General features: G+C 69.5%; 40 protein-coding genes and 1 pseudogene (2 of these 41 only partly in view). 15 read left to right on the top strand and 26 right to left on the bottom strand.

Annotated elements, in window-relative coordinates:
* The 4 genes from AB0M24_RS01125 to AB0M24_RS01110 all read left to right on the top strand — a co-directional run.
* On the top strand, positions 1-1,340 hold the 3' portion of the coding sequence (locus tag AB0M24_RS01125; RefSeq protein WP_363759077.1) for an Asp23/Gls24 family envelope stress response protein. The gene continues 142 nt to the left of window position 1, outside the view; the window shows 1,340 of its 1,482 coding nt (coding positions 143-1,482); the start codon falls outside the window, past its left edge; it ends in the stop codon at positions 1,338-1,340.
* A gap of 192 nt (positions 1,341-1,532) precedes the next feature.
* Entirely contained in the window at positions 1,533-2,513 is a 981-nt protein-coding gene (locus AB0M24_RS01120) for a hypothetical protein (protein ID WP_363759074.1), read from the top strand.
* On the top strand, positions 2,510-3,022 hold the full coding sequence (locus tag AB0M24_RS01115; RefSeq protein WP_363759071.1) for a GNAT family N-acetyltransferase: 513 nt from the start codon (positions 2,510-2,512) through the stop codon (positions 3,020-3,022). Before AB0M24_RS01120 ends, AB0M24_RS01115 begins: the two co-directional genes overlap by 4 nt.
* Before the next feature lie 72 nt (positions 3,023-3,094).
* On the top strand, positions 3,095-4,231 hold the full coding sequence (locus tag AB0M24_RS01110) for a BMP family ABC transporter substrate-binding protein (RefSeq protein ID WP_363759068.1): 1,137 nt from the start codon (positions 3,095-3,097) through the stop codon (positions 4,229-4,231).
* Here AB0M24_RS01110 and AB0M24_RS01105 read toward each other — a convergent pair.
* From AB0M24_RS01105 to AB0M24_RS01090, 4 genes are read right to left on the bottom strand one after another with little or no spacing between them, the layout of a single operon-like run.
* On the bottom strand, positions 4,228-4,749 hold the full coding sequence (locus AB0M24_RS01105) for an AAA family ATPase (protein ID WP_363759065.1): 522 nt from the start codon (positions 4,747-4,749) through the stop codon (positions 4,228-4,230). The two genes, AB0M24_RS01110 and AB0M24_RS01105, sit on opposite strands and share 4 nt — an antisense overlap.
* Entirely contained in the window at positions 4,736-5,461 is a 726-nt protein-coding gene (locus AB0M24_RS01100; RefSeq protein WP_363759062.1) for a TIGR03084 family metal-binding protein, read from the bottom strand. Before AB0M24_RS01100 ends, AB0M24_RS01105 begins: the two co-directional genes overlap by 14 nt.
* 40 nt (positions 5,462-5,501) lie before the next feature.
* The gene (locus AB0M24_RS01095; protein ID WP_363759059.1) at positions 5,502-6,656 is read right to left on the bottom strand and encodes a nucleotide disphospho-sugar-binding domain-containing protein; all 1,155 of its coding nucleotides are present in this window, start codon (positions 6,654-6,656) and stop codon (positions 5,502-5,504) included.
* A gap of 5 nt (positions 6,657-6,661) precedes the next feature.
* Entirely contained in the window at positions 6,662-7,087 is a 426-nt protein-coding gene (locus tag AB0M24_RS01090) for a GNAT family N-acetyltransferase (RefSeq protein ID WP_363759056.1), read from the bottom strand.
* 116 nt (positions 7,088-7,203) lie between these two features.
* On the opposite strand from AB0M24_RS01090, the gene AB0M24_RS01085 reads away from it, so the two are divergent.
* The 4 genes from AB0M24_RS01085 to AB0M24_RS01070 all read left to right on the top strand — a co-directional run bounded on the left by AB0M24_RS01085 (position 7,204) and on the right by AB0M24_RS01070 (position 12,446).
* A complete protein-coding gene (locus AB0M24_RS01085) occupies positions 7,204-9,348 on the top strand; it encodes a glycosyl hydrolase family 28-related protein (RefSeq protein ID WP_363759053.1) in 2,145 nt (714 codons plus the stop codon).
* Between the two features lie 79 nt (positions 9,349-9,427).
* Positions 9,428-10,852: a hypothetical protein gene (locus AB0M24_RS01080; protein WP_363761530.1), complete on the top strand. Its 1,425-nt coding sequence runs from the start codon at positions 9,428-9,430 to the stop codon at positions 10,850-10,852.
* A complete protein-coding gene (locus AB0M24_RS01075) occupies positions 10,849-11,838 on the top strand; it encodes a hypothetical protein (RefSeq protein ID WP_363759050.1) in 990 nt (329 codons plus the stop codon). The genes AB0M24_RS01080 and AB0M24_RS01075 overlap by 4 nt, the downstream gene beginning before the upstream one ends.
* Before the next feature lie 8 nt (positions 11,839-11,846).
* On the top strand, positions 11,847-12,446 hold the full coding sequence (locus tag AB0M24_RS01070; protein ID WP_363759047.1) for a TetR/AcrR family transcriptional regulator: 600 nt from the start codon (positions 11,847-11,849) through the stop codon (positions 12,444-12,446).
* On the opposite strand, the gene AB0M24_RS01065 is transcribed toward AB0M24_RS01070, so the two are convergent.
* The 5 genes from AB0M24_RS01065 to AB0M24_RS01045 all read right to left on the bottom strand — a co-directional run bounded on the left by AB0M24_RS01065 (position 12,435) and on the right by AB0M24_RS01045 (position 17,915).
* Positions 12,435-14,792, bottom strand: coding sequence for a GH92 family glycosyl hydrolase (locus AB0M24_RS01065; protein WP_363759044.1), 2,358 nt, complete (start codon positions 14,790-14,792; stop codon positions 12,435-12,437). The genes AB0M24_RS01070 and AB0M24_RS01065 overlap by 12 nt on opposite strands.
* A gap of 237 nt (positions 14,793-15,029) precedes the next feature.
* Entirely contained in the window at positions 15,030-15,461 is a 432-nt protein-coding gene (locus tag AB0M24_RS01060; protein WP_363759041.1) for a hypothetical protein, read from the bottom strand.
* Complete coding sequence (locus AB0M24_RS01055; RefSeq protein ID WP_363759038.1) at positions 15,458-16,615, bottom strand: FAD-dependent oxidoreductase; 1,158 nt, start codon at positions 16,613-16,615, stop codon at positions 15,458-15,460. Before AB0M24_RS01055 ends, AB0M24_RS01060 begins: the two co-directional genes overlap by 4 nt.
* Positions 16,612-16,806 carry a ferredoxin gene (locus tag AB0M24_RS01050; RefSeq protein ID WP_363759035.1) on the bottom strand — a complete coding sequence of 65 codons (195 nt, stop codon included), beginning with the start codon at positions 16,804-16,806 and terminating at the stop codon, positions 16,612-16,614. Before AB0M24_RS01050 ends, AB0M24_RS01055 begins: the two co-directional genes overlap by 4 nt.
* A complete protein-coding gene (locus AB0M24_RS01045; RefSeq protein WP_363759032.1) occupies positions 16,806-17,915 on the bottom strand; it encodes a cytochrome P450 in 1,110 nt (369 codons plus the stop codon). Before AB0M24_RS01045 ends, AB0M24_RS01050 begins: the two co-directional genes overlap by 1 nt.
* Before the next feature lie 175 nt (positions 17,916-18,090).
* Here AB0M24_RS01045 and AB0M24_RS01040 point away from each other — a divergent pair, with 175 nt between their 5' ends.
* From AB0M24_RS01040 to AB0M24_RS01030, 3 genes are all read left to right on the top strand, one after another.
* Positions 18,091-18,468 (top strand): PPOX class F420-dependent oxidoreductase, encoded by a 378-nt coding sequence (locus AB0M24_RS01040; RefSeq protein ID WP_363759029.1) that lies wholly within the window; start codon positions 18,091-18,093, stop codon positions 18,466-18,468.
* A gap of 23 nt (positions 18,469-18,491) precedes the next feature.
* On the top strand, positions 18,492-19,256 hold the full coding sequence (locus tag AB0M24_RS01035) for an IclR family transcriptional regulator (RefSeq protein WP_363759026.1): 765 nt from the start codon (positions 18,492-18,494) through the stop codon (positions 19,254-19,256).
* A gap of 105 nt (positions 19,257-19,361) precedes the next feature.
* Positions 19,362-20,525 carry an acetyl-CoA C-acyltransferase gene (locus AB0M24_RS01030; RefSeq protein WP_363759023.1) on the top strand — a complete coding sequence of 388 codons (1,164 nt, stop codon included), beginning with the start codon at positions 19,362-19,364 and terminating at the stop codon, positions 20,523-20,525.
* On the opposite strand, the gene AB0M24_RS01025 is transcribed toward AB0M24_RS01030, so the two are convergent.
* Together AB0M24_RS01025 and AB0M24_RS01020 are read right to left on the bottom strand one after the other, a co-directional pair.
* Positions 20,509-20,976, bottom strand: a complete 468-nt coding sequence (locus AB0M24_RS01025; RefSeq protein ID WP_363759020.1) for a helix-turn-helix domain-containing protein — start codon at positions 20,974-20,976, stop codon at positions 20,509-20,511. The two genes, AB0M24_RS01030 and AB0M24_RS01025, sit on opposite strands and share 17 nt — an antisense overlap.
* Before the next feature lie 35 nt (positions 20,977-21,011).
* Positions 21,012-21,443, bottom strand: a complete 432-nt coding sequence (locus AB0M24_RS01020) for an Lrp/AsnC family transcriptional regulator (RefSeq protein WP_363759017.1) — start codon at positions 21,441-21,443, stop codon at positions 21,012-21,014.
* A 6-nt stretch (positions 21,444-21,449) separates the two neighbouring features.
* On the opposite strand from AB0M24_RS01020, the pseudogene AB0M24_RS01015 reads away from it, so the two are divergent.
* Positions 21,450-22,951: pseudogene (locus AB0M24_RS01015) on the top strand (pyridoxal-dependent decarboxylase).
* On the opposite strand, the gene AB0M24_RS01010 reads toward AB0M24_RS01015, so the two are convergent.
* Complete coding sequence (locus AB0M24_RS01010) at positions 22,893-23,261, bottom strand: DoxX family protein (protein ID WP_363759014.1); 369 nt, start codon at positions 23,259-23,261, stop codon at positions 22,893-22,895. The pseudogene AB0M24_RS01015 and the gene AB0M24_RS01010 sit on opposite strands and share 59 nt — an antisense overlap.
* Positions 23,262-23,366: 105 nt before the next feature.
* On the opposite strand from AB0M24_RS01010, the gene AB0M24_RS01005 reads away from it, so the two are divergent.
* The 3 genes from AB0M24_RS01005 (at position 23,367) to AB0M24_RS00995 (ending at position 26,594) form a co-directional block, all read left to right on the top strand.
* Complete coding sequence (locus AB0M24_RS01005; protein ID WP_363759011.1) at positions 23,367-23,753, top strand: helix-turn-helix domain-containing protein; 387 nt, start codon at positions 23,367-23,369, stop codon at positions 23,751-23,753.
* A 19-nt stretch (positions 23,754-23,772) separates the two neighbouring features.
* Complete coding sequence (locus AB0M24_RS01000) at positions 23,773-25,209, top strand: FAD-binding oxidoreductase (RefSeq protein WP_363759008.1); 1,437 nt, start codon at positions 23,773-23,775, stop codon at positions 25,207-25,209.
* A gap of 137 nt (positions 25,210-25,346) precedes the next feature.
* Positions 25,347-26,594: a cation:proton antiporter gene (locus tag AB0M24_RS00995; RefSeq protein ID WP_363759005.1), complete on the top strand. Its 1,248-nt coding sequence runs from the start codon at positions 25,347-25,349 to the stop codon at positions 26,592-26,594.
* Here AB0M24_RS00995 and AB0M24_RS00990 read toward each other — a convergent pair.
* The 14 genes in view from AB0M24_RS00990 to AB0M24_RS00925 are tightly spaced (at most 31 nt apart) and all read right to left on the bottom strand, a layout consistent with a single transcriptional unit that may run on beyond the window.
* Positions 26,575-26,814, bottom strand: a complete 240-nt coding sequence (locus tag AB0M24_RS00990) for a hypothetical protein (protein WP_363759003.1) — start codon at positions 26,812-26,814, stop codon at positions 26,575-26,577. The two genes, AB0M24_RS00995 and AB0M24_RS00990, sit on opposite strands and share 20 nt — an antisense overlap.
* Positions 26,807-28,441 carry an HAD-IIIC family phosphatase gene (locus AB0M24_RS00985; RefSeq protein ID WP_363759000.1) on the bottom strand — a complete coding sequence of 545 codons (1,635 nt, stop codon included), beginning with the start codon at positions 28,439-28,441 and terminating at the stop codon, positions 26,807-26,809. Before AB0M24_RS00985 ends, AB0M24_RS00990 begins: the two co-directional genes overlap by 8 nt.
* 2 nt (positions 28,442-28,443) lie before the next feature.
* A complete protein-coding gene (locus AB0M24_RS00980) occupies positions 28,444-29,442 on the bottom strand; it encodes a 3-oxoacyl-[acyl-carrier-protein] synthase III C-terminal domain-containing protein (protein ID WP_363758997.1) in 999 nt (332 codons plus the stop codon).
* A gap of 31 nt (positions 29,443-29,473) precedes the next feature.
* Positions 29,474-31,285 (bottom strand): GNAT family N-acetyltransferase, encoded by a 1,812-nt coding sequence (locus AB0M24_RS00975; RefSeq protein ID WP_363758994.1) that lies wholly within the window; start codon positions 31,283-31,285, stop codon positions 29,474-29,476.
* 9 nt (positions 31,286-31,294) lie between these two features.
* Positions 31,295-32,506: an MFS transporter gene (locus AB0M24_RS00970; RefSeq protein ID WP_363758991.1), complete on the bottom strand. Its 1,212-nt coding sequence runs from the start codon at positions 32,504-32,506 to the stop codon at positions 31,295-31,297.
* 1 nt (position 32,507) lies between these two features.
* Positions 32,508-32,705, bottom strand: a complete 198-nt coding sequence (locus AB0M24_RS00965; protein WP_363758988.1) for an MbtH family NRPS accessory protein — start codon at positions 32,703-32,705, stop codon at positions 32,508-32,510.
* A complete protein-coding gene (locus tag AB0M24_RS00960; RefSeq protein WP_363758985.1) occupies positions 32,698-33,099 on the bottom strand; it encodes a hypothetical protein in 402 nt (133 codons plus the stop codon). The genes AB0M24_RS00965 and AB0M24_RS00960 overlap by 8 nt, the downstream gene beginning before the upstream one ends.
* Positions 33,096-35,678: a penicillin acylase family protein gene (locus AB0M24_RS00955; protein WP_363758982.1), complete on the bottom strand. Its 2,583-nt coding sequence runs from the start codon at positions 35,676-35,678 to the stop codon at positions 33,096-33,098. Before AB0M24_RS00955 ends, AB0M24_RS00960 begins: the two co-directional genes overlap by 4 nt.
* Positions 35,675-37,264, bottom strand: coding sequence for a condensation domain-containing protein (locus AB0M24_RS00950; RefSeq protein WP_363758979.1), 1,590 nt, complete (start codon positions 37,262-37,264; stop codon positions 35,675-35,677). The genes AB0M24_RS00955 and AB0M24_RS00950 overlap by 4 nt, the downstream gene beginning before the upstream one ends.
* Positions 37,261-45,888, bottom strand: a complete 8,628-nt coding sequence (locus tag AB0M24_RS00945) for an amino acid adenylation domain-containing protein (protein WP_363758976.1) — start codon at positions 45,886-45,888, stop codon at positions 37,261-37,263. Before AB0M24_RS00945 ends, AB0M24_RS00950 begins: the two co-directional genes overlap by 4 nt.
* Entirely contained in the window at positions 45,885-50,858 is a 4,974-nt protein-coding gene (locus tag AB0M24_RS00940; RefSeq protein ID WP_363758973.1) for an amino acid adenylation domain-containing protein, read from the bottom strand. The genes AB0M24_RS00945 and AB0M24_RS00940 overlap by 4 nt, the downstream gene beginning before the upstream one ends.
* Entirely contained in the window at positions 50,855-51,841 is a 987-nt protein-coding gene (locus AB0M24_RS00935; protein WP_363758970.1) for a hypothetical protein, read from the bottom strand. The genes AB0M24_RS00940 and AB0M24_RS00935 overlap by 4 nt, the downstream gene beginning before the upstream one ends.
* Positions 51,838-54,831: an amino acid adenylation domain-containing protein gene (locus AB0M24_RS00930; protein WP_363758967.1), complete on the bottom strand. Its 2,994-nt coding sequence runs from the start codon at positions 54,829-54,831 to the stop codon at positions 51,838-51,840. Before AB0M24_RS00930 ends, AB0M24_RS00935 begins: the two co-directional genes overlap by 4 nt.
* Positions 54,832-54,838: 7 nt before the next feature.
* Positions 54,839-57,671, bottom strand: the 3' portion of a protein-coding gene (locus tag AB0M24_RS00925) for an amino acid adenylation domain-containing protein (protein WP_363758964.1). Its footprint extends 476 nt past the window's final position; only the last 2,833 of its 3,309 coding nucleotides appear in the window; its start codon lies beyond the right edge, outside the window; the stop codon is at positions 54,839-54,841.

The following is a 57,671-nucleotide window of genomic DNA, read 5'->3' as shown; positions in this document are numbered from 1 at the left end:
AGGCGATCGAGGCCGAGACCACCGAGTCCGCTGAGGCCATCGAGTCCGCCGAGGACGCCGCCGCCGAGGCTGCTGAGACCACCGACGCCGACGCCGAGGAGACCGATGAGGTCACCGACGAGACCGATGCCGAGGTCGACGCCGAGACCGACGAGGTCACCGACGAGGTCACCGACGAGACCGACGGCGAGGTCACCGACGAGGTCGACGACGACGCCGCTGACGAGTCCGAAGACGAGGCCGTTGCCGAGGACGAGACCGAGGACGCCGAGGGCTCTGCGGAGGCCGAAGAGCCTGCTGCGGTTGAAGAAGACGCGACCGAGACCGACGAGCCGGCCGCCCTGGACGAGGACGCGTCCGACGAGTCCGAGGAAGCCGTCGCCGAAGACGCCGACGACACCGAGGTTGTCGCTGACGAGTCCGACGAGACCGAGGCTGTCGCCGAGGAAGCTGACGCGACCGAGGAGTCCGAGGACGAGGCAGTCGCCGAAGACTCTGACGAGACCGAGGCTGTCGCGGAAGACGCTGACGACACCGAGGAGTCCGAGGCCGTCGCCGAGACCGAAGACGCTGACGAGGCCGAGGAGTCCGCCGAGGTCGTCGACGAGAACACCGAGGAATCCGAAGAGCCCGCCGCCGTCGAAGCCGAAGCGAGCGAAGAGGAAGAGGAGACCGAGCCGGTCGCCGACGCCGACACCGAGGACAACTCCGACTCCGAGGTTGAGGCTGACTCCGAGGTTTCGTCCGAGACCGAGCCCGCCGCCGAGGCCGACGCTGAGGTCGAGTCCGACACGGAGCCCGTCGCTGAGGTCGAGCCGGTCGCCGACACCGACGCCGCAACCGCCGAGACCGAAGCCGAAGTCGACGCTGAGGTCGACGCTGAGGCCGCACCCTCCACCGAGATCGAGGGCGAAGCCGCACCCGCCGCCGAGACCGACGCTGAAACCGCACCCGCCGCCGAGATCGTCGCCGAAACCGCGCCCGTCGCCACCGAGGAATCCGCGCCCGTCGTCGTCGAGGAAGAGGCCGCTCCCACCCGCGCCGCCGCCAACGCCCGGGGCAACATCTCCGTGGACACCAACGTGATCGCCAAGGTCGTCACCCTCGTCGCCGCCAAGATCGAGGGCGTGCACAGCCTCGACGCGGACGGCATCTCCGTCGAGGTCGACGGTGACGTCGCGACGATCAGCGTGTCGCTGGTGATCGAGTTCGGCCACGCCGTCAAGGCGCTTGCCGAGCAGGTTCGCGTCGACGTGATCGAGTCCGTCGAGAACTTCCTGAACTTCGACGTCGCCGCCGTGGACGTGCACGTCAGCGACATCCACCTGCCGACTGCCTGATCACCACCTGCGCGGGGCCGCGGCGAACCTTTCTGCCGCGGCCCGCGAGGTCGTAGTCCCCCAAAGGTTTTCCGGCTCGTGCGGAAAACCCGGTGCTGTGCTGTCACGAACAACCTGTAGGGTGCCGCCCGTCCCGAATTACACCGTGGAGATTCGCGTCCGCGTGGCCAACGCGGAGGACGGAGAGGACGAGTGCGCACGGACGAGGTCGGTCACAAACCTGAGCTGGACCGGCTGAAAACGTTGAAAGAGCAGATCCTGTACGCGCTGGAGCACATGCCGCGCGGCAGTTCGGTGGAGGACGTCCGCCGCTGGCTGGGCAAGCAGGGTCTGCAGAGGGTGCCGAGCAGGCAGTACGCCGCGCCGATCGTGAACGAGTGGCGGGCCCGCAACGGTGTCGCCGACACCAGCGGCCTCGTGCCGCTCACGCCGGAGCTGATCGCGAAGCTCGAAGCGACCGAGAACGCCGACCAGAACGAGAGCGTCCCGGAGCCGGAAGAACCGGGGAAACCCGCTGGTGCCAAGGGGTTCTACCTGGTCGCGCTGATGAGCATCGGTGTCAGCGTCGACACGTCGTGGCGGTTCTTCGAGCAGCGCCTGGGAATCACCGACTTCGTCGAACGGGTCGTGCTGTTCTCCGTCATGGAAGCGGCGCTGATCGCGTGTGGCTGGGCCATGCGCGGTGGGGTGCGTCGCGATGGACGGCCAGGTCCCGCTCGTCTGGTCGCGTGGGGGTTGACCGCGTTCGCCGCGTTCGCCGCCTTCAGCCTGTCCGGGCCGGTCGCGGGTACCGCCCGCGTGCTGCTCGGACCGGTGCTCGGCCTGGTGATGCTGCACCTCGCGCTCGGCATCGAGATCCGCGCGTCCCGTCAGCGCACGACCACGTGGGCTCGGGTGGGCCGGGAGCTGCGAGAGCGCTTCCTCAGCTTGCTTGGCCTCGGCGACGACGGGCGTGACGCCCTCGCCCGCACTCGCGACCGCGCGGCACTCCGGGCTGCGAAGCTTGCGCTCGCCGGCCGGTGGACGCCTTTCCGCACGTCACGTCTGCGCAAGGCGTTGCACGCGTCGCACGTCGCGCACGACGCGAAGCAGAAGGACAAGATGTTGCGCGAACTGGGAGTGCTCCAGCACGCGCAGAAGCTCGCCGAGACCACCCAGCCGTCGCCGTGGTGACCTTCACGAACGATCTCGCGCGAGCACAAGAGATCGCCGAGCTGATGAACCGGGTGTACGCCGACGCCGAGAAGGGTCTCTGGGTCGACGGTGCCGATCGGACCACCGAGGCCGAGGTCGCGGACCTGATCGGCGCCGGCGAGATCGCGACCACGGAGTCCGGCGGACGCGTGGTCGGTGCGGTGCGCGTCCAGAAGATCCAAGAGGGCCTCGGCGAGTTCGGGATGCTCGTCGCCGCACCGGACCTGCGCGGCACCGGCGTCGGCCGGGATCTCGTTTCCTTCGCCGAGAACTGGGCGCGGGAGAGCGGTCTCCCCCACATGCAGCTGGAACTGCTGGTGCCGCGCGGCTGGGATCATCCGGTGAAGGAGTTCCTGCGGGCCTGGTACACGCGTCTCGGCTACGAGGTCGTGCGCAGGGGCGACTTCGCGGAGGACTACCCGGCGCTGGTGCCGCTGCTGGCCTGCCCGTGCGACTTCCTGATCTTCCGCAAGGAGCTTTCCCAGTAGTTGAAAGTGCGTCCAGTTCGGACGTCGCACGAGGTACCGTCCGCGCAAGCCCCGACCGGATGGAGATCTATCGTGCGCCGTCGTACGCGTGGCACAGCTGTGGCCGCGATCGCGCTGACCCTGCTGGCGAGTGCCTGCGCCAAGGACTCCGGTGGTGGCACCGGCTCGACCAACGCCGCCGGTGCCGGGTGCGAGTACTCGACGCCGCCCAGCGCGCCCGCGACCACCACGTCCAGCACCACCGCCGGGGAGAAGATCGACGGCAGCGCGTTGAAGATCGGCCTGGCCTACGACATCGGCGGCCGCGGCGACGCGTCGTTCAACGATCTCGCCGCCGCCGGGTTCGACCAGGCCATCAAGGACTTCGGCGTCAAGAAGGAGAACACTCGCGAGCTCTCCGCCGCGCCGAACGAGGACGAGGCCGCGAAGCAGACCCGGCTGCGCCAACTCGCGTCCGAGGGCTTCAACCCGATCGTCGGCGTCGGTTTCGCCTACACCGAGTCGCTGAAGGTCGTCGCGCCGGAGTTCCCGAACGTCAAGTTCGGCCTGGTCGACTCCGCGGTCGACGGCGCCTCGAACGTGACGCCGCTGGTCTTCGCCGAGCAGGAGGGCTCGTTCCTCGCCGGTGTCGTGGCCGCGTACCAGAGCAAGAAGTGCCACATCGGCTTCATCGGCGGCGTGGACATCCCACTGATCCAGAAGTTCGAGGCCGGCTACACGCAGGGCGCCAAGGCCGCCGCGCCCAAGATCCAGGTCGACAAGAAGTACATCACGCCCGCCGGTGACTTCACCGGTTTCCAGGACCCGCCGAAGGGCCAGGAGGCCACGAAGGGCCTGATCGACAAGGGCTCGGACGTCGTCTACCACGCCGCCGGAGCGTCCGGCATCGGCATGTTCGCCGCGGCGAAGCAGGCGGGCGTGCTCGCGATCGGCTGCGACGCCGACCAGTACAACCAGCCGTCGCTCGCGGCCAACAAGGACGTCATCGTGGCGTCGAGCCTCAAGCGCGTCGACGTCGCCGTGTACGACTTCTACCGCGCCGCGGCGAAGAACGACCTGGCGTCGCTGCCGAAGGTGTTCGACCTCAAGGTGAACGGCGTCGGGTACGCCGCGCCCGGTGGCAAGGTCGACGCGAAGCTGCAGGGCATTCTCGAGGGCTACAAGCAGCAGATCATCGACGGCAAGATCAAGGTGTCCGACAAGCCCTAGCGGCGCGCCTCGAACCGCCGCACGATCTCCTCGGCGCAGTCGGCGGCGGTTCGACGGGTCGTGTCCACATCGATGTCGTTGTACCCGTGGGCGAAGACGTTCTGCGACACGGCCAGGCCCTCGGGACGGTCGCCGCGCGCCCGCTCGCGCCGGATCAGCTCATCTTGAGAGCAGCGGACGTGGACCAGCGTGACGTCGTACCCGTCCAGGACGTCGAGCAGGTCGGCGAGGCGCCACGGCTCGCTCAGCGGATAGTCCATGATCACGTCGTTACCCGTGGAGACGAGCGCCGCGACCACCCGGTGATAGCCGAGCCGGGTGCGGCGCAACATTTCCCGGATCTCGTCGTCGTCGAGCTCACGAGTGTGTTCGGTCGACCGCATGCCGCTGATCCCGTCGACCGGCACGAGGAACCACGGATCGGCCAGCAGGGGCAGCATCGCCTGGCCGATGCTCGACTTCCCCGAACTCGACGGACCGTTGAGCAGGATCACCCTGCCCTTCTCAGAGGAAGACACGGGCGAGGTCGATCCACTTGTCCGCGTCGTCCCCGACCGCTGTCAGGTCCGTCTCCGCACGGGCCCGCCGGTGCGTGACCCGCAGGCACCAGTCGAGCGCGCTGCCCCGGATCCGCTGGACAGCGCTCTCCGGCCCCCACGCCCAGGTTTCCCCGTCAGGGCCGGTCAGCTCGACGCGGAGCGGTTCCGACGGAATGGGCAGCCCGGCGGCGTAGAACGACAACGTCCGTCCGGTCACGCCGAGGAACGCCACGTGCTTCAGCCGCGCCGTCGGATTCCGTTTCACCCCCAGTGCGTCGAAGACGTCCTGGCCGTGCGCCCACGTCTCCATCAGCCGCAACGGCGCCATGAGCTGTGTCGTCACCTCCGCGCCGAACCACGGAAAGCCCTGGTCCTGCGGGATTTCACGCAACGCGGCCACCACGTCGGCCCGGCCCGCTCGCCACCGCGCCAGCAGCTCGGCCTGGGGCTGCGCGGCACCTTCGGCGGCGTCGAGGTCAGCGTCGTGAGCCACCGGATCGAACGCACCCGGCGTCCGAACGGCGGTCACCACGTTGGCATCCGCCGCAGCGAGATGGGCGATCTGGTGGCCGATCGTCCATCCCACCGCCGGCGTCGGCGCGCCCCAGTCCTGCCCCGACACCAGGGCGTCGAGCTCTTCTCCCTCTGCCACCAGGTCTGCCAGCACGACCGCACTGTCCACTTCGGACATGTCGAGACCGTAGTTCAGCATGATCCACGTCTACCACAGGTCAGCGGACACCGGCCGTGACCGCGGCCCGGCACACCTCCACCGGATCACGAACGCCCTCCAGCGACGCCGCCCGAGACGCCGCGGCCGCGAACCCGGGATCTCCCAGCACACGCACCACGGCGTCCCGTAATGAGTCCACAGTGGACGGACGAACGATCACACCGCTCCCCTGCCGCGCGACCCGGTTCGCCATCTCCCACTGGTCACCGCCACCCGGCACGACCACGACGGGAACGCCCGCCCGCAGCGCCTTGACCAGCATGCCGTGCCCGCCGCCGCAGACCAGCAGCGACGACTGGCGCAGCAGCTCGTCCTGCCTGCCCGGCCCCGACCGCGCCCACGACGGCACATCGTCGGGAGGCGCGAACGTCGACACCACTGCTCGAACGCCCAAGCCCTGCAGCGCCTCCAAAGTCATGGAGGCCATGCCACGAGCCCCGGTCCAGGCGGTCGACGGGGCGATCATGACCAGAGGAGCGTCACCGGGAGGCGGGACCATCAGATCCTCGCTCGCCTCCCACAACAGCGGCCCGACCACGTGCGCGTTGGCAGGCCAGTCCGGGCGAGGCACCTCCAACGCGGGCAGCGTCGCGATCAACCGCACCGCAGGACCCGGTCCACGGGCCGAAAGCCCGATCTCCTGCCGCACGAGTGCACGTTGCCGATCACCCTGGCGAATCGACCTGGCCGTGAACGCCCGCAGCACCGTGTCGCGCATCCGGCCGCGCACGCCGGTTCCCGGCGCCAGTCCGCTCCCCATCGGCGGCAACCAGCGCGAGGGTTCGTACAGCGGGTGCGGTGACAGCTGCGCCCACGGCACACCGAGCAGTTCGGCGGCCAGACTCGCACCGAGCGCGAGCACGTCGCACACCACCAGATCCGGCGCCAGCGACTCCAGCTGAGGCACCAACGCCGTCGCGAGCGCGGCGGCCTGGGAGTGCAGTTCGGACCCGAGATCCTCGCAGCCGCGCAGATCCGCGAGCGCCAGGCCGTGCACCCTCGACGCCGTGATCCCGGAACGCGCGGCCGGGGCGATCCAGCGGTCGCCCGTGAGCAGGAACGGTGTGTCGCCGGCCTCCAGAAACCTCAGGCACAGCGCGATCGCGGGCACCACGTGGCCCGGATCGCCTCCGGAGACCACGGCTACGCGCACGCCGGTCAGTCAACCACCTTGCTGAAGTGGAACGCCGGAATGACATAGCCCGAACCCAGGTAGAGCCGGTGCGCGTCGTGCCGGTGCGTGCCGGAGTCCAGGTGCACGCCCGCACAGCCGAGGCGGCGCGCCTCCTCGTCGACCCAGCGCAGCAACGCCCCCGCGTGCCCCTGCCTGCGAGCGGAAGACAGCGTGGTCAGGTCGTCGATGTAGAGGTGCGACCCGGCGTAGAGGTTCGTGAGGGGACGGAAACCCGCCACAGCGGCAACAGCGCCACGAGCATCCAGCGATGCCACCAGCCGGTAGCCCTCCTTGCGCTGGACCCGCACGGCCGCCACGAAGTCTTCCGCGGAGGTCAGGTGCGGCCGGAGCTCGCGCATCGTGTCGAACGCCAGCGCGGTGTTCTCGTCGTCGAGTTCGATGATGTTCACGCCGATGATCGTGCGCCCGGCAAGTGGCCTCTCGGTAGGACCATTTCGCATGCATCCCAGAAGGCCACTTCACGTGGAGTAAGGTCGTGTGCGGGCGCAGTGATCGAAGGGATGTCATGGCGTCCAAGCACGTCGCCGTTCTCAGCGTTCTGGCGCTCCTCCTCGCACCTTCCGCCCATGCCTCCGCACAACGCCGCACCGTCGTCGAGGTCACCGACTTCGGCGCCGACCGCACAGGACGAGAAGACTCAGCCGCGGGAATCGCGGCGGCCATCGAGCACGCGAAGAAGCTCGACCGGCCCACGACCGTCCACTTCGCACCCGGCACGTACCAGATCTACCCGGAACGCGCACCGAAGCGAGAGCTGTACATCAGCAACACCCTCGGCTCCGACCAGGCGTTGAAGACCAAGAGCATCGGCATCCTCGTCGAGGACATGCACGACGTCGTGGTCGACGGCGGCGGCGCGAAGCTCGTCAACCACGGCTTCCAGACCATCTTCGCGGCGATCCGCTCCACCGACGTGCGGTTCACGAACTTCACCCAGGACTGGGTCGCGCCGAAGACCGTCGACATCACGGTCTCCGAGACGGGCATCAGAAACCGCCACCCGTACCGCGTGATCTCGGTGCCGCCGACCTACAACTACGCCATCGAGGGCACCTCGGTCCGCTGGAACGGGGAACGCAGCCCGGCCACCGGGCAGCCGTACTGGACGGGCACGAACTCGTTCAACTACTCCCAGGTGCACGACCCGGCGACCGGCAGGACCTGGCGCACCGACAACCCGGTGTTCCAGCACGTCGAGAAGATCACCGACCTGGGCAACCGGCGCCTGGAGATCAGCTACACCAGCAGCACGCCACCAGCGGACAACGGCTTCGTCTACGTGATGCGCGAGACCACACGGGACACCGCGGCCGCCCTGTTCTGGGAGTCCGCCAGGGTGTCCGTCGACCACCTGCGCCTCGGCTACCTGCACGGCTTCGGTCTGGTCGGCCAGTTCAGCGAGGACATCACGATCGACTCGGTGGCGTTCCAGGCCGACCGCCGCACAGGCCGGGTCACGTCCAGCTTCGCCGACCACGTCCAGATGTCCGGCGTGAAGGGAACGGTCCGGATCACGAACTGCGTGTTCGACAACCCGCAGGACGACCCGATCAACGTCCACGGCACCTATCTCCAGGTGACCGGCGCCCAGAAGAACCAGTTGCAGCTGAAGTACATGCACCACGAGACGTCCGGGTTCCCGCAGTTCTACCCCGGCAACACGGTCGAGCTGGTCAACCAGCGCACGATGCTGCCCGCCGGCACCGCCAAGGTGATCTCGGTGACCGGACCGACCGGCCGGAGCGTACCGCCGAACGTGGATCCGGACACGTACCTGCGGACCATGACCGTGGTGGTCGACAAGGTTCCGGACGCGGTTCTCGGATCGCCGGGAGAGTTCGCTGCCGAGAACACCACGTACACGCCGTCCGTCGTGATCATGGGAAACACGTTCCAGGCGGTTCCGACCCGCGGCATCCTCGTCACCACGCGCAAGCCCGTGCGGATCGAGAACAACCGGTTCGACGGCATGACGATGGCGAGCATCTACATCTCGTCCGACGCCCGCTCGTGGTTCGAGTCCGGGCCCGTGCGCGACGTCGTGATCCGCGGCAACGTGTTCGACCGGCCGTCGAGCCCGGTGATCTCGTTCGACCCGACGAACGCCGAGGTCGTCGCGGGACAATCGGTGCACCGCAACGTTCGCATCGAGGACAACTCCTTCAACCTGATCTCCGGCACCGTGGTCTCGGGCCGCAGCGTCGGTGACCTGACGTTCCGGCGCAACCGAGTGCAGCACTACGACGGCCTGCACCTGAGTGGACCCGACCGGCCCGTGACCGTCGGCGGCACCGCGAAGCTCTCCACGGACGCACCGCCGCCGACCAGCACGGCGCCGCTGTTCACGTTCGACGGCGCCGACGACATCACGATCACCGGCAACCGTTACGACAACGGCTTCAACAAGCGCGTGAACACTGCCGGCATGCCCGCCGACGAGATCACGACCGACCTGACGTTGAACGCGGACGACCTCTCCAGCACCTCCGTATCCGTCACCTACTCCAGTTCAACGCCCTCTGTTGCGACCGTCGACTCCAACGGCGTGGTGACCGGCGTGAGCGCGGGACGGGCGGTGATCACGGCTGAAGCGAAGATCGGCGGCAAACGGGTGCGCGCCAATCCGGTGACGCTCACGGTCACGCGCTAGCGGCGCATTGACGACTCCCCGGGCTCATTCATACATTCGAGCGCACTTTGTATGAATGAGCCCCGGGGAGTTGGTCCGCATGTGGCTCGGCAGGACAGCGGTCGTTCTTGGTGGCAGTGCGGCGGGTCTGTGCGCGGCGGGCGCGCTGGCCTCGCGGTTCGACGAGGTGGTCGTCCTGGAACGCGACGAGCTGCCGGTCGAGGCCGAGCACCGCCGCGGGGTGCCGCAGAGCAAGCACCCGCACTTCCTGCTGAACTCCGGCCGCCGGGCGATCGAGGCGCTGTTCCCCGGCTTCGAGGAAGCGCTGATCAACGCCGGCGGGCTGCACCTGATGCCGTCGATGGACGCCGCCTACCTCGACGGTCTCGGCTGGTCGGCGCGCAAGAAGGCCGCGATGACGATGATCTACAGCTCGCGGGTGCTGATCGAACGGGTGCTGCGCGACCAGGTGCAGAAGCTCGGCAACGTCGTGGTGCGCGAAGGGGTTTCGGTCGGCGGGCTGCGTTTCCAGGACGGCGCGGTGATCGGCGTCGACGACGTCGAGGCGGACTTCGTGGTGGACGCGATGGGCCGCGGCTCGTCGGTCAGCGGCTGGATGGCCGCGGCGGGCTGGCCGGAGCCCGAGGTGCGGACGCTCGACGCCAAGGTCACCTACACCTCGCGCTGGTACGAGCTTCCCTCGTCGCCGCCCGACTCGTGGTGGTGGCGGCATCTGGTGATCATGCCGACACCGGACAAGGGCGCGCACCCGCCGGAGCACGAGTTCCTGGTCAACTTCTTCCCGATCGAGGGCAACCGGGCGATCGCGTGCATGGGGTCGTGGGGCCTGGAGATGCCGCGCACCACCGAGGCGTTCCTCGGGTCGGCGCGACGGGTGCGCACGCCGTTGTTCGCCGACGCCATGGACAAGTCCACGCCGACGTCCGAGGTGCACCTGACTCGCTCCACGGGCAACAAGTGGCGGCGCTACGACCTGCTGAAGGCGCCTGTCCGGCGCTTGGCGTTCGTCGGTGACTCGATCTGCGCGTTCAACCCGTTCTACGGCCAGGGAATCAGTGCTGCGGCTCGGTCGGCGCTGTTGCTGCGCGGGCATCTTGAGGCCGCCTCGTCGGTGGACGGCGACTTCTCCGCTCGATTCCTTGCCGCGCAACGGAAGTCGTTGAACGTGCCGTGGAGCCTCGCGATGGCACGCGACCAGGGTTACTCGTTCGCGGAAGGCACCGAGAAGCTGCCCGAGTGGCGGCGCAAGCTCGTGGCTGCGGTGTCCGGGCCCGCGTTCAGCTTCATCGTCGGTGCCGCGCGCGAGTACGAGGTGGTCGACGAGCACTTCGCGAAGGTGTTCAACCTCGACGAGTCGTTGCGCGACTTCATGACCAATCCTCGCGTGATCGCCGGGCTGCTGCGCTACAGGGTCCGGACCGCGTTGGGGCGCCACAGGGTTCCGTTCAACTTCGACCCTCTCGCCGAGCCGCCGGCCAGGGACTACTCGGCGGTGGCGCGATGATCGAGTGCGGGCCCGAGGCCGAGGCGGTCACGCGCGGTCTCGGGTTCGACTGCCACGACGTCGCCCCTGTCGTCTCGGTGCGGCCTCCGTGGGAGCTCGCGCATTGGACGATGCCGCTGCTTGAGGTCTTGGTCATCGCGGGCGCGGTTTTCGCTCTGGTGCACGCGATTCGCCGACGACGTGCGGGCGATCCGATCAACCTCGCGCTGTGGTGGGCGTCGCTGGTCTACCTGTTCGTGATCGAGCCGCCGCTGTACTTCCCGGAGTGGTTCGGGCTGGACGAGATCTACGGGTTCATCTTCGCGCACAACCAGTTCACCGTGCAGTTCATGTGGGACCGGCTGCCGTTGTACATCGTGGCGTTCTACCCGATGATCAGCCAGCTCGCCTACGAGGTCGTGCGCACGCTCGGGATCTTCGCGCACCGGGGCGCTGTGGCGGGCTCGGTCGCCGTCGCCTTCGTGTGCCAGGTGTTCTACGAGGTGTTCGACCACATTGGACCGCAGCTCCGGTGGTGGGCGTGGAACCCCGCCAACGCGATGGTGAACCAGCCGATGGTGGGTTTGGTGCCCTTGAAGAGCGCTCTCCTGTTCGCTTCCGTCTCGTTGGGTGCTCTCGCCTACCTGGTCGTGCGGTTGCCGAGCCGATGGCGGTGGGCGGCCGGGGCTTTGGCTCCGCTGTCCATGGTGGTCGCGGGCTTTCCCGCGAGCCTGTTCGGCACGAATGTCACCGGGCAGGCTTGGGCACTCTGGATCGAGCTGGCGCTGATCTGGGTCGTGGGCGCGTGGCTCGTCGTTACCGCGCAACGACTTCCGGACGTGTCAGCGTTCGCCCGGTGGTACCCGGCGTGCTATCTGGCCTTGATGGCGGTGTTCTGGGTGACTGCCGAGGGCGTTCCGGTCGCGAGCCTCGTCTACGCGCTGGTGTGCTTCGCCGGTGCGCTGCTGGTGCTGGCGCGGCTCTACCGGGTACGCGTCCTGGTTTGATGGTGCTCATGGGGCACCACGGATGGCAGGGCAACCCGCCCGGCACGGAGCAGGAGGCACGCCGCCGGATCGTCGAGGCGGCGACGGCGTGCCTGGACCGCGCCGGACTCGCCAAGACCAGCCTGTCCGACATCGCGGCCGAGGCCGGCGTGACCAGGCAGACCGTCTACCGCTACTTCCCGCGGCTGGCCGACATCCTGGGCGCCGTCGCGATCGCGGGCGTCGAGGAGTTCGCCGTCCGGATGGAACGCCACCTGACCTCGTTCGGCAGCCCGGCCGAGGTCGCCGTGGAGTCGGTGGTGTTCGGCGTGCGGGCCGTCCCCGCGGAACCTCGGTTGAGTCTGCTCCTGCAGGCCGGTGAGGAGGACTTCTTCACCGGCGCGGTGACGTCTCGCGAGTGGCTTGCTCTGGGCGCGCGGATTCTGCGGAACGTGCCGGTCGACTGGGCTTCCGCGGGGGTGGTCCGCGACGAGGACTTCGCCGGGCTGGCCGAAGTCCTCATGCGGCTTTTCCTGTCTTTCCTGCGGAATCCGTCGGATCCGCCGCTGTCGGACGACCAGCTGCGTGCCCTGGTCGGCCGCTGGATCGGGCCTTCGCTAGCTTCCTAGCTGCGGCGGGGTGTCGGTCGCGCCCCACGTCCTGTTCGGGGTGGGGCCGACGACGTAGGTCAGCTTCCCGCCGTCGCGCACCAGCGATTCCGGCACCCACGCCCGGTTCTGGGGCGTGCCGTTGAGCGTCATCGACTGGATGTACTTGTTCTGCGTGCTCGTCTGCGGTGCTTCGATGACGATGGTCTTTCCGTTGCCGCGCTTGATTTCCGTCCTGGTGAACAGCGGCGTGGACAGCACGAGCTCGGCGCGGCTCGGGATCTGCGGGTAGATGCCCATCGCGGCGAACAGGTACCACGACGACATGGTGCCGAGGTCGTCGTTGCCGGGGATGCCGCCGGTTCCGGTGGTCCAGAGCGTGTCCAGGATCTGCCGCACGGTTTCCTGCGTCTGGTACGGCCTGCCGAGGTAGATGTACTGCCACGGCGTCTGGATGCTGGGCTCGTTGCCTGCGTCGTACCGCGTCGGGTCGTTACCGCTGAGGTCCCAGTTCCCGTTCTGGTCGTGGAAGAAGCCGTCGAGCCGTGCCGCCGCGATGGATTTGCCGCCCATCGCCGCAGCCAGTCCCGTGACGTCGTGGTAGACCATCCACGTGTACTGGGCGCTGGTGCCCTCGACGAACCCCGTCCCGGTGCCGGGCGTGAAGTTCGGCGCCCACGTGCCGCTCGACGACCGGTTGCGCATGTACTTGACGCTCGGGTCGAACACGTTGCGCCAGTACGCGGCGCGCTGCTCGAACAGCTGCTGCTTCGCGGTGTCGCCTTGGCGTTTCGCGAGCTGTGCCAGCGCGTAGTCGGCGGTGACGTCTTCCAGCGTTTCCGCTGCCGCGCCCCAGCAGTGGCAGTTGTTCGACGGCACGTAATGCAGGCTCATGTACCGGTCGAGCGACGGACGCTGCCCAGGACACTGCACCGGGCACCCGTTGTCCTGGGTGTCGTTCGCCGTCGGCACGGTGGCCGCCTTCACCAGCGACTCGTACGCCTTCTGGACGTTGAAGTTCTCCGCCCCGAACGCGTACATGCCCGCGACCGTCGGCGCGGACGGATCACCGGACATCACCGCGGTCTTGCCGTTGTTGTGCAGCCAGCGATCCCACTCGCCGTTCCGCTGATCCGCGTAGTTCAGCAGCGATTGCGCGTAGTCGCCCGCCTTTTGCGGCTCCAGCAACGCGAGCATCTGCACCTGCGAGCGGTAGACGTCCCAGCCGGAGAACGTCCCGTACTGCGCGGCTTGTCCGGGGGTCAGTTTGTAGGTGCGCAGGTCCGAGCCGAGGTACTCGCCGTTGACATCGTTGGCGAGGCTCGGCTGCAACAACGCGTGGTACAGCGCGGTGTAGAAGACCGTGCGTTGCTGCGCGGTCCCGCCAGTCGTCTGGATCCTTTGGAGCTGCTGCTCCCACTGCTGACGCGCACTAGCCTTGATCGTGTCGAACGGTGCCGTGTTCTCCTGCGCGAGGTTCGCCTGCGCGTTCTGCAAGCTCACGTACGAGATGCCGACCCGCGCGGTGACCGTGCCAGGCTTCTCAAAACCCACGTAGCCGCCCGACCCCTTGCCCGCGCGCTGGGTGAACCCCTCGCCCCCTTGGCCGGTTGTGATGCCAGGACTCAGGGTTCCGTCGCGCCACGTGCCGTAGCTCGTGATCGGCTTGTCGAACTCGGCGGTGAAGAACAGCCGGTAGTACACCCGCTGGTTCGCCGCGCCGCCCGACGTCCGCCCGCAGAACCCGCCGCTCTCGACCGACCCCGTGACCCTGCGCCCGGCCGGGTCGATTCTCACGCTCGCGTTCCCGCTGCCGTTCAACGAGTTGGACGTCCGGAACAGCAGATTCGCCTTGCCGTTCACCGGAAACGTGAACCTGCCGGTGCCGGTGCGCTCGGTAGCGGCCAGCTCGACGTTCACCCCGTCGTCGAGCCCCACCCGGTAGTACCCGGGCTCGGCACTCTCGTTGGTGTGCTTGAAGTTGGTCGCAAAGATCTGGTCGGTGCTGTCCTTCGAGGGCGACGACGTCACGTCCCCGGCGAACGGCATGATCGGAATGTCGCCGGACGCACCCGGCGTGCACCCGGTCCCGTTGAGGTGCGTCAACCCGAACCCACGGATCCTGGTGACGTCGTACTGGTACCCGCCCGCCGCCCCGGCACTCGTCTGGTCACCGCGGGTCGTAGTCGGACTCCACGACAACATCCCGAACGGCCGCACCGCCCCGGGATAGACGTTGCCGGCGTTCGTGGTGCCGATGAACGGGTTCACGAGACCGGCCAGATCCTGTTGCGCCGCAGCCGGCGACACCGCTGTCACCGTCGCCGCGACCGTCGCGCACAGCACGAACAGCGCCTTGAAACGCATGGTTCCCGCTCCTCACCGCGGCGGCGGTCCGTGACAACGTTGTCAAAGCTCGAGTCTCACGCGGGTTCAGCTTGGCAGGTCGTCCGGGGGCCGCCCACCGCCAAAAGAAGGCCGGGAACTGGGCCGGTCCGGCGCAGGAGCGAGGTGCGGGGAACAAGGCGCGAGGAGCGAGGTGAAGGAGGAGAGGCAGGAGCGGCCGCCACCCATCTCCCCGACCCGGATCCTCGCCCCTGCCAGTCAGGCCGCCACCCTCTTCGCAGCCGACTTGGCTTGCCGCCAGTCCCACCAGATCGCTCCTGCCGTGATCACCGCGCCAGCCGCCTCCCACACAGCAGCGGCGGTGTAGGCCGACGACGCTCTCCCGTTCGCCATCATCGTCAGGAACCCGATCGCCTGCGCCGACCGAGTCGCGACCGTCAGCGCGGGAAACCAGGACCAGCCCTTGGCCACCCCGAGCAGGTAGATCGCCCCGGTGTTCATCGCCGCCACGGACGAGCTCGTCATCGTGACCCGAAGCGGGTCATCCGAGGCGTGGTCCGCGGGGTTCAGGCCGACGGCGGCGAGCTGGCTGTCCTGGTTCACCAGCCCCATCACGCCGAGCCCGAGCGCGATCAACCCCGCGGCACCCACGGTCCATCCCGCCTTGGTGTGCTGCTGGAACAAACTCATCTCCACTCCTCCAGAATCGCCGCACGCCAGGTGCGCAAGGTCTTGGGCAGAACGTTGACGCCGACCACGCCGACAAGGCGCCCGGCTCGGCGGTAAGCCGCGAGAAAGCTCCGGCTGTCCAGGTCTCCGCCGACCACCTCGACCGAGTCGTGGTCGCGCAGGTGGCCGTAAGCCTGGATCTTCAGGTCGTACTGGTCGGACCAGAAGTAGGGCACCGGGGCATACGGTTGCGGAGGCCCTAACAGGTTGCGGGCCACTGCCATGCCCTGTTCCGCCGCATTCGTACGGTGCTCGACGCGCATCGGAACGCCGAACAACGGGTTGTGCCAGGAAGCCACGTCCCCGACGCCGTAGATGCCAGGCGCCGCCGAACACCACGAGTCGCACACCAGGCCGTCGGAGAGCTGCAAACCGCTGTCCTGCAACCATTCGACGTTCGGCACGCAGCCAATGCCGATCACCACTACGTCGGCGCCGACCACAGTTCCGTCGGACAGCCGCACACCGGTGACGCGGCCGTCCGAGCTGCACACCTCCCGCACGCCGACGCCGGTCCACAGGTCGACTCCGTGCGAGCGGTGGACCGAGGCGATCACTCCGCCGAGCACAGGGCCGAGAACCCGCGCCAGCGGAACAGGCGATGGTTCCAGGACGGTCACGTCGACACCCAGGCCACGCGCGGTCGCCGCCACTTCCGCGCCGACGAAGCCCGCCCCCACCACGACCAGACGCCGACCGACGACCAAACTTTCCTTCAACGCCAACGCGTCTTCCAGCGTCCGTACGAAGTGGACACCACGCGCGGAAGCGCCAGGCAGACTGCGCGGGCGCGCACCGGTGGCGACTACCAACCCGTCAAACGGAACAGAACCATGAGAGGCACGCACGACGCGCTCCGACAGGTCGAGCCCGGTGGCGGCAACTCCCAGCTGCAGGTGCAGACCCAAAGCCTCGATCTGCCGGGCCGAACGCAACAGCACCTCGTTCGCCGCGAGCCGACCCGCGAGCACCTGTTTCGACAGCGGCGGCCGATCGTACGGCAGGTAGGCCTCGTCGCCGATCAGCGTGATCGAGCCGGCGAAACCCAGGCGCCGCAACGCTTCGGCGGTGGAGAGCCCACCGGCCGAAGCGCCGACGACGACAATCTGCTTCACGACGTCACGTGAATCGCGGCGGCCGGGCACACCAGAGCGGACTCACGGACGCCTTCGTGCAACGCGGGAGGCGGCGAGGAGTCCAGCAAGACCACCAAGCCGTCGTCATCGCGCTGATCGAACACGGCAGGCGCGATCAGCACGCACTGCCCGGACGCCACACACCGGGGAACATCCACCGAAACCTTCATCACCACTCCACCGGCATCCGAGCCGGGCCGTATGCGGCCGCGGTGTGCTTGTAGGTCACGGAGCCGGCCACGCGCAGGGCAGGCAGGCGGCGGAACACCTCGGGCAGAACGACCTGCAGCTCCATCCGGGCCAACGGCTGGCCGAGGCACTGGTGGATGCCGTACCCGAACGCGACGTGCTGCCGCGCGTTCGGCCGTGCCAGGTCCAGCACGTCCGCGTCCGGGAAGACCGCCTCGTCGCGGTTGGCGGAGTTGAGCATCACGATCACGCCCTCCCCCTCCCGGATGGTCACGCCGCCGACCGGGATGTCCGACGTGGCCACCCGGCCGAGCCCGGACTGAGCGATCGTCAGGTAGCGCAACAACTCCTCGATCGCGCCGACCGGATTCTCGAGGAGCAGAGGGAGCTGCTCGGGGTGCTGGAGCATGGCCAGCACCCCGAGGCCGATCATGTTCGCGGTCGTCTCGTGACCCGCGAACAACAGGAACGATCCGACGTCGGCGGCGTCCCTCGTGGACAGTTGCCGCCCCAGCCGAGTGATCAGGTCGTCCTGCGGCTCCCGCAGCCGCCGCACGACCAGATCCTCCAGGTAGTCGCTCAAGGCCTGCTGAGCGGAAGCCTTCTGCTCGCCCGTCACCGTGCCCTCGATGAGCACGCGCGAGTGGTGCTGGAAGAACTCGTGGTCGGCGTACGGCACCCCGAGCAGCTCGCTGATCACCAGCGACGGCAACGGCAACGCGACGTGCTCCACGAAGTCGGCAGGCGACCCCACCGATACCATCCGCTGAAGCACCCCGTCGAGAATCTCCAGAGTCGGCGCGCGCAGGGCCTCGATCTTCTTGACCATGAACTCGCGCGTCAGCACCTTGCGGAACACGTCGTGCACCGGGTCGTCCTGGAACAGGAAGAACCCAGGCGGCATCGCGACGTGCGACCGGGTCGGGAACGCGGGCCGCGACATGTCGGTGCTCGTGGCGGAGTGCGCCAGCACTGTGCGCGCGTCCTCCCAGCGCGTCACCAGCCACGCATCCGGCGCGCCGGAGCCGAGCGAGATCCTGGTGATCGGGGACTCGTGCCGAAAGCGGGCGTATTGACGCGGTGGATCCAATGGCGCATCGTTTTCGCGAGCCATTGACAAAATCTCGACGTTGGACACACCGCCAAGCTAGACACGAATCTGAGAGCGATCAAAAAACAATCACCATGTAAACGCGGCAAACCCGCTCGATCACCATGTGATCGGCGTTTGACAATCCCAGAAGCGGTCACTTGAATTCGAATTCGTGACCACCCTCGACCAGCTCGCGAAGAGCAGCAACGTCAGCCTCACGACGTTCCGGAAAGACGGCACCCCGGTCGCGACCCCGGTCGGCGGTGTCGTGGCGGACGGAACCCTGTACATCCTCAGCTACGCGAACACGGGCAAGCTCAAGCGCCTGCGCAACAATCCGAAGGTGATCGTCGCGCCGTGCGACTCGGCCGGCCGCATTCCCGCAGGCGCCGAAAACCTCGAAGGAACCGCCAGAATCCTCGACAAGCAGGAAACCGAGCACGCTTACCAGCTGATGGCCCGCAAGACACCGCTCGCGAGGCTTGCCCGCGCCTGGTACGTGATTCGCCGCAAGCAGGACCCGTGGGTGGGCGTCGAGGTGAAGTTCTGAGCACCGCGGGCCAAACTCGGCACGTGGACGAGCCCTCGGTGACCGGCACGCAAAGCGTCTTCCGCGCGCTGTCGATCATGCACGCCTTCAACGCCGCACGCTCCACGCTCACCGGCCCGGAAGTAGCCGAGTTGTTCGGATACTCGCCGCCCACTGCCTACCGGCTGCTGCGCGCGTTGGAGGCGGAGAACTTCCTCATCTACGACCCCAACGCACGCTCGTACAGCCCAGGCCCGGAGATCCTCCGCCTGGCAGGCGTGATGCTGCACCGCGACGCCCTCGTCGCCCAAACCCAGACCACCCTGATCAGGCTGCGCGCGCTGACCGGCGAGACCGTCGCCATCTACTGGCGCCTCGGCAACAAGTGCACCTGCACCCAGGAGATGCCCAGCCCGCAGCCGACGCGCATCGAGGCGGGCATCGGCGTCGACTTCCCGCTGACTCGTGGCGCCGCGGGCAAAGCCCTCCTGCTCGACCTGCCCGAAGCCGAAGTGCGCGACCTGCTCGCCGAACCGGACGTGCCGGCACCGATCGGTGGCGCCCGCACCCTCCTCGCCGAACTGACAGCCGCGAGGAAACGCGGCTACACCGTTAGCGGTGGCGAGACCATCGAAGGATCGGTGTCGATCGCGGCGCCCATTCCGTGGGTGCGCCAAGGACTCGCGGCCTACAGCGTGATCGCACCCGAGTCGCGGTTCGGCCCGCGCGAACGGGACGCTGCCGCCCGCACCCTCGTCGAGGAGATGGCCCGTCTGCGCTCGATCTTGCAAGGCAACACACCTCACTAGAATTGATTTCGGTCAACACTGAAGTCACTGAGCTAGCTGGCTTTGCTCAATGAGAGCCAGGGCGTAGTCTGGCTATACCTAGCAATAGTCAGAAGGGGACCTGCCGTGAGCACCACCGCCGTCATCGTCGACGCCGTCCGCACCCCGCTCGCCAAGGGCAAGCCCGGCGGCGCCTACTCCGAGATCCACCCGGTGGACCTGCACAGCACGGTTCTGAAGGCGCTGGTCGACCGCACCGGCATCGACCCCGCCGCGGTCGACGACGTGATCAGCGGCGCGGTCGGCCAGGTCGGCGAGCAGTCCGGCAACACCGCTCGCTGGGCTCTGCTCGCGGCCGGGTTTCCCGAGTCCGTGCCGGGTGTGACGGTCGACCGGCAGTGCGGGTCGAGCCAGCAGGCGCTGCACTTCGCGGCGCAAGGTGTGATCGCCGGGGCGTACGACGTCGCGATCGCGTCGGGCGTCGAGTCGATGAGCCGGATCCCGATCGGGTCGCAGACGCTCGGCAAGGACTTCGCCGGACCCCGGGTCCACGCGAAGTACGGCCTGGTGCCACAGGGAATCAGTGCGGAGCTGATCGCGCACAAATGGGACCTGAGCCGCGCCCGGCTCGACGAGTTCTCCGCCGAGTCGCACCAGCGCGCGGCGCGAGCGTGGAAGAACGGGCTCTTCGACTCGCAGATCACCAAGGTCAACGACCTGGGCGTCGACGAGACCATCCGCCCCGACACGACCGCCGAGGTGCTCGCCGGGCTGCGGACCGCGTTCCGCGACGAGCACTGGGAAACCCGGTTTCCCGAGCTGGACTGGCGCATCACGGCCGGCAACAGCTCGCCGGTCAACGACGGTGCCGCGGCGGTGCTCGTCACCAGCGAGGAGGCGGCGAACCGGCTCGGCCTCACCCCGAGGGCTCGCGTGCACTCGTTCGCGGTGGCGGGCGACGACCCGATCTTCATGCTCACCGGGATCATCCCGGCCACGCGGAAGGTGCTCGCGAAGGCCGGACTGTCCATTCAGGACATCGACGTCTTCGAGGTCAACGAGGCGTTCGCGCCGGTTGTGCTGGCGTGGCAGAAGGAGACCGGCGCGGATCTCGCCAAGGTCAACGTCAACGGCGGCGCCATCGCGATCGGCCACCCGCTCGGCAGCTCGGGCGCGCGGCTGATGACGACGCTGCTCAACAACCTCGAGCAGACCGGTGGCCGCTACGGCCTGCAGGTCATGTGCGAGGCGGGCGGGCTCGCCAACGCCACCGTCATCGAGCGGATCTGAGCTCGACGGCCAGGCTGTCCGGGCTCACGGGCCCGGCGGCCGGGCCGATCTGCACGGTCACCGGCTCCCCCGTCGCCGACGACACCACCTGCAGCGGGCCGCCGTCGGACTGCAGGTAGGTGTCGCCCCACTGCATCAGTGCGACGATCACCGGCAGCAACGCACTTCCTTGCTCGGTCAGCACGTATTCGTAGCGGGTGCGCGCGCCCGGCTCCTGGTACGGGCGCTTCTCGAACAGACCGGCGTCCACCAGCTCCTTGAGACGCTTGGCCGCCACCGCCTCGGTGATCCCCACGCGCCGCACGAAAGCGTCGAACCGCGTGGTGCCGTAGAAGGCTTCGCGCAACAGCAGAAGCGCGGACTTGGTGCCGATGACGTCCAGCGCCAGCGTCACCGAGCAGCGTTGCGGCTGCCACTTGTCCAATGCGGCCAACGGTCCGCGCATCTCCATGGGCATACTCTGACTTTACCGCAGCAAACCCAGCTTCACTTCACGGTCTTCATCGGAAACTGGGAGTTCGTGCGCGCCACGCCCGGCAGCCCGGTCAGCGCGGACATGTAGAACTGCTCGTACGCGGCGATGTCCGCCACCGCGACCCACAGGTGGTAGTCGGGCTGGCCGAACATCCGCGAGCACGACTCGACGGCGTCCATCCCGGCGATCTGTTCCTCGAACGCCTCGATCGTCGCCGTGTCCTGGGCGGCGAGGTCGATGTGCACGAGCACGCGGAACCCGCGGCCGAGCGCGACTGGGTCCACGGCCGCGTGGTACCCGGTGATCACCCCGGCCTCCTCCAGCGCCCGCACCCGGCGCAGGCACGGCGACGGCGTGAGCCCCACCTTGTCGGCCAGCTCGGTGTTGGTGAGCCGCCCGTCCTCCTGGAGGTGGCGGATTATTGCGCGGTCGATGCGATCCACAGGTCAATGATGCCACCGGTGGCCCCAATCGCAGCACAAGTAGCAATCGCGTGCTCTGCCAAGTTTTCTAATCTGCTTGTTGTGAACGAACTTCTGCTGACCGACGACGAACGCGACAAGGCCGGCACGCGCCTGCTCGCCCTGCTGGACGGCTACGAACGCGGCCTGCCCAAGGCCGACATCCTGCCGGAACCGGACCGCGCTCGACTCGCCGAACTCCTCGCCACCCCGATGCCGGAACAGGGTCTGGGAGTCGACGCCGTGTTCGACAGCTGGGAGAGCGCGATCCTGCCCAACTCGACCACGATCGCGCACCCGAGGTTCCTCGCCTACGTCCTCGGCCCGCCCCACGGCATCGCCCCGTACGCCGAGGCCGTGGCCGCCGCGCTCAACCAGAACTGCAACTTCTGGCAGCTCTCCCCCGCCGCCAGCGTAGTCGAACGGTCGGTGCTCGAATGGCTCGCGAGCGTCATCGGCTTTCCCAGCAGCAGCAAGGGAATCCTCACCGGAGGCGGGTCACTCGCCACGCTCCAGGCACTCGCCACCGCGCTCAACGACCGCGTGCCGGACTTCCACGCGAACGGCCTGCAACGCGACGCTCCCCCGCTCGTCGTCTACACCTCCGTCGAGGCGCACCGCAGCGTGGACAAGGCCGCCGCGATCCTCGGCATCGGCCTGGACAACGTGCGCCACATCCGCACCGACGACCAGCACCGCATGGACGTTCAAGCGCTGCGCAAAGCCGTCGAAGAGGACCGGAAGGCCGGGCTCCAGCCGTGGTGCGTCGTCGCCACCTGCGGCACGGTGTCGACCGGCTCGGTGGACCCGCTCGACGCCATCGCGAAGACCTCTGGCTGCACGTCGACGGCGCGTACGGCGCGCTTTTCCTGCTGTCCGACCGCATGCGCGACCTGATGGGCGGCTGTGCCCGCGCCGACTCGATCACCCTCGACCCGCACAAGCTGCTGTTCGCGTCACTGGAAGCAGGCTGCCTGCTCGTCAAGGACGGCGCGAAACTCCGGGACGCCTACGCGTTCGACTCCTCGTACCTGACGGTCGCCGACGACCCGCTGATGACCGACTACATGGACTACGGGCCCCAGCTCTCCCGCAACTTCAAGGCTTTCAAGGTGTGGAGCGCTCTCCAGGCGTTCGGCGTGGAATCTTTCCGCACCGCCAACGAACGCACCCTCGACCTCGCCCAGCGGCTCGCCGCGGGCATCGAGGCCACGCCGGGACTCACCCTGCTCGCACCGGTCACCCTCACGGCCGTCTGCTGGCGGGTGGAGGGAGCCGATCACACGGAACTGCTGAAGACGCTGGCGGCCGAGAACGTCGCCCTGCTCGGACCCGTTGTCGTGGCGGGGAAACGGGGCATTCGCGCGTGCATCACGAACCACCGCACCACCACCGCCGACATCGACCTGATCCTCGACCGCCTGCGCCGGCTCAGCCCGCGAACCGCCCAACAGCCACGAACGCGGCCAGCAGCAGCAGAACCACGTTGACGGGCAACGACTTCGTCTCGCCCAGCTTCAGGTGCACGCGAGCCGCGCCCACCTGAACGATCACCAGGCCGACCGCGGCGATCGGCGTCAGCACCGGGGCGATGCCGGTCAGCCAGGGCAGGACGAGACCGAGCGCGCCGAGCACCTCGACCGCGCCGATCCCCTTCACGGCGCTGTCGCTCATGTCCTTCGCCCAGTTGAAGTTGCCGGACGCCACCATCTCCTCGCGGGAGCGCACGAGCTTCATGAGCCCTCCCGCGAGGTAGGCCGCCGCCAGCAGACCCTGCACCACCCACAGCGCGATGTTCACCGCATACTCCAATTCTTACGACTTGTGCGTAACCTCATGGTCTGTGAGTTTTGGAGAGCTGCAAAAGGCACATCGATGTATGTGTCCAGGAAAGCGAGGTGGCGTGTGACCGGCATCACCCGACCGCGGACCTGCCCGCCGCAGCTGAACGACGGCGGCGCGGTCCGCGAGGTGTTCGACCGCATCAGCGACAAGTGGAGCCTGCTGGTGATCGGCGCGCTCCGGGAGGGCCCGCTGCGGTTCGGCGAGTTGGAGAAGGCGATCAACGGCATCTCCCAGCGCATGCTCACGCTCACGTTGAAGCACCTGGCCGAGAGCGGCCTGGTCAGCCGCACCGCGTACGCCGAGGTGCCGCCGCGCGTCGAGTACGAGGTGACGCCGCTGGGCCAGACGCTGGTGCCGCTGGTGATCGCGCTCGCCGAGTGGGCGATCGAGCACCGTGACGAGATCAACGCCAACCGCACGGGCGCGCTGCCACCCACCCCGTGCTGAACTGCGGCATCATCGCCGGGTGGATCGCCGCAGGTTTCTGAAAGCCGCCGGGCTCGCGGGTGCCGGCGCCGCGCTCGCCGCGTGCACCTCGCCGTCCGGTGCTCCGGTCACCACCACCCCTGTGTCCACTTCGTCCGTTCCGAGTGGACCGCCGGACTGGACCGCTCTGCGCTCGAAGATGTCCGGCAAGCTCATCCTGCCCGGCGAGGACGGCTTCACCTACCAGGGCTTCAACCCCGTGTGGGACAACCGCAAGCCCGCCGCGATCGCCCGCGTCGCCTCGCCCGCGGACATCCAGGCCTGCCTCGAAGCGGCCGGGAAACGCGTTCCCATCGCGGCCCGCAGCGGCGGCCACAGCTACGCCGGTTACTCCTCGCCGGAGAACGGCCTGCAGATCGATCTCCGAGAGCTCGAGGCCGTCGAGATCCTGCCGGGCGACCAGGTCCGCGTCGGCGCGGGAGCGCAACTCGGAGACGTTTCCCGGGTGCTCGCCGCCTCCGGCCGCGCGCTGCCCACCGGTACGTGCCCGACCGTGGGCGTCGCGGGTCTCACGCTCGGCGGCGGCATCGGCGTGCTCTCCCGCAAGTACGGCCTGACCTGCGATCACCTGGTGTCCGCGACCGTGGTGACGGCGGACGGCCGCGTGCTCACCGCGTCGGCCCAGCAGGAACCCGACCTCTTCTGGGCGTTGCGGGGTGGAGGTGGCGGCAACTTCGGGATCGTCACCGAGTTCGTGTTCACCACCGTGCCCGCGCCGAACGTCACCGTGTTCTCGCTCCAGTACAACGCGGGTGCGACCGCGGACGTGCTCGGCGCCTGGCAGACGTGGATCGCGGACGCTCCGGGAGAACTGTGGTCGAACCTCGTGGTCCGCGGCGGCGCCCAGCCGACGTGCCGCGTCGGTGGCTGCTTCATCGGTTCGGTCGGCGACCTGGCGGCGCTGGTGAGCGGCCTGCCCGCGCCCGCGAACCGGTTCATCCAGCCGCAGAGCTACGCCGAGTCCGTGCAGTACTTCGCGGGCAGCGGGATCGAGCACGAGTCGTTCGTCGCCTCCTCGCGCATCGTTCGCGAGCCGATCGCCGACCCCGCCAGGGCAGTCGCCCTGATGAACGGCCAGTCCGACGAGTCGTACCTGATCTTCGACGGGCTCCGCGGCGCGGTGGCCGCCGTCGCCAACGACGCCACGGCGTTCCCGCACCGCACGGCGCTCGCGTCCGCCCAGATCTACTTCAAGACGCCACCGGAGAGCGCTCCATCGACCGCGGAGGCGATGGGCCGGGTGCGCGACGGTCTGGGCGACCTGGTCGGCGAGACCGGGTACGTCAACTACATCGACCCGAAGCTCCCGAACTGGGCTCAGGCGTACTACAGCGGCAACCTGCCACGGCTGAAGGAAGTGGCCGCGAAGTACGACCCGGATCGTGTCTTCGCGTTCGCGCAAGGAATCGGCGCATGAACGCCCTGGTAATCGTGGGCGCGTTCACCTGGGGAGTCTGCGCATGAACGCCCTGCTCGTCGTCTGCGCGTTCACCTGGGGAGTCCGCGCATGAACGCCCTGATCCTCGTCGACGCGTTCACCTCGGGAGTCCGCGCATGAACTCGCTGTTGCTCGCCGCGGCGTTCGCCATGGTCGTCCGGTCCCTGGCTGCGGAGCGCCTGGACCGCTGGTACCTCGGCGCACCGATCCTGATGGTGCTGGCCGGTGTCGCCGTGGGGTGGTTCAACGAGAGCGCCATCGCCGAGGGCCTCAACACCGAGTCGGTGCAGCACGCGGCGGAGATCATCCTCGCGGTGCTGCTGTTCGTCGACGCCACCGAGGTGCGCGCGGGCCGTCTGTGGGGCGCGTACCCCGGGCTGGTGGCACGCGTGCTGCTCGTCGCCATGCCGGTGAGCATCGCGCTGGCCGCCGTGGTGGGCTGGCTGCTGTTCCCGAGCCTGTCGTGGGCGGCGCTGATCCTGGTCGCGTGCGTGACGGTGCCGACGGACTTCGCGCCGGCGGAACGGGTGGTCCGCGATCGGGCGCTCTCGGTGCGGGTGCGCGGCACGCTCAACATCGAGAGCGGCTACAACGACGGCATCGTCTCGCCGCTGTTCCTGTTCGCGCTGATCCTGGCAGGTGACGAGTCGCAGGAACGCACGCCGCTGGAGGCACTCGGCACGGTGCTGCCGTTCGCGGTCAAGGCGATCGTCGCCGGTGTCGTGATCGGCGCGCTGCTCGGCTGGCTCATGGACCGCGCGCACCAGGCAGGGTGGGTGAGCCCGCAGTCCGCTCGCGTCGCGGTGCTGCTCGCGCCACTGCTGACCTACACCGCCACAGTCGCGATCGACGGCAACGGCTTCGTCGCCTCGTTCGTCTGCGGTATCGCTTTCCGTTACGTGCACCGGTTGTTGAAAGCGCGAAGGATCCACAAGGGACGGTCGGAGGCCCGCTCCGACGCGCTCGACACCGACCTGCACCTGCTGGAGGACGTCACCGGCGTGCTCACGATGACCATGTGGTTCGTCGTGGGCATTGCCTCTGTGCTGATCTTCTGGGACGGCGTCACGTGGCAGGAGGTGCTCTTCTCCGCCGCCGTGCTCACGGTGATCCGGCTCGTTCCGGTGTTCCTCGCGTTCCTCGGATCGCGGTTGTCCGGAAAGGAACGCCTGCTCATCGGATCGCTGGGACCGCGCGGCACGACGACGATCGTGTTCGGGTTGCTGGCCTACAACAAGCTGCCGCTGGGCAAGGCCGCCGACACGATCCTGACGATCACCGTGATCTGCGTGCTCGGCAGCGTGGTGCTGCACGGCATCGGCTCCGGGGCGATCGCGCGGCGGCTCACCTCGAAGAAGACCTGAGCTCGGCGATCACGCCGGCCAGTTCCGCGACGGTCTCGGTGGCGAGGTAGCGCCGCAGGTCGAGCCGCACGTTCCAGCGCGGTTCGACCTGCGCCAGCAACCGCAACGCGGCCATGCTGCTCCACTCCGCGAGCTGCTCGAACCGGGACTCGCCGGTGACCTCGCTGGTGCGGGAGACTTCCGCGACCAGGGGGACGAGGTCGGTCAGCACGTCAGACATCAGCGGTCTCCTCGATCAACGTCGCCCACGCGGGTTTCAGTTCGGGTGGTGGGCTCAACGGCAGGCCGAACCCCACCGACTCGTGGAACGCCGCGGCGGGCTGGTTGCGTTCTGTGGCAACGAAAGCGGCATCCAATCGGGTTGCACCGGCAGTGATCGCGCGGTTCACCACGGCCTGCAGCGCGGTGTGCTCGACGCCGCGCGAGAACACCCGGCAGCTGAGCACGAAGTTGTCGATCGTCCACGTCTGGCCGCAGCTGACCCAGATCCCGCCGACCACTCCTTCGTCGCCGAACCGGTCGGACACCTCGATCGCGAGCAGCAGCCGTTCGGGAGACTCCGCGTACTCGCGCGTCTCCGCCTCGGAATGCGCGCCTCGCACCAGCACGAACTGGTTGGTGCGCAACGACAGCTGCACCAGCCTCGGCAGGTCGTAGGTGGTGGCCTCGCTTACGCGCACGACGAGCCCCAGCCCGTGCAGGTACTCCTCCGGCGAGCTGAAAGCGGCGGACCTGTGTCGTTCCCGCCGCGCCCGGTAGAGGTCGGTGCGCGACCGGTCGGTCTCGGTCGTGTCCAGCACGGCGAAGTGGTCGTCCGCGAGGACGAGGTCGCTGAAGCCGGCCGGATCCCCGTCCAGCGGCACCACCCGCACCTGCGGCAGGGCCTGGCGGACCAGCTCGCGTTCGAACCTGCTGTCATCGGCGAAGACGAACGAGTCGAGCCCGACGTTCAGCTCCTGAGCCAGCTCCCGCAGGTTCTCGTCCTTGGGCCGCCAGTTCACCGCCCGCGCCACGAAGTCCGGCGCCCGCAGCACCATGCCGGGATGCTCGGCCAGCAGCGCGTCCACCACCTCGGCGGAGTTCTTGCTGGCCAACGCGAGCAGCACGCCCTGACGCCGCAACGCCAGCGCCCGCCGTTGCAGATCCACGTGCGCGTTCCCGGGGTAGAGCGAGCCCAGCCCGACGCCCTCGTCGCCGACCACGCCGTCCCAGAGCGTGTTGTCGCCGTCGACCACGAGCACCTTCGCCGAGCGCCCGGCCACCGCCCGGCAGAACGCGGCAGCCTCCCTGGCGTAGGCCCGCTCGGTCGCGGCGCTCCAGGCCATCGCGGCGTACCGGTAGAGCCGGTCGTCCCTGACCGGTCCCTCTTCGTCCACGAGCAGCGCCTCGAAGTCGAGGACGTACACCGACGGATGCCGTTCGGGCAGCTCCAGCAGTGCTTGGTTGAGTGTCCGCCACAGCCGGCCCAGCAGCGCACGACCGCGGTACGACACCACAGTGCGCTGCTCCACCCTGGACAGCGGCACGGTGTGCAGCACCACGGTTCCCCGTCCGGCGACCGCGGCCTCCAGCGACGCAATGCGTGCCGTCACCGCCTGCTCCACGTCGTCCAGCCGCGTCGGATCCCAGCCCTGCGGCAGGAAAGCCCCGTCGTGGAGCAACACCAACGTGACGTCGGGAGCGAAGCGGGCGAGCCCCGAGTCCGGCGCCGTCAGCTCGGTCTCGACCTGGCCGAACGGGCACAGGTGCAGCTCCGCCTCGATCCCGGCCTGTTCCAGCGCGGACCGCAACGGCGGCAGCACTCCGTCGGCGGTGAACGTGGCCGCCACAGCCACTTTCAGCGTCATCCTCACACCTCGATCAACGTGCAGGTCCAGTGCATTCCGCTGCCCGTGCTGGTCAGCGCCACCACCTCGCCCTGCTTGACGAGATCGCGCTCCACCAGCCACTTCAGCCCGAGGATCTGGTCCGCGCACCCCAGATGCCCGTGTGCTGCGGCGACATCGGCGTTCACCCTGTCCAGCGGCAACCCCAACGCCTTCGCCAGGTCGCCCAGCGCCGTCACGTTGTCGTTGAGGTGCACCACCCGCGCCACCTCTGCGACCCCGGCCCGTTTGCACGCCCGCTCCACGACCTCGCGGGTGCGGTCGACGGTCATCCGCGCGAACTCGAGCATCGCGACCACGTCCTCGTCGAAGAACTCCGAGAGCCGGGTGAACGGATCACGCAGCCGCGGCGGCTCCGCGGTGAACGGCTTGGCGGTGCCCCCGTCCAGCCGGAAGTAGTCGGCGAACCGGCCGTCGGTCAGCGTCTCGGTGACGCGCCACCGCAGCCGTTCCTCGTCCCGGCGCACCACCGCGGCGGCCGCACCGTCGCCGTTGACGCAGGTGTTGGCCGCCATCCGGTTCACGTACGCCTCGCACACCCGGTTCGCCCCCACGATCAACGCCGTCCGATGCTCCGGATGGGTCGCGAACCGGCCGGCGACCGTGTCGAACGCGGTCACCGCTCCCCCGCACGCCTGGTTGACCAGGATCGCCTCGGCTCCGAACGCGCCGATGCGGTACTGGCAGGCGGCCGCCGGATCCCAGTACAGGTGCTCGGCTATGTCGGAGATCGCCAGCACCACGACGTCGATCTCGTCCGGGCTCACGCCGGCGGCGTCCAGGGCTCGTCGCCCGGCGGTCACGGCGAGATCGGTGATGCCGGTCGAGTCAGGGGCTCGGTGGAAGGTCCGGTATCCCCAGCCGGAGAGCTGCCGCTGGTCGGTGATGTAGGAGGACGCGACATCGGCCACGGAGACCGGATCGCCGAGGGCCACGCCGAAGCCGGCCACACCGAAGCTCATGGCGACACCACCGAACCGGATTCCCCGCTCCTCATGACCGCACCACCAAGGCCTCCCGATCCCGCGACCGAGCCCCGTCCACAATGGACCGGGCGATCTCCCCCGCCCGCACCGCCACCGTCGACAGCAACCCGGAGCTGATCCCGTGCGAGTGCTCCGTCGGCCCCTGCAGGTAGATCCGGCACGACACCTCCGGCACCGTCCGCACCCGGTAGTCCCGCCCCACCACGGGCCGCCCGAGCTCATCGCGCACGCAGTACTCCCCCAACTCCCCCAACAACGAGAACACGTCAGCCTCGCGATACCCCGTGGCACACACCAGGAAGTCCGCCTCCAGCGACGACCGCTCCCCGGTCGCCAGCGACACCACGTCGGCCACCACCCCGTCCGGCCCGGATCGCACCTGGTCCACAGTGGACAGGTTGAGCACCCGCAGCCGCTGCTCGCCGGTGACCAGCTCCTGGTAGCCACGCCGGTACAGCTCCTGGATCAGTTCCAGGTCCACCACCGAGTAGTTGGTGTTGCGGTGGTACGCGAGCACGCGTTCCTTGACCGCGTCCGGAGCGCCGTAGAACGTGTCCACCGCGGCCGGGTCGAACACCCTGTTCGCGAACGGGCTGTCGTCGGCCGGCGAGTAGCCGTAGCGGCCGAACACCGCGCACACCTCGGCGTGCGGGTAGCGGCGGTGCACGTACTCGACCACCTCGGCCGCGCTCTGGCCGGCGCCGAGCACCACGACGCGGCGCGGGTCGGTGTCCACCTTCTCCAGGCGGGACAGCAGTTCGTCGCTGTGCCACACGCGGTCCGACGGCTCAACACCAGAGGGCAGCACTGGACGCAGGCCCGTCGCCAGCACCAGGTCGCGGCACCGGACCCGGCCACCGAGGCTGGTGACGACCTCGACCTCGTCGACGCCGGCCCCACCGACGATCGGCCGGACGCTGACGACCTCGGAGCCGTAGGAGACCTGCTCGGAGAAACAGCCCGCCACCCACGACATGTAGTCGTTGAACTCGACCCGCGACGGGAACAACGTCTTGTGGTTGATGAACTCCACCAGCCTGTCCTTGGCCGCCAAGTACGACAGGAACCCGAACTCGCTGGTGGGGTTGCGCATCGTCACGAGGTCCTTGAGGAACGACACCTGCACGGTGGCACCGTCCAGCAGCATGTCGCGGTGCCAGCAGAACCCGTCCTGGCGTTCCAGGAAGCGCGCCGTCACCCCGTCGCGCTCGGCCAGTGCGACCGCCAGCGCCAGGTTCGCCGGGCCGAAGCCGATGCCCACGACGTCCGCGACGTCCACCCGCGAGCGGATCAGCAGCGCCGCTTTCTTGTGCGGGAACACCACTTCTCCCGCGTGCTGGAACCCGGCGTTGCGAAACGCCCGCTGCGACGCCACGTTCACCACGTTCGGCTCCGCCACCACCTGCGAGCACTCGGGTTCGGCGGCCAGCAGACCGTCGGCCACGGCCCGCAGCAGCGCACTGCCCAGGCCACGCCCGATGTCGTGCGGCTCGCCGATGGCCACGTGCACGCCGAGGTCGAAGCGACCGGCCGGGTAGTGCGCGGCGAGCCGGTCGCGCACCACCCGGTAGATCTCCAGGTACGCCAGCGGACGCCCGTCGTAGGAAGCCACGCAGGGCACCGAGTGATCGCCCGCGACCTGCCGCGCGATCTCCTCGGCCCACCGCTCGCGCGACCACGCCTGGTCCCACGCGGTGGCCACGTGCGGCTTGCTCATCCAGTCCGCCACCAGGCCGGCGTCGTCCGGACTCAGCGGCCGCACGGTCCACGGCGGCGGCAGCACCGGCAACGGCGGTCCGCCCGGCTCGGGATATGTCATCACCACTCCTCAGGCCTCTCGCAACGCACGTTGGCCGAACCCGATCGCCGCCGTCACCAGCACACCCAGTCCGCTCACCAGGAACGCGGCCGGCGCGCCCACACCGACCACCACCGTGCCGACCAGCACCGCCGACAACGGATAGGCGCCCAGCGTCACGGCGGAGAACACCGCCATCACCCTGCCCCGCACGGCCGGTGGGGAGATCTGCTGCAGGATCGTCACCGCGAGGATGCTCAAGATCCCCGCCACAGCACCCAGCACGAACATCGCCGCCATCGGCGCGACCGGTTCCGGCAGTCGCGGGAACAGGATCAGCACCACGCCGTGGACCACCAGCAACGCCACCGCGGCCAGGCCGCGCCGCCGGAAACCCCACAGCAGACCGGCGATCAGCGTTCCCACGAGCAGTCCGGCACCCTGCGCGCCGAGCAGCACGCCGAACACCCGCTGGCCGTCGGCGGACCGTTCGTCCGCGAGCACCGGCAGGGCGACGTTCAAAGTGCCCGCCGATGCCAGGTGCAGCACGCCCGCGATCAGCGTGATCGACAGGAAGAGCCGCGATCCCCTGGCGAACGACCAGAACCCGCCGTTGCCCTCCTCCTCGCGCACTCCCGGGCGTGAACGCAGGAACAACAGCGCACAGCCCGACAGCGCGAACGTGACCGCGTCGATCGTCAGAACGGTGGGAGCACTCAGCGCCGCGCTGGCCAGCCCACCGACGAGCGTACCCACCATGACGGTGAACACCAGCAGCCCCTCACCGATGGCGTTGCCCGCGGCAAGCTCGTCCTCCTCGACGAGCGCGGGCAGCACCGCCCAGTACGCCGGCAGGAACACCCCGTCCAGCGCGCCGAGCAGCACGACACCGATCCCGAAGTGCAGCAACGAGAACTCGTCGCCCGCCACCAGGAACGCCAGCACCGCGAGCAGCGCGGCCCGCGCCACGTCCGTGAAGAGCATGACCGTGCGCGGCTGCCACCGGTCCGCGAGCCACCCGCCGAGCGGCGACCCAACCATGCGGGCGACCCCCAGGGCCGTGAGCATCGCGGTGAGGTCGGCCGCGTCGCCGTGGCGCAGCACCACGAACGGCAGTGCGACGACGAGCAGCATGTCGCCGAACGTCGACAGCATCTGACCGCCGACCAGCCACCGGAACTCGGCGTGCCGCAGCGGCAGGAACACGCCGCGCACGGACACCTCGGGGTTCGCCCGCGTCACGTCACAGCCCCGCTTCCGCCATGTGCTTGCGCAGGCTCAACGGCCGCATGTCGGTCCACACCTCGTCGATGTGGGCGAGGCACGTCTGCTTGTCGCCGCTCACGCCGGCCTCGCGCCACCCGGCGGGCACCTCGCGCCCGGCGGGCCAGATCGAGTACTGCTCCTCGTCGTTGATCACGACGGTGTACTGGTCAGACATGCTGTGCCTCCACGATCTCCACGGATTCCTCTTGCACCGATGCGACTTGCGGCGCGGACAACCGCCGCACCACCCCGCCGAGCCAGCTCCCAGCCAACGCCAGCAGCAGCGCGTACACCAGGGACACCACGATCACGACCCAGCCGAGACCGCGGGCGTTCAACGCCATGGCGGCCACGAGATCGGCGACCGCTCCCAACTGCGACCCCGCCTGCACCAGCATCGACAGACCCCACGCCAGCGCGGTGCCGACGAGCACCGCGAGCAGCACCCTCTTGCCCGCGAACCGGTACGCGGCCAGCGCGGCCACCAGGACCGTCACCCACCACCAGCCGGCGAGCAGTCCCGCCGCGTCCAGCACCGCGACCGCGACGCCGATGAGCACGGTCCTCATGACCCCAACCTCCATTCGGCGGTCGCCTTGACCGCGTCGTTCTCCAGCACCGGCCAGAACTGCCCCTTCGACCACACCGGAACACCGTTGGCGTACCAGGGGGACATGGGGTTCTCGCTCTGCCCGGCCGGGAAGATCGAGTTGGCCTCACCGGTGCCCCAGTCGACGTTGAGCCGCCACGTCGGCCCGGCGGTGGCGAGGTTCGACAACGGGTTGCCGTTGTCGTCGTCCCGCGTGCCGACCGCGGTGTTGATCGTGCGCGGGTTGCCGCCCCACGGGATCGGGCCGACGTCCAGCGCCGAGATGCCGAGCAGCGACGGGAAGAGCACCTTCTGGTACTTGTCGTAGCGCCAGCCGTTCAGGTCGGCGCCGTACTTGTCGACGGTCCGCTTCACCGACTGGTGGAACGCCTCGCGGAGCACCTGGGTGGTGGTGCGCTTGGTGCCGTCGGGCAGGCTGAAGTACTTGTTCTCCGGGTCGTGCTGGATCCAGCCGAGCACCGTGCCGCGCAACGTCTCCTGCGCCCACGCACCGGCGTCCGGTCCCTTCGGCAGCAGGTACTCGCCGGGGTTCTGCTTGACGCCGTAGTGCTTCCACCACGGTTCGAACGTCACCCACGACACCCGGTTCTTGAAGGAGTCGAAGAACGCGGGCGCCAGCGACTCGGGTGTCGCGTTGTAGTCCCAGGCCCGCAACATGTCCACGGTCTTCTGCTCGGCGTCCGACAGCTTCTCGCCGTTCAGCGCCTCCAGCAGCAACGGAACCAGCTGGCGTGCGTTGTTGTCGTGCCAGTCGCTTTGCAGCGCGGCGGTCTCGGCGAACGAGAGCTTGCCGGCGGAGGTGATCCGGTCGACGATCTCGCCGTCACGCCAGCCGTGCAGGACCCAGTTGTACGACGTCGAGTACTGGTACGGGTAGTCGCCGGTGACCTCGCGCTGGTTCGCCGAGACGATGTAGCCCTCCGGCGGGTTGACCGAGGACGGCAGTGCCTCGAACGGGATCGACCCGGCGATCTCCGCCGTGCCGTCACCGGGCAGCGGCAGTGTCGGCGGGTGCCCGTCGACCTGGGGTGCGACGCCCGCGTTGAACATCGCGATGTCACCGTGCCGGTCGGCGTAGGAGAAGTTCAGCGCCGGTGTGACCCAGTTGCTGAGGCTGTCGCGGAACTCGCCGACGTTCTTGGCCCGCAACATCTTCAGGATGCTGTGCAGGTTGTCGTTGGGCAACGTGCCCGCCCACCAGACCGCCGCGGTGATGCCTTCGTTCTCCATCAGCGGGCCGTGCGAGGTGAGCCTGATGGTGTGGTCCACATCGGACTGACCGCGAACGGCGATCTTCTCCTGCAGCAACGTCATCGGTTGCCACGATCCCTTGGAGTAGAACTCGTTGGGCCGACCCTCCTCGGTCTTCTCCAGGTAGTACAACGTGGTGGGCCGCTGCGACGCGGTCAGGCCCCAGCTGAAGTCGTCCGTCTTGCCCAGCAACGGCACCGGGAGGCCCGGCGTGGTGACGCCGGTGAAGTGGTAGCCGGGGCTGCGGCCTTCCAGCTGGTACCAGATCGACGGCAGGCTGTGCGGCAGGTGCGGGTCGGCCGACAGGATCGGCTTGCCGGACTCGGTGCGGCTGCCGGAGACGACCCAGCTGTTGCTGTGCCCCATCGTGCCCGACCCGTTGTCCGGCAGCTCTCCCAGCGAGGCCAGTAGCGACGCGAGCTCGGCACCCACGGCCAGAGGTCCGCCCGGCTTGGTCTGACCGGCGGCGTTCGCCTTGCCCGACGTGGTCGCCGGGTCCGGGAACGCGCGCTGCGGCAACGAGGTCAGCGGGAGCTTCTGGAACGGCCCCTTGGCGTACGGGTGCTGCTGGTTCTCGGGCACGTCCGGGAACCAGGCCTTGAACGCCTCGGGTGGCATCGTCTTCTCGGCGTAGGAGAACAGCGGTGCCTGGGAGTCGAAGCTGATCTTCTGCCCGACGAGCCGCTGCACGGCCAGGCTGTCCACGGGCGACCAGTCGGCCGGTTCGTAGCCGAGCACGGCGAACTGCGTGGGCATCCGGTTGTCCGACCGCAGCTCGCGCATCGCCGCGTTGACGCCGTCGCTGTAGGCCTGCAGCGTCGTCTTCGCCGGGTTGTCGTCCTTCAACGCGGCCCAGTCGCGTTCCGCGGCCCGGCGCAGGCCGAGGTCGCGCTCGAACCGGTCGACCTCCAGGGTCGCGGCGCCGATCACCTCGGACAGCGTGCCGGTCGCCTGCCTGCGGGTGAGGTCCATCTGCACCAGCCGGAAGCGGGCGTGCAGGTAGCCGACGACGCGGAACAGGTCGGCGTCGTCGCCGGTCTTGACGTGCGCGATGCCGTTGTCCTCGAAGGACACCGTCGCGGGTTGCTTCAGGCCGGGCAGGGTGAGATCGCCGGACTGCGCGGTGCCGGCGTCGGCGGAGATCCGCCACACGCCGGTGCCGGGGTTGAGGGCGCCGCCCAGTGCCGGCAGCGCGCCGAGGCCGGTGACCGACGGCACGAGCACGAGCAGCGCGAACACCAGCCCGCCCAGCACGTCCAGCAGCCGCCGGAGGGACACACGTTTCATCGGTTCCGCTCGCTTTCGTGGTCGTGTCCGGCCCGCAGCCGGGCGGCGAAGGCCTCCGCGGTCAGCTCGCCGAACATCTCGGCAGGGTTCAGCCGCTGCCCGGTGTCCTGCTGGATCCGCACGAGCGCGGTCATCGCGGCCAGCGACGACCCGCCGTGCTCGAAGAAGTCATCTGTCACGCCGATGTTCTTGTCTCCCAACGCTTCGCGCAGGTGGCGGAGAACCATCGCCTCCAACTCGTCGCGCGGTTCGACGGCCGCGCTCTCCCCGCGTGGGGCGGGCGCGGTGATCCGGCTGACCTGGGGTGCGGGCCGTGGCGGTTCGTCACCGAACAGCGGCCGCGTGTCGTCGGTGAGCCAGTCGAGCACCTCGGCGACCCGGTCGAGCAGGTCGGTCATCCCCGTCGCGTCGAAGACGTCCCGGTTGAACTCCAGGTCCAGCAGCAGTCCGTCCGAGGTCTGGTGCACGTCGAGGGTCAGGTCGTACTTGGACACACCTGGTTCTGGCTGCTCACCGGTCACGTCAACACCCGGCCAGCTGACGTCGTGCCTCGGTGTGTCCTGGCCGTTGCACATCACCTGGAACAGCGGGGTGCGGTCCCGTGGCGGGCGGAGGTGGTCGACGAGCCGTTCGAACGGCACGTCCTGGTGCGCGTAGGCGTCCAGGCACACCCTGCGCGCCTGGGCGAGCAGCTCGTCAGCCGAGGTCTTCGCCGTGTTCAGGCGCAGCGGGACCACGTCGATGAAGCAGCCGACGAGACCGGCCACCTCGGGGCGGTCGCGTCCGGCGATCGCGGTTCCTACGACGACCTCGTCCTGGCCGGACAACCGGGTCAGGACCGTGGCGTAGGCGATCAGCACGACCATGAACACGCTTGCGCCGTGCCGCTGGGCAAGCTGCTCCACCTGGCGGTTCAGCTCCCGCGGGACGGTGAGCTGGACGCGGTCGCCGGCCAGGGTCGGCTCGGCCGGGCGTGGCCGGACCGTCGGAAGCTCCACAGTGGACGGTGCGCCGACGAGGACGTTCGTCCAGTGCGCGAGACCGGCGGTCAGGACGTCACCGGACATCGTCTCCCGCTGCCACAGCGCGTAGTCCCCGTACTGGACGGGCAGTTCCGGCAGTTCGGGCTCGAGGCCTTCGTGCAACGCCGTGTAAGCGATGGACAGCTCGCGGCCCAGCACGCCCAACGACCAGCCGTCGCACGCGATGTGGTGCACGACCATGAGCAACACGTGTTCGTCCGGCGCGGTCCTGATCAGCACGATCCGCACCGGCGGCGCGGACCACAGGTCGAACGGCTCGGCCAGCGCCTCAGCCTTGATCTGCTCGACGTCACCTTCGACGAGCGTGATCGACACCGTCCAGTCCTCGGCGACGATCTGCACCTGCGCGTCGGGCTGGTAGCGCGTGCGCAGCACCTCGTGCCGGTCGACGACGAGTTGCAGGGCCTGCCGGAGCAGGTCCACCCGCAGGTCTCCCTTGAGGCGCAACAGGATCGGCAGGTGGTAGGCGGCACCGGGGTTGAGCTGCTCCAGGTACCAGAACCGGTGCTGCTGGAACGAGAGCGGGAACGTGTACTCGCTCATGGCGCCACCCGCCTGCGGGCCGCGCGGTCGACCGCCACGATCGGCGCCGTGCGGACGCCACGCCCCAGCGCGGCCACCACTCCGGCCACCGTCGGAGCGAGGAACACGTCCTTCACCGAGACGTCCGTGGCCGTCCGTTCCCGCACGCCCACCGCGATCCGCGGCATCTGCAACGAGTGACCGCCGAGCTCGAAGAAGTCGTCGTGCAGGCCGATCTCACCGACGCCGAGCACCTCGCACACCACCGCCGCGACCGTCCTCTCCAGGTCAGTGACCGGTGGTTCCTGCACGCGCACGGCCGTCAGACCGGGCTTCGGCAGGTTCACGCGGTCGAGTTTTCCGTTGGTGGCGCGCGGAATCCGGTCCATCGGGATGAACAGCGACGGCACCATGTGGGCGGGCAGCAGCTCGCGCAGGTGGTCGCGCAACGGTTCCACGTCGTCGGCCACGACATAGGCGACCAGCCGGGTCTGGCCGGGGCCTGGTGTGTCCGGGACGACGACGGCCTCGGTGACCGAGGGGTGCTTCCTGAGCGCTTCCTCGACCTCGCCCGGCTCGACCCGGAACCCGCGCACCTGCACCTGGTGGTCCTTGCGGCCGAAGAACTCCAGCTCACCACCGGCCGTCCACCGCACGAGGTCACCGGTCCGGTACATCCGGCTGCCCGGCTGGCCGAACGGGTCGGGTGCGAACGCCGCCGCGGTGGCGCCAGGGCGACCGAGGTAGCCGCGCGCCAGGCCCCTGCCCGCGATGCACAGTTCGCCGATGACGCCGGGTGGGACGAGGTCCAGGCCGTCCAGCACGTAGACGGTCGTGTCCGGGTCCGGCACGCCGATCGGCACGGCATCCAGCGGACCGGTACCGGCTCGCCACAGCGTCGAGTTGACGGTGGCTTCCGTTGGCCCGTAGGCGTTGAAGAGCGTCCGGCCGGGTCCGTGCCGGCCGACCACCTCCGCCGGCACGGTTTCCGAGCCGGTCAGCACGGTTCCGTTCGTCGGCAGTTCACACCCCTCCGGGAGCACGGCCAGCAGCGAGGGAGGCAGCGCCATGTGCGTGATCTCGTTGCGGGACAGGAAGTCCGTCAGCGCGCGGTCGGGCAGGCGGACCTCGCTCGGCGCGACCACCAACGTGCCGCCGACGAGCAGTGACATGCACAGCTCCCAGAACGCCACGTCGAAGCTCACCGAGGCGAACTGCACCACGCGGCTTTCTTCCGTTACGCCACAACGTTCTCTCGCGGTGGCGATCAAGCCCTGCACGCCCGCGTTCGTCACCGCAACACCCTTCGGCGTTCCGGTGGAACCCGAGGTGTAGATCACGTACGCGAGGTTCTGCGGCTGGGTGATGCGTTCGGGCGCGTGGTCCGGGTAGCCGGTCGCGTCGAGGTCGTCCGGTCCGATGACGAACACCGGGCGGGCGTCGGCGATCATGAGCTCGACGCGGTGAGCCGGGTAGGCCGGATCGAGCGGCAGGTAGCCGGCACCGGACTTCAGCACCGCGACCAGTGCGACGATCATCTCCAGCGAGCGGGGCAGCGAGACGCCGACCAGCTCGTCCGGTCCCGCGCCGCGCTCGATCAGCTTGTGCGCCAGGCGGTTCGCGGCGGCGTCGAGTTCGGCGTAGGTCAGTGCGTCGGCGCCGAACACGACAGCGGGGTGGTTCGGGCGGATCTTGGCGCGTGCCTCGAAGAGGTCGGCGAAGCAGGCGTCCGGCAGGGTGCACGCGGTGTCGTTCCAGTCCGCGAGCAGCCGGTCGGGTTCGCCGTCCGCCAGCACCTCGACGGTGCTGATCGGCCGGTTCGGGTCGGCGGCGACCTGGCGCAGCACCTCGCGCAGGCGTGCGCCCAGGTCCTCGACGGTCGGCCTGGCGAACCGGTCGGTGGCGTAGATGATCGAGACCCGGCCGGTGTGGTCGAGGGCGAACGCGAGATCCGCCTTCGCGGACAGCTCCGGCACCGGATACGGCTCGACGGTCAGGCCGGGCAGCGCGGGTGCCGCCGCCGGTTCGCCGCGGTAGGCCACGTACACGCCGAACAACGGGTGCGCGCCGGGCGTGCGGACCGGGTTGACCGCCTCGACCAGCCGGTCGAACGGCAGGTCCGCGTGCTCGAACGCGGCGAGGTCCGCGTCCCTGACGTGCTTGAGCAGCGCGGCGAAGCTCGGGTCGCCGGAGAGGTCGGTGCGCAGCACCACCGCGTTCAGGAACAGGCCGACGAGGTCATCCAGCCCGGCGTGGCCGCGGGTGTCGGCGGGGGTGCCGAGCGGGATGTCGGTGCCCGCGCCCATCCGGTGCAGCAGCAGGGCCACGGCCGCCTGCCACACCATGAACGGGGTCACGCCGTGGCGGGCCGCGAGCTCGTGTACGTCGGTTTCCAGTCCGAAGTGGACGGTGTCGCCGTGGTGCGTGGGCTGTGCTGGGCCGCGTCGTTCGCCGGGCAGCCGCAGCCGTACGGGCAGGTCCGCGAGCCGTTCCCGCCAGAACGGCAGCGAGTCGTCGCGCTGCTGACGCTGCCAGGCCGCGTAGTCCGCGTACTGGATGGCCAGCGGTTCCCAGCCGGGCGTGTTGCCGTTGGTGCGAGCCGCGTACGCAGTGGTCAGATCGGTGAGCAGCGGCCGCATCGACGACTCGTCGCCGGCGATGTGGTGCAGCACGATCAGCAGCACGTGGTCGTGTTCGAGCTGGAACAGCCACGCTCGCAGGGGAATGCTCGTGGTCAGGTCGAACGCGTGTGCCGCCGCTAAGGCGATCCGCTCGTCCAGCTCGGGTTCGGTGATAGCTACGACTTCGAGAACATCCGCGGGTTCCTGCACGACCGGCTTCGGCACGCCTGCTTTTTCGGCGAAGACCGTGCGCAGGACTTCGTGGCGTGCCTGGACGTCGACGAGCGCCTGGGACAACGCGGGGACGTCCAGCGCGCCGGTCAGCCTGAGCGCGAACGGCATGTTGTAGACGGGGTTCGGGCCGTCGAGGCGGTGCAGGAACCACAGACGTTCCTGGGCCGACGACAGCTCGTCCCTGGCCGACGGGATGATCGGTGAGGTTGTGGCCTCGCCGGCCAACCGGGTCGCCAGCTCGGCGATGGTCGGGTGCTCGAACACCTCGCGCAACGCGAGACGATGGCCCAGTTTCGTGACCATGCGGGTGGCCAGCATCGAGTGACCGCCGAGGTCGAAGAACGAGTCGAACACCGAGATCTGCTCGGGGCGCAGGTCCAGGACGTCCGCCCAGATCTCGTGCAGGGCCTGTTCTTCCGGCGTGCGGGGGCCGGTTCGTTGCTCACTCGTGGTGGTTGCCGCCGGGTCGGGCAGCGCCGCGCGGTCGACCTTGCCGTTGGGGGTGTGCGGGACGTGGTCCAGCTCGACGAACACCGACGGAACCATGTACTCCGGCAACGACTCCCGCAGGTGGGCGCGCAGTTCGTCCGCGTTGGCAGGTCCGACGACGTAGGCGACGAGCCGGTCGTCGCGCGCGGTGACGACCGCTTCGGCGACGTCCGGGTGATCGGTCAGCCTGGCCTCGACCTCACCGGGTTCGATGCGGTGTCCGCGGATCTTCACCTGCGCGTCGCGCCTGCCCTCGAACCGCAGCACGCCGTCCTGCGTGATCCGCGCGAGGTCGCCCGTGCGGTACATCCGCTGCCCCGGCGCGACGGGCGAGGGCACGAACCGGTCCGCGGTCAGCCCTGGGCGGCCGTGGTAGCCGTGCGCGACACCGGCGCCGCCGAGGCACACCTCGCCGAGCACGCCGACCGGCACGGGCCGCAGCGCGTCGTCGAGGATCAGCACGTCGGTGTTGGCGATCGGCCGGCCGAGACCGATGGCGTCCGGGTCGGTGACGCTGTCCACTGTGGACCAGATCGTCGTCTCGGTCGGCCCGTACTGGTTGCCCACCACGAGCCCGGCCGCGAGCAGCGCCTTGGCGACGTCCGCCGGCAACGCCTCGCCGCCGCACCACGCCCGCAGTCCGCGCGGCAGTTGTGCCCCGCTGTCCAGCAGCATCCGCCACGTGGACGGCGTGGCCTGCACGACGGTGGCTCCGCTGCGGTTGATCAGCTCGGCCAGCAGGACCGGGTCCGATGCCTGGTCCGCCGACGCCACGACCAGTTGCGCGCCCCTCAGCAGCGGCCCGAACAGCTCCAGCACCGAGATGTCGAACGACAGCGTCGTCACCGCGACCACCGTGTCGTCCTGGGTGAGTCCCCAGGCGCCGGTCATCGAGTCGAGCAGGTTCAGCACCGCGCTGTGCTGAACGAGCACGCCCTTGGGCCGACCCGTTGAACCGGACGTGTACATCACGTACGCCCGATCGTCACCGGTGACCTCGGGCAACGTTTCGTCGGCGCCGGTGAGGTCTTCGGTCGTGTGGATGACGAGCTTGGCGTGTGAGTCCGCGACCATGGCGCGCAACCGTTGCTCCGGGAACGCGGGGTCGAGCGGGAGGTAGGCGGCGCCGGTCAGCCACACGCCCAGCAGTGCCTCCACGACGTGCGCCGAGCGGGGCAGCAGCACGCCGACGACGTCTCCCCTGCCGATCCCCTTCTGGACGAGCGAAGTGCCGATCTCGTTGGCACGCCTGATGATTTCTTCGGCATGCAGTTCCGCTTCGTCGTCCTTCACGACAGCGCGCGGGTGGATGTGGTGTGCCGCCGAACCAGGCGCGATGGGGACGCTCGGACCGGTGCCGAGGCTTCGCAGCCAGCGCCGTTCGCCGTCGGGCAGGACGTCCACTTCGGACAGACGGGTGTGCTCGTCCGTGGCCGCGAGGCGTTCGAGGACCGTGCCGAGCCGTTCGACCAGGCGTTCCACGCCCAGCTCGGAGAACACGTCGAGGTTGAACTCGACGTGGCCGCCGATCTCGTGCGGCTGGTCGCGCAGCCAGAAGGTGAGGTCGTGCTGGGCGGTGCCGTTGTCGACCCGGATCGGCGTAACGGCGTCGACCCCGGCGAACTTCGGCGCGGGCACCGGACCGCTCTCCAGCGCCAGCATCACCTGGAACACCGGTGTCCTGGACAGGTCGCGTTCGGGCTTCACGTGCTCGACGAGCCGTTCGAACGGCAGGCCCTGGTGCGCGTAGGCGTCGAGGCAGGTGTCGCGGACCCGGCGCAGCACCTCGCGCACCTCCGGATCACCGCTCAGGTCGAGCCGCAGCGGCGCCACGTCGATGAAGCAGCCGATCAGGTGCTCGACCTCGGGCCGTTCGCGTCCCGCGATCGGCGTGCCGACCACCAGGTCGTCCTGGCCGGCGCACTTCCTCAACACGATCGCGAGCCCGGCCAGCAACACCATGAACGGCGTGACGTCGTGCTGGTGGGCGACCTTGCGAACCGCCGCGGTCCCGCCAGCCTCCAGCCCGATCGGCACCGTGCCGCCACGGCCGCGGAACACGGCGGGCCGCGGCTTGTCGGTGGGCAGGTCGAGAACGGGTGCGTTCTTCAGGCGATCTCCCCAGTGCCGGGCGAGGTCGTCGTGCGGCAGTTCGCGTTGCCAGCGCGCATAGTCGCCGTACCCGATCGGCAGCTTGGGCAGTTCCGGCTGCTCGTTGGCACGGATCGCCGCATACGCGGTGGACAGTTCCTCGGCGAGGACGCCGACCGACCAGCCGTCGCAGGCGATGTGGTGCACGGTGAGCACGAGAACGTTGTCCTGGTCGCTCAACCGCACGATCTTCGCGCGCAACGGGTGCTCGTTCGTCAGGTCGAACGGGGTGCGTGCCGCCTCGTCCAGGATCCTCTGCGCTTCGGCTTCGTTTCCTGCTTCGACGATGGTCAGCTCCGGCATCGTCTCGTGATCGACATGGATCACCCCGTCCCGGATCCGCGACCGCAACGGCTCGTGCCGCTCCACCACCACAGCCAGCGCCTGACGCAACGCCTTCTCGTCGAGCTCACCCTCCAGCCGCACCGCCAGCGGGATCGTGAACCGCGGCGACTCGGGGTCGTACTGCTGGGTGAACCACATCCGCTGCTGCGTGAACGACAACGGCGACTCGCGGCTTTCCGTGCGCTGCAACGGAACGCGATCCCGCTGCTCCTCGATGGCCCGCGCGGTCCCGGCCACCGTCGGATGCCCGAACACCGCCGCCACGCCGACGTCGCGGTCCAGCTCCTTGGACAGCCGCGCGGCCAGCTTCGTCGCCAGCAGCGAATGACCGCCGAGCGCGAAGAAGTCGTCGGTCCTGGCGATGTTCTGGCTCGTGCCGAGCACCTCGGCCCAGCAGCGCGCGACCAGTTCCTCCAGCGGACCTCGGGGCGGCTCGCGGTCGGGCGGAGGCGCCAGCCGTGCGACGTCCGGCTCGCCGTCTGGGGTGCGAGGAATGGCTTCTACGGCAACGAACCGCGGGGCGTGCCCGCCGAGCCTGGTCCGGAGTTCGTCGTGATCGGCGGTGCCCGCGAGATAGGCGACGGTGGTGCCGTCGCGGGTGGTCACAGCCGCGTCGGTGATGCCGGGCTGCGCGCGGAGCCAGCGTTCCAGCGAGACGAGCTCGATGCCTTGGGTGCGGGCCACGGCTTGGAGGCCGGTGCGCAGGAGGCGGGTGTGGTGGCCCGGGACCAGGCGTTCCGCGGTGAGGCGGGGCAGGTCGGCGAAACCGAGCCCGTCGAGGGCTACGCACAGCTCACCCGGCCAGCCCGGTGGGAGGGGGCGGAGGTAGGCGTCCAGCACGCGGGTGTCGGCGTCGTGCCACCAGGGCAGGCCGAACGCGGAGTGGGCAGCAGGGGCGCCGGGCGCGGAGAGAGCGCGGGAGGCGGAAGGGGCCTGGGAGGCGGAAGGAATGCGAGAGGCGGAGTTGCCACACGACACCGGGTTGCCGCCGGACCCAGCACCGACACCCGACACCAGGGTGCGCCAAACGTCGATCACGGCGTCGGCAGACCCCACCGGCGCGATGCCTCCTGCCGCCGGCGCACCCCCACCTAGTGCATCCCGATCCGACGCGCCCCCAAGCGGCGCACCTCCACCCGGCGCGTCCACCGGCCCGGCGCTCACCCCGCCCCCAGCCATCTGAGCCAGATCCCCTTGGCTCACCACTACTCCAGGCGGCAGCACCGCGGCCGGCAGGCTCGCGTGCGCCGCAGGCAGTTCCCCACCCGGATCAGCCGCGCTGTCAACGCTGATCCGCGGCACGCCCGAGAACCCCGCCATCGACGTCGCACCTGCCGTGACCACCAGGCACGGGTCGTGCTCAGCCACGGCGGTCCAGATCCGGTCGGCCGGGTCGTCGGGGTTCAACACCAGGTGGTGCCCACCCGCGCGCACCACGGCCAGGCAGGCCAGAGCGAGATCAGGGCCGGCCGGCGCGAACACCGCCACCGGACGGCTCGTCAGGGTCACGTCGTCGCAGTGGCTGCGAATGGTGCGGGCCAGACGATCCGCGCGCGGCAGCAGGTCTCCGCCGACGCACAACGGCAGAGACGCGGCCAAAACCGGGGAAGCGAGCGGGATCTCCTCCACCGGCAAAGAAGGAGAAGTGATCACCGCGCGCATCGCCGACACGACACCGAGAACGATGTCGTCGTCGAGCACCGCGGTGTCGTGGACGCAGGTCAGGCCGCCGGAGTTGACGTCCACGGTGAGCGGGAACTTCGCCGAACCGGCCTCGAGCGGCACGACGCATGCGGAGGCACCGAAGAGCGAGGTCACCGGCAGGTCCGGGGTGATCGTCAGCAGGACGTCGAAGAGCTTCGGGCGTTGCACCACTGCGGCGTGCGCGATGGCCGAACGGATGGCGTCGCCGGCCAAGGAGACCAGGTCGTGGAACGTCGTGGTCCAGTCCCAGCGCAGCCGCACGGGCAGGGTGGTCACGAGGAAACCGACGGTGTGCTGGGTCGACGGGGTGCCGCGGCCCGCGAACGGCATGCCGATCACCACGTCCGAACGGCCGGTCAGGCGTCCCCAGGCAGCCGAGACGGCCGCGAGCCACACCGCGTAGTCCGTGACGCCGGGGAACTGCACGGAAGGCGCGGGGTGGTGGGAGGTTCGGCAGCCCGGTTCTCCCACCACCAACGGCAGCAGCGGCGGAACGAAGCCGTCGAGCAGCGAGGTCCAGTAGTGAGTGTCGGCAGGGACTTCGCGCAGCGCCAGGTCCACCGGGTGCAGCGCGGACACGGAGGGGGCTCCGGCCAGTTCCGCGAACAGCACCGACACCGCCACCCCGTCCGCGACGATGTGGTGCACCACCAGCAGCAACAGGTGATCGGAAGGACCCAACCTCCACAGCACGGACCGGAACAACGGGCCGGAGCTCAACGAGAACGGTTCCAGCGCACGAGCACGCGCCGAAGCGATGGCCGAGTCGACCGACGAAGAGTCCACAACGGACAGCACATGCGACTGCGAGGCCACGACCCGTTGCAGCGGCTGGCCGTCCACCGAGACGAACGTCGTCCGCAACGACTCGTGCCGATCCACGAGACCCTGCAAAGCACGCGACAAAGCTGGAACGTCGAGCGGGCCGCGCAGCCGCAGCAGGGCAGGCATGTGGTACGCGCTGTCGCCGGGGCGGACCTGGTCGTGCAACCAGAGTCCGCGTTGGGCCGCGGTCACCGGGAAGAGGCCTGAGCGTTCACCGGCCGGTGCGCTCATGCGGGCCAGCAACGCGCGCTGGGCCTCCGTCAACGTCGTGGTCACGGCCGATCCCCCTCCAGCTGCTCGAACGCCTCCACCGGCAGCGCCGCGACGTGGCTCAGCAGGACGGCGCTCAGGTCGATCCCGCTGACCTCGGCAGGGCCCTGCGCCGCGAGCACCTCACCCAGCGAGGCGACGGTCGGGTGCTCCAGCACGTGCCGCAGCTCCACCGGCAGGTCGAGCCTGGCCGCGACCTCCGCCGACACCCGCGCGGCGAGCAGCGAGTGGCCGCCGAGGTGGAAGAAGTCGTCGAAACGGCCGACGCGCGGCTGGTCCAGCAGGCCGGCGAAGATCTCGGCCAGCACGGTCTCGATCTCCCCCACCGGCTCGGCGTACGTCGCCGCGGCCGGCCGGGGCAGGCGGGCTCTGTCGATCTTGCCGTTGACCGTCATCGGCCACTCGGTCACCAGCACCAGCTGCGCGGGCACCATCGGCCCCGGCAGCCGGGAACGCAGATGTGCGGCCAGATCCGGTGTCGCGCCGGGGTCGACGAGCGCGTACCCGATGAGCGTCGTCGCGGGCGCCGCGCCCTCGGCGATCACCAACGCCGTGCGCACCTCCGGGTGGGTCGCGAGGGCTGCCTCCACCTCGCGCGGCTCGACGCGCATGCCGCGCACCTTGACCTGTGAGTCGGACCGGCCGAGGAACACCAGCTGTCCGTCCTCGCGGTGGTACGCGCGGTCGCCGGTCCGGTAAAGCCGTTGTCCCGCATCGAATGGCGACGGAACAAAGCGATCAGCCGTCAACCCGGGACGACCGCGATAACCGCGCGCGACGCCGAGGCCACCGATGTGGATCTCGCCGACGGCACCGGGAGGCACGAGGTTTCCGGAGCCGTCCAGCAGGTGGATCGGACCGTTCGTCACCGAGAACCCGAGCGGCGTGATGCCCTCCTCCGACCCCGCGGGATCGAGGTGGTGGAACGTCGCCCACACGGTCGTCTCGGTCGGCCCGTACCCGTTGATCACCAACGGCACGTGCTCCGCGATCCGCCGCAGCAACGGTTGCGGGATCGGCTCGACCCCGACCAGCAGCGCTCGGAGCGACACCGGGTGGGAAGCCAGCCAGTCGGCCGCAGCAGGCAGCAGGTGCGGCGGCAGGTACGCGCTGACGATCCGCCGATCCGCGAGCCAGTGCATCACGGCCTCGGCGTCGTTGCGCACGTCGGCTGGGCAGATGTGCACGGTCGCACCGGACACCAGCGCGGTGAAGACCTCGTGCACCGAGACGTCGAAACCGGGGCTGGTCCACCAGCCGCACGCGTCGCCGGGGCCGAGCGGTACGCGGGCCACGAAGTCGGAGACCAGGTTCAGCACACCCCGGTGTCCACATGCGACACCCTTCGGCGTCCCGGTCGACCCGGACGTGTAGATGAGGTGCGCCAAGCGGTCCGGATGCGTGGGCCCAGCCGGGCCCGATCCAGCCCCACCTTCCGACACGAGCACCACCCGGCCGCGCAGCAGCGAGGCGCGATTACGTGCCAGCGCGGCGTTCGTCACCAGCACGGGCGGCGCTGCGTCGTCCAGGATCGCGGCCAGCCGGGGATCCGGGTGGTCGACGTCCAGCGGCAGGTACGGCGACCCGATGCGCTGCGCGGCCAGCATCGCCACGACCAGATCACGGCCACGGGGCAGCAACACCGCGATCGGAGCCTCGTCCGGCACGTCACCCAGCGCCACGGCGAGCGCAGCCGACCGAGAGGCCAGCTCGCCATAGGTCAACGAGCCTTCCTCGTCCACCACGGCAACCGCATCCGGCACCGAAGCACACATCGCCAGCACGGCTTCCGGCAACGACCGCATCTCCGAGACCGGCGCACTCGCGTTGTGCCCCAGCAAAACCTGCTGCTCAGCCGACGTGAGCATCGCGACCTCGTGCGGCCGCAACGAAGGCGTCGTGACGACGGCGTCGAGCACGTTGGCCCAGTGCCTGGCGAACGCGGCCACCTCGGACTCGCGCAGCGCCTCGCTGTCGTAGGTCAGCGAGCACCGCAACCCCGCCGCCGTCGCGACGATCTCCACGGTCAGCTCGAACGGCGCGGTGCGCTGCGTGACGAACCGGGTCCGGGCCGGCAGCCCACCGAGATCACCCTCGTCGGCCAGCAACGACAGCGCGTGCCCACCAGGCGTCTGCTGCTGCAACAAGAGCACGCGGATCAGGTCCGACCCGCGTTCGGCCGGCACGAGGTTCTCCACGATCCGCTGGTACGGGTACTCCTGGTGCGCCTGCACCGCCGCGACCCGGCCGCTGAACGCCCCCAGGTGCGCGCGGAAGTCTTCGTCCGGGTCGATCTCGCACACCAGCGGCAGCGGGTTGACGAAGTAGCCCACCGCCGACACCGACTCGGGATCGAGCCGGCCGGGTGCGGGCACACCCAGGACGAACCGGTTCTCGGACGTGTACCGGTGCATCGTCCACGCGAAACTCGTGGCCAGCACGGAATAAGGAGTCACACCGGCTGCAGAAGCCAGGTCCCGCACCGCCGCCAGAACCGCGCCGGACAGCTGCATCCGGTGGCGCGAGGTCGGCGCGGCGACGAGCCGGTGCGGCCGAGCCTGCGGCAACGCGGCCGACGGCGGCAACTCCGCCAGCTCCGACTCCCAGAACGACGCCAGCTCACGACCGCGCTCACTGCTCAGCAGGGCTTCCTGCCGCGCCGCACACCGCGCCGGATCGCCCGGTTCGGTCCACTGTGGAGCGACACCGCCCAGGAAAGACCGGTAGGCCTCTCCGAACTCGCGCGCCAGCACGTCCAACGACCACACGTCGCACGCCATGTGGTGCGCGCAGAGCACGAGCACGTCGTCGCGTCCGTCGGCGCGAATCAGCGTCGCCCGCCACAGCGACCCGCCGGCCGGGTCGATCCCTTCGGCCGCGTGCTCGGTGACAGCGGCCTCGAACTCCTCCGGGGAGGTGTCGACCACCCGCAACGCCAGCGGTTTCGGGCACGGCTCGCGGCGCGGAACACCGGCCACGTCCGGGAAGTACGTGCGCAGCGCGGGATGCCGTTCGGCCAGGAAGTCAATCGTGCGGGTCGCCGTCTCCTCGTCGATCCCGCCGACGACCTCCAGCCCGACCGCCAGCACGTAGTGGTCGGGATCGCCGGACAGCCGCGTGGCGAGCCACAGTCCGCGTTCCCCGCCGCTGAGCAGCGAACCGTCCGACGAAACCTCCTCGACCGGCTTGGCCTCCGCGGCGACCTCCGCCAGCCGCGCCGAGCTCGCTCCGGAGAGCAGCTCGGCGAGCGGCAGTTCGAGGCCGAGCGACCGCTGCACCGCCTGCCGCAGCTCGACCGCGCGCAGCGAGTCCAACCCGGCCGCCGTCAGCGAGGCATCCGGCGCCACCGATGACATCTCCAGCACCGTGGCCGCCAGCTCGGCGATCCGGACAGCGGCCGACTCGGCCGGACCATCCACAGTGGACGCATCAGAGCCCAGCAGCTCCAGCAAACCTTCCCGGTGCAGCCGCGCGCACTCAGCACGCCGGATCTTGCCACTGGGCGTCTTGGGAATCGTGCCCCGAGCAACGAGCAGCAGGTGCTCGGCCCGCACACCGAACGTCCCGATCAACGTCGACTGAACCGCCTCGACCACCCCGTCGGCGGCCCCGACCAGCTCGGCGAGCACCGCGAGCTCGCCGTCCACCTCGAACGCCGCGACCGCACCCGGCCGGATCGCCGCGTGGCATCCGGTCAGCGCGTGTTCGACGTCCTCGGCGAACAGGTTGCGGCCACGCACGATCACGACGTCCTTCAACCGCCCCGACACGAACAGCTCACCGTCCACAAGGGACCCGAGGTCGCCGGTGCGCAGGCCGTCCGCGGTGAACGTCTCCGCGGACAACGCCTCGTCGCCCCAGTAACCGCGCGCCACGCTCGGGCCGCTCAACCAGATCTCGCCGACCTCGCCGTCGGGCAGCAACACCCCCTCGGCAGAACGGATCTCCACCGTGGAACCGGCGATGGCCTTGCCGCACGACACGACGCCGTCGCGCGTCCGGTACCCGGTCAGCCGCGTGCCCCCGGTCGCGATCAAGGTGCTCTCGGCGAGCCCGTAGCAGGGGTAGAAGGCCTCGCGGCGGAACCCGTGCGGCTCGAACGCCTCGGCGAACCGCTCCAGCGTCGCCGGCCGGATCGGCTCGGCACCGCAGAACGCGACCTCCCAGCTCGACAGGTCGAGGCCGGCGCGCTGCTCGGGAGCGATCTTCCGCACGCACAGGTCGAACGCGAAGTTCGGCCCGCCACTGGCGGTGCCGCGATGCGAGCTCACCGTCTCCAGCCACGACCGCGGGTCGGCCAGGAAGTCCAGCGGGGACATCAGGTGCACCGGGAACCCGCCGTAGACGGGCTGCAGGATGCCGCCGATCAACCCCATGTCGTGGTACGGCGGCAACCAGACGACCGCGACGCTGTCCACACCCGCGCCGAACAGCGACTGGATCGCCTCGGAGTTGTGCCGCAGGTTGGCATGTGTGACCACGGTTCCCTTGGGCGTGCTCGTCGACCCCGAGGTGTACTGCAGGAACGCGACGTCACCACGGACGGGCGCGGAGATGCCCACCTCTCCGCGCCCGGCCTCGGCGGAAAGCCACGTGACCGGCTCGGCGAACCCGCACCGCGCCAGGCTTTCCCGTGCCGCGTCGACCATCCCGGCCAACGTCAGCACCACGCTGGGACGCGAGTCGCGCAGCACCGACACCAGGCGCGGGATCTGCCGCTCGTCGAGCGGCGGGTAGGTCGGCACCGCGATCACCCCGGCGTACAGGCAGCCGAAGAACGCCGCCACGTACTCCAATCCGGGCGGCAGCAACAACACCGCCCGATCACCTGGCCGCGTCACCGCCGCCAGCCGAGCCGCCACCACGGCGGCACGCGAGTGCAGTTCGCCGTAGCTCAGCCCGACGCCACCGAACGTCAGCGCCTGCCGCTCCGGCGTGGCCTGGGCGCGGTCCCACAACACGTCCGCGAAGTTCATGGTCTCCCCACGATCTTGGTTCGGGCCAGCTTCAGCGCGTGCAGGACCTCCACGGCGGGCAGTGCGCCGGTACGCAGGCTCGCGCCGGTGTCACCGCCGAAGCGGGCGCAGACGTACTTGTGCGACTCGTAGACCGCGCCCAGCGCGCGCACGAACGCGGCGTGATCGGCGACCAGGTCCGCGGGCAGGTCCCGCAGCGCCGGCCGCACCTCGGCGAACAGCCGCACGAGGTAGTGGTGGTCCGGCGAGAGCAGACCGCTGAACCCCGCCGAGACGAACGGCGGTTCCATCGTCGGCCGGACCGTGTGGTGGTACTGGTTCGCGCCGAACTCCGCGGTGAACACGAACGCGGCACTGGACGCGTCCAGCAACCGGGTCGCGAGCCGCAGCCCGCGCCGGGCGCCTTCGAGATCGTCCTCGCCCAGCGCCGTCACGAACGACTGCAGCGCCACGATCAGGCACTGCGTCACGACGAAGAACACGTGATGCCCGACCCGCCAGCGTCGTTCCGGATCCAGGTGCCAGCGCAGCAACGGCGGCCGCACCGCGACCGGAAGATCGGCGGTCTCGCCCGCGCAGCGCACGATCATCGTCTGCAGCATCGACACCAGCGCCGACCACCGCGCCCAGCTCATCCGCGTCCCGCTGGCGAGCCCTTCCTCCAGCAACGACCGGTAGGCCACCAACAGGGAGCGCGCGAACACACCGTCGGTGTCGAGATCCACCCGCCGCACGCCGAAGTGCTCGTCGAACTCGCGCAGCCGGTGGTCGTAGGTGTACGGCACACCGGAGTCGACGCGTTCGGCCAGCGCCACCGCACCGCTGCGGGCGGGCAACGCGCGCAACCGGTCCAGCAGGTCGGTGCCGGACACCCCGGCCGCGAGCCGCCGCGCCAGCCGCAGCGGTGCCGGCGCGTCGACCGCCAGGCTCAGCTGCTCCTCGCGGCGCGGCAGACTCGTGGGGTGCAACAGGATCAGCGTCATCGAGCGACCTCGGCCCGGTCCCGCAGGCGGGCCCGCTGGACCTCCGGCGACGGCAGGAAACCGATGTCGACCATGTACGAGAAGCACTTGTGCGCGAGCTCCGCGGTCATCAGCGGGCACTCGAGCCCGATGTCGCGCAACGCGTCCAACGTGTTGGCGCACTCCGCGTACAGGTCCGTCACGGCGAGCACCTCACGGGTGAACGCGGGCAGCACCGACGTGGTCCGCTCCTCGAACAGCAACGGCAGCAACGGGAACAGCGGGTTGTCCGGGCCCAGCGTCACGAGGTGCTGCACCGCGGTCTCCAGCGGCACGATCTCGAAGTCGTAGCCGAACTCGCGCACCCAGCCGTAGACCTCCACGAGCGGCACGGGATTCTGGTTCCACAGGTGGAAGTTGCGGCCGATCGACGAGTCCTTCAGCGAGATGTGCGCGATCGCCCTGGCCGCGTAGTCGATCGGGATGGCGTCGAACAGGTAGTCCATCGACGGCACCACGCCGAACTCCAGCAGGCCCTTGATCTGCAGCAGCAGGTAGTCACTCGACTGCGTCGCGCCGGTCTCGGTGTGGCTGATCATCATGCCCGGCCGGTACAGCGCAACCGGAATCCCGCGCTCACGGCCGATCCTGACCAGGTGGTCGCCGGCCCACTTGCTGCGGGCATAGGCTTCCGGCACTTCGAGCGGCACGAGCTCCGGGTCCTCCATGTACGGCCGGTCCAGTCCGGTGTGGAGGAACGTGTCGATGCTGGAGATGTAGTGGACGGCCTTGCGCTGACTGGTGACCGCGAGCCGCAGCACGTCGGCAACCGAGTCGACGTTGGCGGGCTTCAGCGCGCTGTAGGGGTAGACGAAGTTGACCAGCGCGCCGACGTGGTAGATCGAGTCGATCGTCCCGCCGAGCTTCGCGAACCCCTCCTCCCCCACACCCAGCAGCGGTTCCCCGAGATCGCCGACCACGGCCGCGATCCGGTCCTCGTAGGAGTCGTCCCAGATGAGGTACCGGCGCATCACGTCGCGCAGGCGGTCCTTGGCCGCGCCCGGCGAGGACGCCCGCACCAGGCACCACACCGTGGCGTCGGTGTGGTCGAGCAGCTCCTTGACCAGGAAGGCGCCCAGGTACCCGGTCGCCCCGGTGAGCAGGACGTGCGACGGCGAGGTCCAGTTCGCGTCGGGGAGATCGGCGGCCGGGCGGATCGACTCGTCCAGCACGGTCTCGACCAGCACCTCCTCCAGCGTGCCGGTCTGCTGGGCGGCGGCGCTGCGCTTGGCGGCCTCGACCATCTTGGCCACGCCCGCCACGTGCGGAACCTCGAACAGCTGGTGCATCGGGATGCTGACGCCGAACCGGCTCCACAGCGCGAGCGCGAGCCTCGCCAGGAGCAGCGAGTTGGCGCCCAGCTCGAAGAACGGTTCCAGCACGCCGACCTTCTCGGCGCCCAGCATCTCCCCGACGAGCTCGGCGACCTCGGTCTCCAGCGCGGTCATCTCCCGGCCGTCGCCGCTCGAACGCTGGGGTTCCGGCAACTGGGCGCGGTCGAGCTTGCCGGCCACGTTGCGGGGCAACACGTCGAGCACGACCAGCGAGCTGGGCACCATGTGCGCAGGGACGATCTCGGCCAGGTGGGCGCGCACGTCGTCGGCGGTCACGTCACCCGCGACCCAGGCCACGAGGTTGCGGCTCTCGCCGACCTGACGGACGTCCGCGACGGCCTCGGTGACGCCGGGGTGCGCGGTGAGGGCGTGCTCGACCTCGGCCAGCTCGATCCGGTAGCCGCGCACCTTGACCTGGTGGTCGACGCGGCCGCAGTACTCCAGTTGCCCGTCGGGCAGGCGGCGGGCGCGGTCGCCGGTGCGGTACATCCGGCCGCCGGGCGTCCAGGGATCCGGCAGGAACCGTTCCCCGGTCAGGCCAGGCCGGTTGTGGTAGCCGCGTGCCACGTTCACGCCCCCGACGAACAGCTCGCCGACTTCGCCGTCCGCGACAGGTTCTCCGTCGTCGTCGAGCAGATGTGCGCCGGAACCCGGGATCGGGAACCCGATCGGCACCACCGCCGACTCCGGGTCCAGCAACGCCGTGGTCGCCCAGACGGTCAGCTCGGTCGGGCCGTAGTTGTTCACGAACTGGCAGTCCGGCAACAGCTTGTAGTGCCGGTCCACCAACGACTTCGGGCACGCCTCGCCACCGACGATCACGCACCGCAGGCTGCCGAGCGGACCGGCGTCGTCGGCGTGGATCAGCGAGTACAGCGACGGCGTGCAGTCGAGGTGGGTGACCTGGTGCTTGGCGATCAGGTCGCGCAGCTTGCGCGGGTCGCGGTGCTCCTCCGGCGAGGGCAGGACGACCTGGCCGCCGGTCGCGAGGGTCCAGTACAGGCCGACCGCGCTGGCGTCGAAGGAGAACGAGATCGGCATCAGGAAGCAGGCCGGTGGCTGGCGGTCGAAGTCGTTGTGCGCCAGCGTGGTGTGCACGATCTGGTGGTGCGCCACGGTGACGCCCTTGGGCTCGCCGGTCGATCCGGAGGTGTAGATCACGTACGCAGCGTTCTCCGGCGCCACTCCGGAGTCGTGTCGCTCAGGCGACCGGTCCGTGAGGTGCTCGGCGTCGGACAGGACCGTCGTCCACTCGCCTTCCGGTGCGGCACCGCGCAGTGCTTCCGGCGTGACCAGCACGGACGCGCCAGAGTCCGTCATCAGGTAGTGGAACCGGCGCGGCGGGTTCGCGGGGTCGATCGGCACGTACACGCCGCCCGCCTTGAGCACCGCGAGCAGCGCCACGACGGTCTCGGTGCAGCGCTCGGCGATGACGGCGACCTTGGTCTCGACGCCGACGCCCGCCTCGCGCAGGGCGTCCGCCAGCCGATTGGCCCACGCGTCCAGCTCCGCGTAGCTCAGGTCCGCGCCGAGGTGCGTGACGGCGCACGCCTGCGGGGTGCGATCGGCCTGCTGCTCGACCAAGCGGTGCAGCAGCCGGGTATCGGTGTCGCTCATAGCTCGATCACTCCAGTCGAATCCGGGCCGTGTCGCGGAATGCTGGTGCGGCGGCGCACATTCCCCGCACAACCGGCGGGAGGAAGCCCGTGCGCACCAGGTGGTCCAGGACGCGGCGGCCGTGTGCGGCGTCCAGTGGCGGGCAGGTGAGACCGGTGCCGGCCAGCGCGGTCTCGGTGTTGGTGCGGTCGACCCTGTACTCGCCGCCGGCCCTGGGGTCGACGAAGTCCTCGCGCAGCAACAGGGGAACCACGGGGAACAGCGCGTTCTCGGGACCCACGCCGGCCAGTGCCGCACGCCAGCGCGTGTCGTCGACGATCTCGAACTCGTAGCCGTAGTCGGTGATCCACCGCCAGACGTCGGCGAGCGGCAGTGGTGTCGGGTTGTTCAGGTGGAAGACGCGGCCGAACGAGTCCTGTTGCCGCGACAGGTGCGCGACCGCGCGGCTGACGTGGTCGACCGGCATGAAGTTGAGGCTGAGGTCGTGGTCAGGGCCGATGCCGAGCTGTACGCAGCCCTTCACCAGCACGCACGAGTAGTCGGACGGGTTCGCGACGCCGGTGCCGCTGTGGCCGAGCATCGCGCCGGGGCGGTAGCGGACGACCGGGAGACCGCGTTTCCCCGCCGCGGCGACGAGTTGTTCGGCCACCCACTTGCTCTGGTCGTAGCCGCCGACCACCTCGCTCGGCGGGATCACGGTGTCCTCGCGGACATCTTTGTCACTCCCGTGCATCAGGACGTCCAATGTGGACATGTGGTGCACGGCTTTCGCCTTGGTCGTGCAGGCGAGACGCAGGATCTCCTTGGTGCCCAGCACGTTCGGCTGACGCAGTGCCGCGTACGGGAAGACGAAGTTCACCAGCGCGCCGCAGTGGTAGATCACGTCTATTTGCAGGGCGAGCCGGGCATAGGTGTCGTCGTCCAGGCCGAGTCTCGGCTGATCGAGGCTGCCTCGCACGACTTCGATCCGGTCGCGGAAGTCGTCGTGCCAGAGCTGGTAGTCGCGCAGACAGGTTTCCACTCGTTGCCGGGCGGCTTGGTCGTCGTCTGATCTCACCAGACAGTGCACGGTGTTGGTCTGCAGGAGTTCCGCGAGCAGGAACGCGCCGAGGTAGCCGGTCGCGCCGGTCAGCAGGATGTGCCGCGGGTGCAGGACGTTCGCACTGGGCAGGCCTACCGGGGTGATGTCCTCGTCGAGCACCGCGTCCCGTTCGAGTTCGGTCTTCACTCCGGGGGCGGGCAACGCGGCCCGGTCGACCTTTCCGTTGCGGGTCAACGGAAGTTCAGGAAGTTCGACGTAGTGCGCGGGCACCATGTAGTCGGGCAGCGTGCGCCGCAGGAAGTCCGCCAGGTCGTCGGGTGGCTCCCCGGCCGGAACGTAGTAGGCCACGAGCCTGCGGTCGCCCGGAACGTCCTCGCGGGCGATCACCGCGACCGCGCTGACGCCAGGATGCCGGACCAGGGTCATCTCGATCTCGCCGGGTTCGATCCGGTGGCCGCGCACCTTGACCTGGTCGTCGGCGCGGCCCAGGTACTCCAGGACGCCGTCCTCGCGGTACCGGACCTCGTCGCCGGTGCGGTAGAGGCGCTCTCCAGGTGCTGCGGGATCCGGCACGAATCGTTCCGCGGTCAGGCCCGGCCGGCCCAGATAACCGCGCGCCACCCCGGCGCCGCCGATGAACAGCTCTCCTCGTGCTCCGATCGGCACTGGACGCAGGTGCTCGTCCAGGACGTGCAGTGTCGTGTTGTCGATCGGCCTGCCGATGGGAACCGGGCCGGGCGGGGCGGCACCAGCGGCGACCTCGTGCACGCAGCAGCCGACGACGGTCTCCGTGGGGCCGTACTCGTTGACCACCAGCGTTTCCGGCGCGTGTTCGGTCCACGCGCTGAGGGTCTGGCCGGACAGCGCTTCGCCGCCGACGACCAGTCGCCTGGTCGCTCGGGCCAACTCCTCGGGTGCGAGCAGCGCGCCGAGCAGGTCGAGGTGGGCGGGGGTCAGTTTCACCAGGCTTTGCCCGCCGTCGCTCAGCACCTTGGCCAGCCCGGTGACGTCGGCGTCGGTCAGGGTGACCGTGCGTCCGGCGGCCAGGGCCGGGAACAGCGAGGTGACGGTCAGGTCGAAGCCGATCGACGAGTGCAACGGCGAACCGCTGCCTTTCTCCAGTTCATAGGCTTTTTGAGCCCAGGAGGCGTAGTTCGCGAACCCTCCGTGGGTCACGCCGACGCCTTTCGGCACGCCGGTGGAGCCCGAGGTGTGCAGGACGTAGGCCAGGTTGTCCTGGTGGACCTCGACTTCCGGTTTCGTCGTGGGGTAGCTGTCGAGTCCGTCGAGCAGGAGCCTGCGGCGCGGCAGGACGGGCACGCGGCTCGCGAGGTCCGGTGAGGTGACGAGCTGACGGGCGCCGCCGTCGGCGACGAGGAACGCGAGCCGTCCCGGTGGGTTGGCGGGGTCGAGCGGCAGGTACGCGGCACCTGCCTTGAGCACGCCGAGCAGTGCGACCGGCAGGTCCAGACCGCGGTTCAGACACACCGCGACCCGGTCCTCGACGCGCACTCCCCTGGCGCGCAACGCGTTCGCCAGGCGGTTGGCGCGTTCGTCCAGTTCGCGGAACGTCAGCACCTCGTCTTGGCACCGAACGGCGACCGCGTCGGGGTGGTCTCTCGCCGCCGCCTCCACGAGTTCGTGCACGGGTGGCTGAGCGGGTGTGCGCGGACCGGTCGACCAGGCCCGGAGCTGATCTCGTTCCGATGGCGGCAGCAGTTCCCCTGTCGTGACGAGGGATTGGAGGCGGGCCAGCCACCGTTCGGCGTCGGCGTGTTCGACCCGCACCTGACCGCCC

Source organism: Lentzea sp. NPDC051838, assembly GCF_040681245.1.
Taxonomy (GTDB): Bacteria; Actinomycetota; Actinomycetes; order Mycobacteriales; family Pseudonocardiaceae; genus Lentzea.
Note: the sequence above shows the minus strand (reverse complement) of the source record. Positions and strands in the feature narration are given on the sequence as shown.

Coding starts and splice junctions, on each gene's coding strand:
- AB0M24_RS01100 (WP_363759062.1), bottom strand. CDS start 5,461: ATGTCCGAAGTGGACAGTGCGGTCGTGCTGGCAGACCTGGTGGCAGAG.
- AB0M24_RS01085 (WP_363759053.1), top strand. CDS start 7,204: ATGGCGTCCAAGCACGTCGCCGTTCTCAGCGTTCTGGCGCTCCTCCTC.
- AB0M24_RS01080 (WP_363761530.1), top strand. CDS start 9,428: ATGTGGCTCGGCAGGACAGCGGTCGTTCTTGGTGGCAGTGCGGCGGGT.
- AB0M24_RS01075 (WP_363759050.1), top strand. CDS start 10,849: ATGATCGAGTGCGGGCCCGAGGCCGAGGCGGTCACGCGCGGTCTCGGG.
- AB0M24_RS01070 (WP_363759047.1), top strand. CDS start 11,847: ATGGGGCACCACGGATGGCAGGGCAACCCGCCCGGCACGGAGCAGGAG.
- AB0M24_RS01065 (WP_363759044.1), bottom strand. CDS start 14,792: ATGCGTTTCAAGGCGCTGTTCGTGCTGTGCGCGACGGTCGCGGCGACG.
- AB0M24_RS01060 (WP_363759041.1), bottom strand. CDS start 15,461: ATGAGTTTGTTCCAGCAGCACACCAAGGCGGGATGGACCGTGGGTGCC.
- AB0M24_RS01050 (WP_363759035.1), bottom strand. CDS start 16,806: ATGAAGGTTTCGGTGGATGTTCCCCGGTGTGTGGCGTCCGGGCAGTGC.
- AB0M24_RS01025 (WP_363759020.1), bottom strand. CDS start 20,976: ATGGAGATGCGCGGACCGTTGGCCGCATTGGACAAGTGGCAGCCGCAA.
- AB0M24_RS00995 (WP_363759005.1), top strand. CDS start 25,347: ATGAACTCGCTGTTGCTCGCCGCGGCGTTCGCCATGGTCGTCCGGTCC.
- AB0M24_RS00990 (WP_363759003.1), bottom strand. CDS start 26,814: ATGTCTGACGTGCTGACCGACCTCGTCCCCCTGGTCGCGGAAGTCTCC.
- AB0M24_RS00985 (WP_363759000.1), bottom strand. CDS start 28,441: ATGACGCTGAAAGTGGCTGTGGCGGCCACGTTCACCGCCGACGGAGTG.
- AB0M24_RS00980 (WP_363758997.1), bottom strand. CDS start 29,442: ATGAGCTTCGGTGTGGCCGGCTTCGGCGTGGCCCTCGGCGATCCGGTC.
- AB0M24_RS00975 (WP_363758994.1), bottom strand. CDS start 31,285: ATGACATATCCCGAGCCGGGCGGACCGCCGTTGCCGGTGCTGCCGCCG.
- AB0M24_RS00965 (WP_363758988.1), bottom strand. CDS start 32,705: ATGTCTGACCAGTACACCGTCGTGATCAACGACGAGGAGCAGTACTCG.
- AB0M24_RS00960 (WP_363758985.1), bottom strand. CDS start 33,099: ATGAGGACCGTGCTCATCGGCGTCGCGGTCGCGGTGCTGGACGCGGCG.
- AB0M24_RS00955 (WP_363758982.1), bottom strand. CDS start 35,678: ATGAAACGTGTGTCCCTCCGGCGGCTGCTGGACGTGCTGGGCGGGCTG.
- AB0M24_RS00950 (WP_363758979.1), bottom strand. CDS start 37,264: ATGAGCGAGTACACGTTCCCGCTCTCGTTCCAGCAGCACCGGTTCTGG.
- AB0M24_RS00940 (WP_363758973.1), bottom strand. CDS start 50,858: ATGAACTTCGCGGACGTGTTGTGGGACCGCGCCCAGGCCACGCCGGAG.
- AB0M24_RS00935 (WP_363758970.1), bottom strand. CDS start 51,841: ATGACGCTGATCCTGTTGCACCCCACGAGTCTGCCGCGCCGCGAGGAG.
- AB0M24_RS00930 (WP_363758967.1), bottom strand. CDS start 54,831: ATGAGCGACACCGATACCCGGCTGCTGCACCGCTTGGTCGAGCAGCAG.